This window comes from Tenacibaculum soleae (assembly GCF_030549005.1).
In the GTDB taxonomy this organism is placed as follows: domain Bacteria; phylum Bacteroidota; class Bacteroidia; order Flavobacteriales; family Flavobacteriaceae; genus Polaribacter; species Polaribacter soleae.
On the sequence record NZ_JAUOSW010000006.1, the window covers coordinates 1 to 57,671 of the forward strand.

60 protein-coding genes (1 of these 60 running past the window's edge) are annotated in these 57,671 nt (G+C 29.8%); 39 read left to right on the forward strand and 21 right to left on the reverse strand.

Annotation, left to right across the window (positions count from 1 at the left end; translation table 11 throughout):
* Positions 1 to 184 (forward strand): hypothetical protein (locus Q4586_RS09765; RefSeq protein ID WP_303528703.1); only part of this gene is annotated, 184 nt, incomplete at its 5' end.
* A 408-nt stretch (positions 185 to 592) separates the two neighbouring features.
* Here Q4586_RS09765 and Q4586_RS09770 read toward each other — a convergent pair.
* On the reverse strand, positions 593 to 1,495 hold the full coding sequence (locus tag Q4586_RS09770; protein WP_303528705.1) for a DNA cytosine methyltransferase: 903 nt from the start codon (positions 1,493 to 1,495) through the stop codon (positions 593 to 595).
* Between the two features lie 304 nt (positions 1,496 to 1,799).
* On the opposite strand from Q4586_RS09770, the gene Q4586_RS09775 reads away from it, so the two are divergent.
* The 5 genes from Q4586_RS09775 (at position 1,800) to Q4586_RS09795 (ending at position 6,772) form a co-directional block, all read left to right on the forward strand.
* Complete coding sequence (locus Q4586_RS09775; protein WP_303528706.1) at positions 1,800 to 2,375, forward strand: tyrosine-type recombinase/integrase; 576 nt, start codon at positions 1,800 to 1,802, stop codon at positions 2,373 to 2,375.
* Between the two features lie 91 nt (positions 2,376 to 2,466).
* Entirely contained in the window at positions 2,467 to 3,246 is a 780-nt protein-coding gene (locus tag Q4586_RS09780) for a hypothetical protein (protein ID WP_303528708.1), read from the forward strand.
* Positions 3,247 to 3,338: 92 nt separating this feature from the next.
* The gene (locus Q4586_RS09785; RefSeq protein WP_303528710.1) at positions 3,339 to 4,871 is read left to right on the forward strand and encodes an MTBMA_p00010-related P-loop-containing protein; all 1,533 of its coding nucleotides are present in this window, start codon (positions 3,339 to 3,341) and stop codon (positions 4,869 to 4,871) included.
* A gap of 73 nt (positions 4,872 to 4,944) precedes the next feature.
* Entirely contained in the window at positions 4,945 to 5,886 is a 942-nt protein-coding gene (locus Q4586_RS09790; RefSeq protein ID WP_303528711.1) for a tyrosine-type recombinase/integrase, read from the forward strand.
* Entirely contained in the window at positions 5,879 to 6,772 is an 894-nt protein-coding gene (locus Q4586_RS09795; RefSeq protein ID WP_303528712.1) for a tyrosine-type recombinase/integrase, read from the forward strand. Before Q4586_RS09790 ends, Q4586_RS09795 begins: the two co-directional genes overlap by 8 nt.
* Here Q4586_RS09795 and Q4586_RS09800 read toward each other — a convergent pair whose 3' ends face one another.
* Complete coding sequence (locus Q4586_RS09800; RefSeq protein WP_303528714.1) at positions 6,773 to 7,372, reverse strand: mobile mystery protein B; 600 nt, start codon at positions 7,370 to 7,372, stop codon at positions 6,773 to 6,775.
* The gene (locus Q4586_RS09805) at positions 7,363 to 7,827 is read right to left on the reverse strand and encodes a mobile mystery protein A (protein ID WP_303528716.1); all 465 of its coding nucleotides are present in this window, start codon (positions 7,825 to 7,827) and stop codon (positions 7,363 to 7,365) included. Before Q4586_RS09805 ends, Q4586_RS09800 begins: the two co-directional genes overlap by 10 nt.
* 382 nt (positions 7,828 to 8,209) lie before the next feature.
* Between Q4586_RS09805 and Q4586_RS09810 the strand changes: the two genes are divergently transcribed.
* Genes Q4586_RS09810 through Q4586_RS09820 form a run of 3 tightly spaced genes read left to right on the forward strand, consistent with a single transcriptional unit; the run spans position 8,210 to position 9,684 of the window.
* A complete protein-coding gene (locus Q4586_RS09810) occupies positions 8,210 to 9,049 on the forward strand; it encodes an RHS repeat domain-containing protein (RefSeq protein WP_303528902.1) in 840 nt (279 codons plus the stop codon).
* Entirely contained in the window at positions 9,021 to 9,515 is a 495-nt protein-coding gene (locus Q4586_RS09815; RefSeq protein ID WP_303528717.1) for a hypothetical protein, read from the forward strand. The genes Q4586_RS09810 and Q4586_RS09815 overlap by 29 nt, the downstream gene beginning before the upstream one ends.
* Before the next feature lie 58 nt (positions 9,516 to 9,573).
* Positions 9,574 to 9,684 carry a YegP family protein gene (locus Q4586_RS09820; protein ID WP_438273386.1) on the forward strand — a complete coding sequence of 37 codons (111 nt, stop codon included), beginning with the start codon at positions 9,574 to 9,576 and terminating at the stop codon, positions 9,682 to 9,684.
* 346 nt (positions 9,685 to 10,030) lie between these two features.
* Here the strand turns inward: Q4586_RS09820 and Q4586_RS09825 are convergent, their stop codons facing one another.
* Positions 10,031 to 11,098, reverse strand: coding sequence for a hypothetical protein (locus Q4586_RS09825; RefSeq protein ID WP_303528718.1), 1,068 nt, complete (start codon positions 11,096 to 11,098; stop codon positions 10,031 to 10,033).
* A gap of 817 nt (positions 11,099 to 11,915) precedes the next feature.
* Between Q4586_RS09825 and Q4586_RS09830 the strand changes: the two genes are divergently transcribed.
* The 14 genes from Q4586_RS09830 to Q4586_RS09895 all read left to right on the forward strand — a co-directional run bounded on the left by Q4586_RS09830 (position 11,916) and on the right by Q4586_RS09895 (position 26,382).
* Positions 11,916 to 12,662: a LytR/AlgR family response regulator transcription factor gene (locus Q4586_RS09830; protein ID WP_068705259.1), complete on the forward strand. Its 747-nt coding sequence runs from the start codon at positions 11,916 to 11,918 to the stop codon at positions 12,660 to 12,662.
* Positions 12,663 to 12,699: 37 nt separating this feature from the next.
* Positions 12,700 to 15,612, forward strand: coding sequence for a sensor histidine kinase (locus Q4586_RS09835; protein ID WP_141677696.1), 2,913 nt, complete (start codon positions 12,700 to 12,702; stop codon positions 15,610 to 15,612).
* A 240-nt stretch (positions 15,613 to 15,852) separates the two neighbouring features.
* Positions 15,853 to 17,874 (forward strand): BspA family leucine-rich repeat surface protein, encoded by a 2,022-nt coding sequence (locus Q4586_RS09840; protein WP_303528720.1) that lies wholly within the window; start codon positions 15,853 to 15,855, stop codon positions 17,872 to 17,874.
* Positions 17,875 to 17,946: 72 nt separating this feature from the next.
* A complete protein-coding gene (locus tag Q4586_RS09845; RefSeq protein WP_068705253.1) occupies positions 17,947 to 18,960 on the forward strand; it encodes a hypothetical protein in 1,014 nt (337 codons plus the stop codon).
* 13 nt (positions 18,961 to 18,973) lie between these two features.
* Entirely contained in the window at positions 18,974 to 19,426 is a 453-nt protein-coding gene (locus Q4586_RS09850) for a hypothetical protein (protein WP_141677695.1), read from the forward strand.
* 573 nt (positions 19,427 to 19,999) lie between these two features.
* Complete coding sequence (locus tag Q4586_RS09855) at positions 20,000 to 20,194, forward strand: hypothetical protein (protein ID WP_068705249.1); 195 nt, start codon at positions 20,000 to 20,002, stop codon at positions 20,192 to 20,194.
* Between the two features lie 208 nt (positions 20,195 to 20,402).
* Positions 20,403 to 20,594 (forward strand): hypothetical protein, encoded by a 192-nt coding sequence (locus Q4586_RS09860; protein WP_068705247.1) that lies wholly within the window; start codon positions 20,403 to 20,405, stop codon positions 20,592 to 20,594.
* A 100-nt stretch (positions 20,595 to 20,694) separates the two neighbouring features.
* Entirely contained in the window at positions 20,695 to 21,018 is a 324-nt protein-coding gene (locus Q4586_RS09865) for a hypothetical protein (RefSeq protein WP_303528723.1), read from the forward strand.
* Positions 21,019 to 21,136: 118 nt separating this feature from the next.
* The gene (locus Q4586_RS09870; protein WP_303528724.1) at positions 21,137 to 21,445 is read left to right on the forward strand and encodes a hypothetical protein; all 309 of its coding nucleotides are present in this window, start codon (positions 21,137 to 21,139) and stop codon (positions 21,443 to 21,445) included.
* Positions 21,446 to 21,451: 6 nt separating this feature from the next.
* The gene (locus Q4586_RS09875) at positions 21,452 to 22,318 is read left to right on the forward strand and encodes a PorP/SprF family type IX secretion system membrane protein (RefSeq protein WP_303528903.1); all 867 of its coding nucleotides are present in this window, start codon (positions 21,452 to 21,454) and stop codon (positions 22,316 to 22,318) included.
* Positions 22,319 to 22,626: 308 nt separating this feature from the next.
* Entirely contained in the window at positions 22,627 to 23,862 is a 1,236-nt protein-coding gene (locus Q4586_RS09880) for an alginate export family protein (RefSeq protein WP_303528726.1), read from the forward strand.
* A 4-nt stretch (positions 23,863 to 23,866) separates the two neighbouring features.
* Complete coding sequence (ric, locus tag Q4586_RS09885; RefSeq protein ID WP_068705239.1) at positions 23,867 to 24,586, forward strand: iron-sulfur cluster repair di-iron protein; 720 nt, start codon at positions 23,867 to 23,869, stop codon at positions 24,584 to 24,586.
* A 98-nt stretch (positions 24,587 to 24,684) separates the two neighbouring features.
* Positions 24,685 to 25,899 (forward strand): hypothetical protein, encoded by a 1,215-nt coding sequence (locus tag Q4586_RS09890; protein WP_303528728.1) that lies wholly within the window; start codon positions 24,685 to 24,687, stop codon positions 25,897 to 25,899.
* Positions 25,900 to 25,947: 48 nt separating this feature from the next.
* Positions 25,948 to 26,382, forward strand: coding sequence for an RrF2 family transcriptional regulator (locus tag Q4586_RS09895; protein ID WP_068705235.1), 435 nt, complete (start codon positions 25,948 to 25,950; stop codon positions 26,380 to 26,382).
* A gap of 228 nt (positions 26,383 to 26,610) precedes the next feature.
* On the opposite strand, the gene Q4586_RS09900 is transcribed toward Q4586_RS09895, so the two are convergent.
* From Q4586_RS09900 to Q4586_RS09955, 12 genes are all read right to left on the reverse strand, one after another.
* Positions 26,611 to 26,946: a cytochrome c oxidase subunit 3 gene (locus tag Q4586_RS09900; RefSeq protein WP_303528730.1), complete on the reverse strand. Its 336-nt coding sequence runs from the start codon at positions 26,944 to 26,946 to the stop codon at positions 26,611 to 26,613.
* 104 nt (positions 26,947 to 27,050) lie between these two features.
* Entirely contained in the window at positions 27,051 to 27,833 is a 783-nt protein-coding gene (locus tag Q4586_RS09905; protein ID WP_303528732.1) for an ABC transporter permease, read from the reverse strand.
* Positions 27,826 to 28,533 carry an ABC transporter ATP-binding protein gene (locus tag Q4586_RS09910; RefSeq protein WP_068705228.1) on the reverse strand — a complete coding sequence of 236 codons (708 nt, stop codon included), beginning with the start codon at positions 28,531 to 28,533 and terminating at the stop codon, positions 27,826 to 27,828. Before Q4586_RS09910 ends, Q4586_RS09905 begins: the two co-directional genes overlap by 8 nt.
* A complete protein-coding gene (locus tag Q4586_RS09915; RefSeq protein WP_068705226.1) occupies positions 28,530 to 29,774 on the reverse strand; it encodes a nitrous oxide reductase family maturation protein NosD in 1,245 nt (414 codons plus the stop codon). Before Q4586_RS09915 ends, Q4586_RS09910 begins: the two co-directional genes overlap by 4 nt.
* Entirely contained in the window at positions 29,775 to 30,209 is a 435-nt protein-coding gene (locus tag Q4586_RS09920; RefSeq protein WP_068705224.1) for a CopD family protein, read from the reverse strand.
* Complete coding sequence (locus Q4586_RS09925; RefSeq protein WP_084443162.1) at positions 30,210 to 31,622, reverse strand: nitrous oxide reductase accessory protein NosL; 1,413 nt, start codon at positions 31,620 to 31,622, stop codon at positions 30,210 to 30,212. It lies immediately after the preceding gene.
* Between the two features lie 44 nt (positions 31,623 to 31,666).
* Positions 31,667 to 32,092, reverse strand: a complete 426-nt coding sequence (locus tag Q4586_RS09930) for a nitrous oxide reductase accessory protein NosL (RefSeq protein WP_068705223.1) — start codon at positions 32,090 to 32,092, stop codon at positions 31,667 to 31,669.
* 3 nt (positions 32,093 to 32,095) lie between these two features.
* Positions 32,096 to 32,704, reverse strand: a complete 609-nt coding sequence (locus Q4586_RS09935) for a hypothetical protein (protein WP_068705221.1) — start codon at positions 32,702 to 32,704, stop codon at positions 32,096 to 32,098.
* Between the two features lie 118 nt (positions 32,705 to 32,822).
* Positions 32,823 to 34,784 (reverse strand): Sec-dependent nitrous-oxide reductase, encoded by a 1,962-nt coding sequence (nosZ, locus tag Q4586_RS09940; protein ID WP_068705218.1) that lies wholly within the window; start codon positions 34,782 to 34,784, stop codon positions 32,823 to 32,825.
* Between the two features lie 18 nt (positions 34,785 to 34,802).
* Positions 34,803 to 35,309, reverse strand: a complete 507-nt coding sequence (locus tag Q4586_RS09945; protein ID WP_303528737.1) for a c-type cytochrome — start codon at positions 35,307 to 35,309, stop codon at positions 34,803 to 34,805.
* Positions 35,310 to 35,342: 33 nt separating this feature from the next.
* Positions 35,343 to 35,915 carry a fasciclin domain-containing protein gene (locus Q4586_RS09950; protein WP_303528739.1) on the reverse strand — a complete coding sequence of 191 codons (573 nt, stop codon included), beginning with the start codon at positions 35,913 to 35,915 and terminating at the stop codon, positions 35,343 to 35,345.
* 93 nt (positions 35,916 to 36,008) lie between these two features.
* Positions 36,009 to 36,350 (reverse strand): winged helix-turn-helix domain-containing protein, encoded by a 342-nt coding sequence (locus tag Q4586_RS09955; RefSeq protein ID WP_303528741.1) that lies wholly within the window; start codon positions 36,348 to 36,350, stop codon positions 36,009 to 36,011.
* A 258-nt stretch (positions 36,351 to 36,608) separates the two neighbouring features.
* Between Q4586_RS09955 and Q4586_RS09960 the strand changes: the two genes are divergently transcribed.
* From Q4586_RS09960 to thrC, 11 genes are all read left to right on the forward strand, one after another.
* On the forward strand, positions 36,609 to 36,845 hold the full coding sequence (locus Q4586_RS09960; RefSeq protein WP_303528742.1) for a hypothetical protein: 237 nt from the start codon (positions 36,609 to 36,611) through the stop codon (positions 36,843 to 36,845).
* Between the two features lie 7 nt (positions 36,846 to 36,852).
* Entirely contained in the window at positions 36,853 to 39,177 is a 2,325-nt protein-coding gene (locus tag Q4586_RS09965; protein ID WP_303528743.1) for a molybdopterin-dependent oxidoreductase, read from the forward strand.
* A 3-nt stretch (positions 39,178 to 39,180) separates the two neighbouring features.
* A complete protein-coding gene (locus tag Q4586_RS09970) occupies positions 39,181 to 39,864 on the forward strand; it encodes a nitrate reductase cytochrome c-type subunit (protein WP_303528746.1) in 684 nt (227 codons plus the stop codon).
* On the forward strand, positions 39,861 to 40,490 hold the full coding sequence (locus Q4586_RS09975) for a cytochrome c3 family protein (protein ID WP_303528748.1): 630 nt from the start codon (positions 39,861 to 39,863) through the stop codon (positions 40,488 to 40,490). Before Q4586_RS09970 ends, Q4586_RS09975 begins: the two co-directional genes overlap by 4 nt.
* A gap of 59 nt (positions 40,491 to 40,549) precedes the next feature.
* A complete protein-coding gene (locus tag Q4586_RS09980) occupies positions 40,550 to 41,677 on the forward strand; it encodes a 4Fe-4S dicluster domain-containing protein (protein WP_068705203.1) in 1,128 nt (375 codons plus the stop codon).
* A 151-nt stretch (positions 41,678 to 41,828) separates the two neighbouring features.
* A complete protein-coding gene (gene dsrP / locus Q4586_RS09985; RefSeq protein ID WP_303528751.1) occupies positions 41,829 to 43,049 on the forward strand; it encodes a sulfate reduction electron transfer complex DsrMKJOP subunit DsrP in 1,221 nt (406 codons plus the stop codon).
* A 66-nt stretch (positions 43,050 to 43,115) separates the two neighbouring features.
* Positions 43,116 to 43,472 carry a hypothetical protein gene (locus Q4586_RS09990; protein ID WP_303528754.1) on the forward strand — a complete coding sequence of 119 codons (357 nt, stop codon included), beginning with the start codon at positions 43,116 to 43,118 and terminating at the stop codon, positions 43,470 to 43,472.
* Between the two features lie 11 nt (positions 43,473 to 43,483).
* A complete protein-coding gene (locus Q4586_RS09995) occupies positions 43,484 to 43,870 on the forward strand; it encodes a YchJ family protein (RefSeq protein WP_303528756.1) in 387 nt (128 codons plus the stop codon).
* Between the two features lie 315 nt (positions 43,871 to 44,185).
* Positions 44,186 to 46,627: a bifunctional aspartate kinase/homoserine dehydrogenase I gene (thrA, locus tag Q4586_RS10000; protein ID WP_303528758.1), complete on the forward strand. Its 2,442-nt coding sequence runs from the start codon at positions 44,186 to 44,188 to the stop codon at positions 46,625 to 46,627.
* Positions 46,628 to 46,644: 17 nt separating this feature from the next.
* Positions 46,645 to 47,577 (forward strand): homoserine kinase, encoded by a 933-nt coding sequence (locus Q4586_RS10005; RefSeq protein WP_303528760.1) that lies wholly within the window; start codon positions 46,645 to 46,647, stop codon positions 47,575 to 47,577.
* A 40-nt stretch (positions 47,578 to 47,617) separates the two neighbouring features.
* Positions 47,618 to 48,904: a threonine synthase gene (gene thrC / locus Q4586_RS10010; protein WP_303528762.1), complete on the forward strand. Its 1,287-nt coding sequence runs from the start codon at positions 47,618 to 47,620 to the stop codon at positions 48,902 to 48,904.
* Between the two features lie 56 nt (positions 48,905 to 48,960).
* Here the strand turns inward: thrC and aqpZ are convergent, their stop codons facing one another.
* Positions 48,961 to 49,644 (reverse strand): aquaporin Z, encoded by a 684-nt coding sequence (aqpZ, locus tag Q4586_RS10015; protein WP_303528764.1) that lies wholly within the window; start codon positions 49,642 to 49,644, stop codon positions 48,961 to 48,963.
* A gap of 129 nt (positions 49,645 to 49,773) precedes the next feature.
* Here aqpZ and Q4586_RS10020 point away from each other — a divergent pair, with 129 nt between their 5' ends.
* The 4 genes from Q4586_RS10020 to lipA all read left to right on the forward strand — a co-directional run bounded on the left by Q4586_RS10020 (position 49,774) and on the right by lipA (position 52,904).
* Entirely contained in the window at positions 49,774 to 49,980 is a 207-nt protein-coding gene (locus Q4586_RS10020; RefSeq protein WP_068705123.1) for a membrane or secreted protein, read from the forward strand.
* A 139-nt stretch (positions 49,981 to 50,119) separates the two neighbouring features.
* Positions 50,120 to 50,683 carry an RNA polymerase sigma factor gene (locus tag Q4586_RS10025; protein ID WP_068705121.1) on the forward strand — a complete coding sequence of 188 codons (564 nt, stop codon included), beginning with the start codon at positions 50,120 to 50,122 and terminating at the stop codon, positions 50,681 to 50,683.
* Positions 50,684 to 50,773: 90 nt separating this feature from the next.
* Complete coding sequence (locus tag Q4586_RS10030) at positions 50,774 to 51,994, forward strand: Nramp family divalent metal transporter (RefSeq protein WP_303528768.1); 1,221 nt, start codon at positions 50,774 to 50,776, stop codon at positions 51,992 to 51,994.
* A gap of 40 nt (positions 51,995 to 52,034) precedes the next feature.
* Positions 52,035 to 52,904 (forward strand): lipoyl synthase, encoded by an 870-nt coding sequence (gene lipA / locus Q4586_RS10035; protein ID WP_303528770.1) that lies wholly within the window; start codon positions 52,035 to 52,037, stop codon positions 52,902 to 52,904.
* Between the two features lie 255 nt (positions 52,905 to 53,159).
* Here the strand turns inward: lipA and Q4586_RS10040 are convergent, their stop codons facing one another.
* Positions 53,160 to 54,659 (reverse strand): hypothetical protein, encoded by a 1,500-nt coding sequence (locus tag Q4586_RS10040; protein WP_303528773.1) that lies wholly within the window; start codon positions 54,657 to 54,659, stop codon positions 53,160 to 53,162.
* A 195-nt stretch (positions 54,660 to 54,854) separates the two neighbouring features.
* Here Q4586_RS10040 and Q4586_RS10045 point away from each other — a divergent pair, with 195 nt between their 5' ends.
* Positions 54,855 to 55,328, forward strand: a complete 474-nt coding sequence (locus Q4586_RS10045) for a nucleoside deaminase (RefSeq protein ID WP_068705113.1) — start codon at positions 54,855 to 54,857, stop codon at positions 55,326 to 55,328.
* Positions 55,329 to 55,382: 54 nt separating this feature from the next.
* On the opposite strand, the gene lgt is transcribed toward Q4586_RS10045, so the two are convergent.
* The 3 genes from lgt to cysS all read right to left on the reverse strand — a co-directional run.
* Positions 55,383 to 56,210 (reverse strand): prolipoprotein diacylglyceryl transferase, encoded by an 828-nt coding sequence (gene lgt / locus Q4586_RS10050; RefSeq protein ID WP_303528776.1) that lies wholly within the window; start codon positions 56,208 to 56,210, stop codon positions 55,383 to 55,385.
* A gap of 136 nt (positions 56,211 to 56,346) precedes the next feature.
* Positions 56,347 to 56,580, reverse strand: a complete 234-nt coding sequence (gene yidD, locus Q4586_RS10055; protein ID WP_068705109.1) for a membrane protein insertion efficiency factor YidD — start codon at positions 56,578 to 56,580, stop codon at positions 56,347 to 56,349.
* On the reverse strand, positions 56,581 to 57,671 hold the 3' portion of the coding sequence (gene cysS / locus Q4586_RS10060; RefSeq protein WP_303528778.1) for a cysteine--tRNA ligase. 391 nt of this gene lie beyond the right edge of the window; 1,091 of the gene's 1,482 nt are visible here — the last part of the coding sequence; its start codon lies beyond the right edge, outside the window; its stop codon occupies positions 56,581 to 56,583.

Here is a 57,671-nt window from a genome sequence, read left to right on the forward strand (position 1 = left end):
TAATATAACATCTTCATTTATGGAGGTGGTTCCATTTAAATTCCACCACACTCCAAAACGAATATTAAAAAAAGAGGCGTGCGAAATCCTTAAGAATCTAATAACATCCAATAAGCGAAGCGTATTAAAAACATCAAGGAAAATAACTGAACCCGTACTTATTGGATTAGCACGTATTTACTGAGGAACTCTCAACCAAAAACAGCGTGTGACACTCTGAGAAGCTATTCCACATCAATGTGTAAACAAACTACCAACCAGTTTTAAAGATTCTCGAAAGAGCCTCCCTCCCCCTAATGTTCGCAAAGATTTTTAGATGCTGTGACCTCTCTTACTTATATCAATTAGCGAAGCGAAAAAACACAGTTCGCATTGCTTCGTAAAAATTTTTGTGAAAAATTTCAAGAATTTTTAAGAAGGTCTGCTATCCCGTAGCCCAATAATCTTTAACCGTATGCGTTCCAATGCCATCTGATTTTGAAGTATCAAGATTTCGTTTCTAAGCAGTTTCTTACTATTTTCAGACTGTGCTTGGTTCAACTCCAAGTTCTTTAACTGCATCCTATTGGTAAGGTCTTGTAGCTTGTTTTGTTTACTCATCCGTTGCCGTATTAAAATCTGCGTGTGATAGTATGTGCTTGATAACTTCCAAGGTGAAACTATTACCAATGACGTGATGACTCGGTGTTTTCTTCAGTATCTCACCAACATAATTATCGGGTAAGGTTTGCATACGTTCCAATTCTAACGTGGTAAACGGTCTAAAGAGTTGCTTCACTTCATCATCCGTCAAAGATTCAATTAATTCCAACTTTCGCTCTTTCGGTTCGTAGCAAAAAGATTTATCTAAGAACACTATTTGCCCGATGGAACGTGTTAAATAACGTATGAGCCCATTACGAGTGTATGGAACATTCTTAGTCAGTATCGCATTGGATTTACGTTTATCTACCCAGCTATTTTCAACGCTGCTCTTCAATATAATTTTGTTATCCGTTGGAATAGCTACATTCGGAATATTCGTCCAATACAAGCGATTACGTAAAGCTGGACCAACCAATGAACTGTTTATTTGAATCGGCTCAACTCCGAGTAAATCACTAATTATTTTTCGGTCATGTTTGGGCATGCTCCCAACATTTTCCATTAAGAAATATTTAGGTTTTACTTCTTGAAGGACACGTAATGCTTCATAGAATAAGCTAGATTTCTCACCAGCTAATCCCGTACGATTTTTACGCAAAGAGCATAAGTCTTGGCATGGACTACCAAATGTCATTACATCGATTGGAGGTAATTTTGAAGTATCAATATTTCGAACATCACCGAGTTGGATTGTCCCTGGAAAATGATGCTGAGTTACTTTGATAGGATTCTTGTCAATTTCCGAAGCGTAATAGGTATTTATTGGAATGTTTAGTTGTTTTAGAGCTAATTGTGTAATACTGATACCGTCAAATAATGACAATACATTGATTCCGTTTTTCGTATTCATAGATTGTTTTATCTATAAATAGTTGCGGAATCAGTAAAAGTCCTTGATTGGGTACTTTAGGAGTTTTAAAAATAGGAATCCCAATAAGGGCGGGAGGTTCCTCGAATAAAAAAATATAAAATGCTGGCACGGGAATGTTTTTCCTTGTATCCTTGTCGAGTATCCTTCACTTTTATAAAGAAGTGAAGGAAGAAAAGAAAAACCTAGTGAAATCAGTACTTTCAAGAGGTTTTAAATAAGTTGAAGTTAAATCAAGTTTCACAAGGTCTATAAATCACCAAAAGTGAAACATAAAATAAATATTATGGCATTAAAAGGACAAAAGACAACATCGGATTTTTTAGAATGGGATAAAATGAAAACATTAGTATTGAAATTAGAACGTGATGGAGATTTCAAGTTCGCATTATTAATTTCATGTGGATGTTACTTAGGATTACGTATTTCAGACTTATTACAATTAAAATGGTCAGACCTATTATATAAGGAGTATTGTGAATTAATTGAAAAGAAAACGAAAAAAGAACGTAAAGTAACTATCAACACTGAACTAGCAACGATTATTGAACGCATTTACACTGAATTAAATCCAAGTATGGAGCAATATATCTTTGTAAATCGTTTTGGTAAGAAACCAATCAGTGTTCAACATGTAAATACTAAGTTGAAAGAAATATTTAAGCAGTACAATATAAAAGGACAATACTCAAGTCACTTTATGCGTAAGTCATTAGGTCGTCAAGTATGGACCAAGAATAATTATTCAGAGCAAGCACTCATACTACTATCTCAATTATTTAATCACTCTAGTATTCAGACTACGAAAATCTATTTAGGGATTAGAGAGCAAGAAATCAGCAACTTATACTTGAGTTTGTAACATTAGTAATAATAAATAATGTTGTAATTGCATAAATAAACTGAAAAAAGCTTGTTTAATCGAAATAAAGTGTTATATTTGCAATGTATTTATGAAAAAACAACAAAACACCATGAGTGAAACTAAAGAACAATATAAAGCACATTGGAGTAGTGAATTACTGACACTATTAGGAATATGGCTCTTTGAAAAAGGAGAAATAGGACATGCTTTGTTATGTATTACGGGACCACAATGGGGCTATAAGACAGCTATTCAACTCAAAATAACTTGGGATGATGTGTATGATTTTGAAGACCATGATTTTAAGTATATTCTTTTTCCAGATGCTCAATGTGAAGCTAAAGAAGATGACGTGGAAACTAGATTTATTGATGGTTTGGCTCGTAAATATATTGAGTTAGCAGAAAACATCGTTGACTTGAATTATACAGATGATGTAATCTGTACAAATTACAAAACGGGTAAACCATTAAGTACTTCAACGTTAAATCGTGAACTGCAAAAATTTAGCAAACAATTTTTAAAGGAGATAGAAGAGAAAACGGGTAAAGAGTTCCATTTGAAACCATTAAAATCAAATGCTTTTCAAATTGCATTTGCATTGAAACTGTTAGCAAAGTATTCTTATTCAAAAAAAGCATTTATTTCAATATCAAAATTTATGGGGCATAGAACTTTAAAAGATACTATCAAGTTATTAGAAGTTGAGCCATTTGATACAATAGTCTATGATTTTCAAGGTTTCTCAGAAAGTTCAAATTTGAATATAGAATTATTAGAGAATACTGACAAACTTAAGAGTTTTATGAAAGAGACTATGTTTGACCATTGGGTAGCTTTAAAAGATAGCTTCTCACCAATATCATAAAAACTTAAAAAACAGTTAATTATAATTTAGAGTGAAATCTGAAGGTGGATACCTATGTCCAAAAATTAAGAATAATTAAAATCCAAAAAGCAATGTTAAACACAGAAAACAAAAACAATTACATTTTTAAAAGTGAAAATCTAGTAGTAAACATTCTTGGAGGATTGAACGATTTGAATTTAGGAAGTTTACGAGTAACCCTTAAGATAACTAAAGAAGGTTCAACCTTCTCAAGAAGAGATAGTGTTGATTTATATAATGGCTCTCAAGTTGAAAAACTAATGAGAAAAATAGCAGAAGAATTGGAAGTAGGTATCATAGCTGTTAGAAAAATGATATCTCAACTGATAGATACATTAGAGTTATATCGGTTGGATAATATCGAACAAGAAAATGAAGAAGATGCAATAGAATATGAATTAGATGAATCAGAATACAATGAGGCAAAGGAACTATTAGCTTCTAAAGATTTACTAATAACGACTAATAAATTAATTGGAGCCTCTGGAATTGTGGGTGAAGAGAATAACCGTTTATTAATGTATCTCATATTCACTAGCAGAAAGACTTCAAATCCATTGCACTGTATAAGCTTTAGGAATTCTGGTGTTGGTAAAACTCACCTACAATCAAAGGTTGCTGAGTTAATCCCAAATGAAGATAAAGTAGAATTCACGATGCTATCACCCAATGCATTCTTTTACTTCAATCAATATGAATTACGTAATAAATTATTGGTGATTGAGGACATGGATGGAGCGAAAGAAGGATTACTTCCTTTAAGAGAATTACAGACGAAAAAACGTATCACCAAGTCTATTGTAAATAAAACAATTGGAGGTGTTGGTAAGACAACAAATAGAGTTGTTGAAGGTCCCGTATGCGTAGCTGGATGCACCACTCAAGAAAGTATTTACGAAGATAATTCAAATCGTTCTTTCTTATTATACATAGATGAAAGTAAGGAACAAGACGAACGTATCATGACATATCAGCGCATGCAGTATGCGGGTAAAATTGATGTTGACCAGCAATTAAGATGTGCTAAGTCATTACGCAATGTGCAATGTATTTTAGAGCCAATTAAAGTAGTTAATCCCTATGCAGAATACTTAGAGCTACCTAAATCAGTATTCAAGCCTAGACGTACGAATATTCATTATTTGCAGCTTATAGAGGTGATTACATTCTATCATCAATATCAACGTGAAAAATTAACAGATGAACAAACGGGTGAAGATTATATTGAAACCACTTTAAGTGACATTAAACTAGCGAATGATTTAATAAAAGAGGTTTTATTAAGAAAATCAGATAACCTCAATACTGCAACTAGAAATCACCTTGAAGAGTTAGTAATGTATCTAAAAGCAAATAATAAAAAGACGTTTTCAAATCAAGAAATTAGAAGAACTTTTAGATTGAAGGAGCCAACACATAGACGTTATCGAAATTCATTATCAGAAGAAGGGTTTATCCAAAAGAGAACAGACATCAAAGGTGTTTCAACAAGTTATGAATTGGTTTATACAGATGAATTCAAAGATTTAGAAACCTCAATAGAAAAAGCATTGGAACTATGTATTGAAAAGCTCGTCACCTCGTCAGAGGTTCGTCACTCGTAAATGACGAGGCTAATCAGTTAGAAACAAAGAGGTTGTACTCAATTCGTCATTAAACACAAAACAAAAGGAAGCTATGAAATCATTAACACTTTATAATCAGTCATTTATTGTCTTAGTACATTCTTTCCAAGGATGGTTGACAACCTTAGGATACGCTGAAAGCACAAGCAGTACTTTACCAAATCATTTAAAAGAATTCTTTTGTTATTTAGAATCAAAAGGACATGAAGGTATCGGATTTATTACCACAAAATTAGTTTCTGAATACTACCATACTCACCTATCAATTCGAAAGAACACAAGACGTGGTGGAGCTTTAGGAAATAGAGCATTAAACAAACACCAACAAGCGTTAAAGCTATTCTTAAAATATTTAAAAGAACATGGAGCTAAATATAATTTTGGAGTTCACTTAAGGACTGAAAAAGCAGCAACGATTAATGTTCGTGATTTATTAAGTCAAGACCAAGTAAGACAATTATTTAATGCTTGTGACTGGTCACACATTTCAAAGAAATATCAATTACGAGATAAAGCAATATTGGTAGTTTTATATGCTTGTGGATTACGAAGAAATGAAGCAATTCACATAAATATTAATCATGTGAATTTTGATAAAAGAGAATTGTTTGTTGCCAAAGGGAAAAACTATAAATCTCGTTTTATTCCATTGAATGATTTTAGCTTGAAGATATTAGAAGAGTATATCTACGATGCAAGACCACAATTCAATAAAGATACAAAAACATCAGACTCTTTATTCTTAAATAAATTTGGAGGAAGGATGCTCGGTAAAACCTTTAGTGATAGACTACATAAAATCATTGAAGCAACAGAAGACGAAATCATAATGAGTAAGAAAATAACCTTGCATACCTTACGTCATTGTTTAGCAACTCATCTACTAGAAAAAGGAATGAAACTAGAAGATATTAGTAGGTTATTAGGTCATTCTAGCCTTGAGAGTACACAAATATATGTTCACTTATTAGATAAGCTTAAAGAAGATGAATAACTTTAAAGAATACTTAGAAATACATGCTTATTCAGAAAGCACAATACGTTGTTATGATGGCAATATCACTAAGTTTTTATCTTGGTGTAATAAGAGAGGTTATGAGGCTTGTACCTTAGATTACAAGCAATGTTTAGACTATGTAAAGTATATTCAAAATAGAAAAAACAAGATTACTCAGAAATCATTAAATCATAGAGTTGGCATCGTAAAATTATATTTTAAATATTTAGTTTTTGATGAACAGCGTCATTTCAATCCGCTTGAAAACACCAATATAAAAGGAATTGAACGTTCTTTTGAGCATGATTTATTATCTCCAATAGAATTAGAAGAATTATATTTCAGTTACCAAACGGAAAATATTAAATCACCAAAGTGCCCATCGGTAGCAATGCGTAATAAAGTATTGACTGGTTTAGCAGTTTTTCAAGGATTAGATGCAAGAAGTATTAGAATACTTAAAAAAGATAATATCAACCTCAGCATAGGAAAGATATATATCCCAGGGAGCAGAAGAAGTAATGCAAGAACATTGGATTTAAACTCAAGTCAAATAATGCCTTTGATTCAATATACTCAAACTCATAGAGCAACACTTCAAAAAAAGATAAATTCGTATACAAACGCTTTATTCCCTATGAATTCAGATAGAATTAGCAGCATTATTAATCCAGTGTTTAAAGAATTGAAGAAGATGAATTTTAGAGTAACCAATACCAAACAAATTAGAGCATCTGTGATTACCAATTGGTTAAAAAAGTATGATTTAAGAAGAACTCAATATATGGCTGGGCATAAGTGTATTTCTTCTACTGAATACTATCTAAGAAACGATTATACCGCAATGCATGAAGCTATTGAAAGTTTTCATCCGATGAGTTAATTAAGATTGGGCAAAATTCACCAAATCATCAAATTCACCAACATCAGCTTTTTTCAAAGCTTTTATATATGTGCTACGTGTTTCACTTTTACTAACTAAGCTATTTTGACCCCAAGTAAAAATAGCTTTCTTGAAAACATGCTTCATCATTATATCCCCCATTAAACGTGAATGTCTTCCGTTACCATTTGGAAAAATATGTATTGCTACTAATTTATGCTTGAAACGAACACTTATTTCTTCATCTGAAAAAGTATTGTTTGCTATCCAAAAACGACAATCATCTAAAAGTTGTCTTAGCTCTACACCAATCTTATAGCGTTGAATTCCTATTGTTTTTTCACTAGTTCTAATTTCACCAGCCCAAGACCAAACATCACTCAACATCTTCTTATGAACATTATAGATAAAATCTTCACTCAATATTTTATCTGCTTTAAATCGTCTACGTAATAAATAAAATTCTACTGCTTTTTGAATGTTTAATTGTTCGAATTCATCTAAATCACCTCTAGTAGTTATCGAAGAAATTTTTAAACCATCCATTTCCTCTTGCTCAAGAGGTGTTTGTCCATCATCATATACTAATTTTAATCCCATAAGTATCTTGGCATTTCGTAAAGTAATTCATTTGTTTTCTCATCAACAGCCTTCTTTAAGCGTTTATTTGAATTCTCTTGGTCTTCCAGTGCCATTGTATTTGAAGTTGTTTTAACAATCTCTAATGCTAATTCTCTAGCACGTTTTTCAATAGATTTTTCAATAGAACCATCCATTGGTACAAATCCGTAAACCAACTTCATGTTTAATGCTTTTCCAACTTCTTCCAAACTTTTTAATGTAATACTACCATCTTTTTCTCGCTTTTCTAAACCCTCAACAGATTGATGTTTGATATTTAACTTTTCAGATAATTGACGTAGTGACATTTTATATGTTTTTCTAATAACGTGCAACCACCCTTTATCTGGTACTACTGTTTTTAATATTGGCTTAAATACTTCTAGCTTATCATCAAGTTGCTCTACTAATAATTTTTGTTTAGGATTCATCATAATAAACCTATTTATCTTTAATGTTTAAATTAAAATATTCAACATATATACTGAATAAATTATTTTATTTTCAGCTTACAAGCTGATATTTAAATGCAAATTTAAATATAAAAACTGAATTATTCTATATTATATCAACATATAAGCTGAATAATTATTTTTATTTTCAGTTTTTAAGCTGAAAATAAAACACGTATTTCATTGTAGAAACAATAGGAAAGACTAGGCTATTTAATGTTAAAAAGCTAATTTAGTATTAGAATTAAAGTTCATTGAAATAGATAGCTAGTAAAAAATAAAAAGTACTATACAGCCTTTTTTGTTAGCGGTATAGTACTCATTTGGACTTAAACATAAAGGGTATAATACAGTTACGCAGCCTATTGGAAATGGTGTTGCTCAGAAATTTGGTTTTGGAGGTAAAGAATATCAAGACGAATTAAACCTTGATTGGTATGATGTATCTGCTAGGAATTATGACCCAGCATTAGGTAGATGGATGAATTTAGACCCGTTAGCAGAAAAGATGCGTAGACATTCTCCTTATAATTTTGGTTTTGATAATCCTGTTTATTTTCAAGATTATGATGGAATGATGCCTTCAGGAGGTCCTGGTGATTGGTTAAAAAATCAAGTTACTAGAGCTAAATCTGCCGTTAGAAGAGAAGTTGGTAGAAGAGTTAGTAATTTTGTTTCAAATGTTAGTTCATCTGTAGTAAATTCTGCTAAGGCTATTGTAGGTTCAGCTAAAAAAAATATAGGTGGTTTTTTCAGAGATGGTGATGGTGGAATAAACTTTATAGCTGAAAATGGAACAAATCAAGGTCAGAAAAAAGGAGGTACTAATGTAACAACAATTGATGCAGATGTTGTAATTGGAGCCAAATCTTTTGGGGGGAAATTTAAAGGAACCAAAAAATTGAGTAAATTAAGTGCTAAAAATGTGTTTAAGGCATTTAAAAATGGAACTAAGGATACAAAAAAAATAGCAAAGGGAGCTACATCAATGGAAAGTAACTTGTCAGAATCAGACACTACTGCTACTGTAAAATATCCAAATGGAATTAAAGACTTTAATCCAAGTACTCCTGGAGGTTTAATGCTGAGTGATGTTAAAGATTCCACTATAACAGCATCGAAACCTGTAGTAAGAAAATTTATAAAAAAGGCTAAAAAACTTGTAAATTCGCAACATGAAAAACTTAATAATGGAAACTACTAACATGAAAAACACTGTTATAAAAATAATCTTTTTTGCCTTGTTTTCTTTTATAGCGATATCTTGTAATACAAAAGAGAAAAGTAAAAGGATTAATTTTTTAGAAAATGAAAACGATTCTTTAAAGAATATCCTTAAAGAATTAGAGGGTAAATATATATTTGATAGTATTGCATTTAGAGATATTTATAGCAAAAAGAATACTAATAAATTAAATTCAGAATTAGAGATAGAGTTATTAGTTGTTGGATTTAATTCAAATCAAACTTTTTTTACTAAATTCGATAGTATCAATAAAGAAGGAGATATCATTAATCCTGTTTCTTTGAAACAAAAAAATGGAGGATTTAAATATAAAACAAAATTAAGAAGTAATCGTAATAGTATTAATATAGATATGAATATTAATAGTAAATATGGAAAATCAAAAACAGGTAGATTACATGATGTAATTATTATAAGTAAATAGTTTTACTAGAACAACACATCTATTTAAAACTACAACAATGCTATGTAAATGATTACGATTGAGTTTTATTGGAACCAGTGAAATGTATTCAAGTAATGATGCGATGGAAAATGGTATAGCTTCTGTTAAAAAGAATGCACCAAATGCTACTGTAGAAGATAATTCTTAGTAGAAAATTAAATAATTAGAATATGCAAGAAGATGGACTTAGGTTCATCTTTTTGTTTTATAACACTATAGGTAAAGCTTAATATTCACTTTTACTTTCGTAATAATTACTACAAGGCACTCTCTATTTTAAACCACGACAAAACGGTTCCAATATTGGAATTATTAGCAATAATATGGGTTTAGTAAAAATGTATTAATCATAGTTATGAAAAAGGATATTCAAAAATGGATATCCTTTTTTTTTAATACAAAACGTCATTGCGATTGAGGAACGAAAGAAGCAATCTGTTAATCAACTAGCAGATTACATCATTTAACTATGTTTCATTGGTAATGCCTATTTTTTACGTATTACAAGATATAGCGGAGCTACAATCGTTAAATTGTTGATTAGCTTCTACTCTATTTTTTCGTGCTAATAAAATTTGTTTTTTAAATCTATCTTTATCAGGAATTTTCCCTTCTATAATTTCCATAGTGGTATAACCATATAATTCTGTAGGGTATCTTTCATGATTATAATAGGCAACAAATCGTTCTAAATCTTGAAGGTGTGTTTCTGTATTTAAAGAATATTTTCCACGCATGAATTCTGTTTTATAAATGCTATGTGTGCTTTCTGACATCGAATTAGAAAAAGGAAAGTCTTTGGTTTGTGCGATAATCTTGGTTACTATTGGAGGTGCTTGTATATTCTGAATCCAAGTTAAGAGCTCTCCTTTATTTTCACTTCCTCCATCCGATAAAATATTAATAGGATTTGTTTTATTTAAGAGGTTATACCTATCGAACGTTTCTAGGAATAGATTTTTAATAAAATTGCTTCCAGCTTTTCCATTGGTAGAACTATAATGTAAAATGGCTTTCGAAAAGTTATCTTTTACGAAAGCTACTTTTTGAACACCACTCTCTATAGTAGATACATTGGTAATATCCACATGCAACCACTCAAAAATTCTGGTAGCTCTAAAACCTTTTTTAATCGGCTGTTTAAAACGTTTAGGTTTTTTATAGCCTAAAGCAGCAGCATATTTAAAAAAAGTAGATTTACCACAAGTCACTAAATTATTAACAAGCGCATGATAATACAAGGTGGTTTTAGACTTCCCGAAGTTATTGGTATCTGTTACCAAGTTTTCAATAGCTACGACTTCATTAACTGTTAGCTGGCTTGGATGTTGTTTGTAGCATTTCTGAAATGGACTTAAATTACAAATCAGTTTTCTTTTCTCTCTATAATACCAATCTTTAGAAACGCCATAATATCTACAAGCAGTAATTACAGATACTTTAGAAAGGGAAGCTAGGTGTTCGATAGAACTAACAATTTTAGAAGCGTGTAGCTTCAATAGTTTTTTGTTATGAGCTAACTCGCCCAACATATGCAAATAGCCTTTTCTGGTCTCTGTCAAAAATCGCAAGGATTTAAACAAGAACTTAGAGGCAAATACATCTTTAATCTCATCAAATTGTTCTATGTAATTGGTAGTCCAATCATTTCCGTAATAGTTTTCATGTGCAAAATGCTTTCAATTATACCGAGTAGTTTTGGGTATTTGAGCAATTTGCTTATCATCCAGCATTCCACTAGTATATAATATAATCACCAATGGATGATAACTTCGTTTATACATTTTCTCATAGCTTTTTCAGCCTGCGAAAATATTTAATTGAAATTAAATTATTGTTTACTAACTAATAAAATGCAGTGATTAAAATGATTAATTAGTATAGTTTATAAAGTGTTTATTTTTAGCAATAAAATACATGAAGATTATGACACTATAGTCAAAATATAATAATAAAGGGGTTTTGAAAATACGCCTTTCAATTTAATTCTTTAAATACAGGAAATAAAAATGAATAGAATGGAGTAAAGAAAAAATAATTAATATGATGTCGATAAATAAAAAATATAAATTTTAAAAGGAATTAACAGTGATACTTTAATATAAATAATGTGATAATAAAATTAATTGATTCTTAAAAATCAAGTAAAAGAAACTAAAATCTTCCTCCTTTACTCCACCTCTCCTATCTGTAAAATCAGTATTTACAAGGATTTTCACTTTCTGTATCGGAAAGTAATTATTATTTCTTTTCATTGGCACTTTGTTTTTTTATTAAAAATTAATATGAGATAATAATCTTATTTAATCTCGCAAAGTCAATTTTATCTTCATAAAGTCTATTGTAGTAAATAAAAACTCTATTAGTATCTTTGTTTATATGACACAAATTAAAGCAATACTAATTGATGATGAAGAAAGTGCAAGAAATGTACTGACCAATTTATTAGAAAGATCTTCTTCTAAAATCAACATTCTCAATACTTGTAATAATTTAGAACAAGGTGTTAAGCAAATTAAAATATTAAAACCCAATGTAATATTTTTGGATGTTCAAATGCCAAATTATGCAGGTTATGAAATAGCAAATTTTTTTGATGAAATAAACTTCGAAATTATTTTTGTAACTGCTTACGATCAATATGCCATAAAAGCATTTGAACTAAATGCTATTGATTACCTAGTTAAACCAATTGATAGAAATAAGTTAAATATAGCTCTTGAAAAACTAGAACAAAAATTAGAACATAAAAATCAATTAATAGACTATCAGTCATTATTAAAAACGATAAAAGATAAAAATTATAAAAAAATAGTAATTCCTGAATTAGGAAATAGGCATATTATTGATTTAAAAAATATTGTTTCTATAGAGGCAAGTGGTGCATATAGTGTTATACACTTAAAAGAAAACAAAAAAATTACTACAAGTAAAAACCTTAAATATTTTGAAGGAATTCTTTCAAAAGAACCTTCTTTTTTTCGTTCTCATAGAGGATGGATTATTAACTTAAATTTTGTAAAATTCTTAAATAAAACAGATTTAGTTGTAACTTTAACTCACACTACTCTTAAAGCAAAAATTTCAAGAAATAGAATAAATAATTTTGAAGAAACAATTAAATAACATTTCAAAAAATATATATAAGCCTAAAAAAAAGCTTGTGTTAAGTATACTTTTTTTTGTTTCATTTATAGTTTTTGCTCAAGAACCTATAACAATACACCTCACGGAAAAAGAAGGATTACCTGATAAAGAATTTTATGATATTTTTGAAGATGATAAAGGTTTTATTTGGCTGTGTGCAGACAAAGGTTTTTTTAAATACACTGGCAAAGAGTATAAAAAATATAATAACATAGAACAACGGGGACTCTCAGTATTTGGTGTTCAACAAGACCCAAGAAAACGTATTTGGTGTAATAATATATCTGGACAATTCTTTTATGTCGAAGGAGATAAATTAACTTTATTTATTGATTTAAATAAGCAGCTAAAAGGAGTTCTCGCAAAGTTTTTTGTTAAAAAAAACTATTTATGGGTATTTACAAGATCAGATATTTATCAAATTAATTTAATTACAAAAAAAATAAAAACTGTTATAAAAGCTAAAACTTATATAGGAGGTACTTTTAGTTATAATGATGCTATTTACTATCAAACTATTGATTCAATATCTAGGGTAACCGCAAATAATAAAGTTAAAAGTTTTTTAGCTAGAAAGCTATTGGTTAAAAATAAAAAAGTAAAACCAATTCCTCCAACCAAATCAATTAGTTTTAAGTGTGGTACAGATTTATTTTTAATGCAAGAAAATGGTTTTGATAATATTTTTTTTAAAATAAATACATTAAAAAAGAATATAAAAATTATCAATGGTTTTGAAGATATTAATAAATATGGAACGCATACTATTTTTGAAAACAATAAAGAAGTATGGTTTGGTACTAATAAAGGTGTTTGGGTATATGAATATGTTAAAAACTGCTTTCAATTAAAAAAACATTTTTTAAAAGATAAAAATGTAACTAAAATATTAAAAGACAAGGATAATAATTACTGGTTATCAACATTAAATAATGGAATATATCTTATTCCTAATATTAATATTGAAACTAGTAATATATTAAATAAAAATATTAGTAGCTTAGATAAACTAAATGATAGCACATTAGTTTTTGGACTTAGAAATGGAAATTTAGGTTTTTATAACACAAACAACTACAAATCAAAAATTATAAAACTACCAACTAATGATAGAGTATCTGCTATTAAATGCCTATCAAATAATATTATTTTAGTTAGTAAAGATATTACTTCTTATGTGCTTGATTATAAAAAGAATCAATATATTAAAACAGATACATATCAATCTGTTAAAAGTTTCTCTATAGTAAATGATAATATATTAGGTGCAAGCTCTAACACTGCTACTCTACTTAAAAAATCAAATATTATGCTTAAAAAGGATTTTTTTCGTGGTAAAGTAAAAACAATATCTAGGGGTAAAAGAACGTATACATCTTATTACAATGAAAAAAAGAAAGAGGTGTATATTTCATATGTAGACGGTTTAATGGTGTATGATAGTACTTGGAATGCCAAAAGTATTCAATATAACAACAAATTTATTTATACCAAATCAATAACAAAAACAACTAATGATGTTATTTGGGTTGGTACTTTTAAAGATGGTATTTTTGCTATAAAAAACAATTCCGTAGTTAATCATTACACTACTAAAAGTGGATTAACCTCAAACAATATTGAAAAAATTAAAGCTGATAAAAATACTTTATGGATTGCTACAGATAATAGCATTCAAAAGTTTAACACAACTAGTTTACAGTTTAAAAAGCTTACAAAAAAAGAAGGTATTCCCTCTTACGACATCTCTGGTATAGAGTTTATTAATAATAAAGTGTTTTTCTCTTCTAATGAAGGTTTATTTTCTATAAACAAGAAGAAAACTTTTAAAAAATACAATCCAAAAGTTTACTTTAATACATTTCAAATTAATGAAAAAGATACATTGATAAAACCAGAATATGTTTTAAACCATACTCAAAATACGATAAAAATAGGGTTCAATGTTACAGGGTTTTCATTTGATAAAAATGGAAAATATAAATATCGATTAAAAGGAATAAATAATAATTGGATTCTTACAGAAGCAGGAGTAAGTACAGTAAAATATAACAGTTTACCATCAGGAAATTACATATTTCAAGTACAACCTTATTTAAATAGTAGCCAAAAAGGGTATAAAATAAAAGAGTTAAAATTTACTATAAAAAAAGCTTTCTGGACAACATGGTGGTTTAGGACAATCATATCTTTTTTACTTCTAGGAAGTATAATACTATATTATAAAATAAAATTAAATAGAAAAGAAAAAGAACGCCTTATACAATTAGAAAAAATAAACTTAGAAAAAGAACTCATCGCGATTAATCTAACAGCTTTGCGTTCACAAATGAATCCACATTTTATATTTAATGCCTTAAACTCGATACAAGATCTAGTATTAAAACAAGATACAGATGCTACTTATGATTCTATTGTTTTATTTGCAGAGTTAATACGTAATGCCTTAAGTTATTCTAACCAAGATTTTATTTCAATAAATAAAGAATTACAATTTTTGAACGTGTATTTACAATTAGAAAAACTGCGGTTTGGAAAAGAATTTAACTATCGCATTAGTTATAATGAAAATAATGATTTAGAAGTACCCTCCTTATTAATACAGCCCTTTATAGAAAATGCGTTAGTACACGGTTTATTACATAAACCTGGTAAAAAAGAGCTTAATATTAAGTTTAGTTTTACCCAAAACAAATTACAATGTATTATTACAGATAATGGCATAGGAAGAGTTAAGGCTAAAGAAATAGGTGAACGCCAAGGAAATCATCATGAATCATTTGCTTTAGGAGCTATTGAAAAACGTTTAGAAATTTTTAAAAAACAATACAATCAAAATATTGGGTATAGTATTGAGGATTTATACCTTGATGGAGCTGCATCAGGAACAAAAGTAGTAGTAATAATGCCTTTTAAAAACAGATTTTAACTAATATCAAATTTCAATAACTTCACTCATTTTTTTTGGTAATGATTAAAAACTTTTGATTTCTAGTTTTTCACTCATCGTCATTTTTTTTTAACTTTTATAGTACAACTTACTATTAATTCCTTTATGAAAAACTTACCCTTTACAAACTCAATTTACCATTCACAAAGTTGTTTATTATAAAAACTAGTAAATGAAGTATTGTTGTCTTTAAATTAAAAAACCTATAAAAATAAAAGGATGAAAAAAGTATTTAAAGCATCAGTATTATTTATAATATGTACAGTATTAGCCTTCGTTAGTTGTGATAAGGAAGACAATATACTTATAAACACAGCCCCAGAAATAAAAGCACAAACTTTTAATTTCTCTGAAGATTTAGGACCTAATAATATTATAGGAAAAGTAATTGCTACTGATCTTGAAGATGATAAACTTAGTTATAATATTAAAACTAATAGTAATAATCTATTTAAAATTTTTGATAACGGAAATTTAAACCTTGCAGCAGGAATGTCTTTAGATTATGAAACAGCTAAAAAACATACAATTACTATTGAAGTATCAGATGGAAAATTAACAGCATCGGCAATAATAACTATAAATGTTATTGATGTAGATGAGAACGTTGCACCTGAAATTGTAGCACAAGGTTTTGATGTAGATGAAAACATAGATACCGCTACAGAAGTAGCAAATATTGTAGCCACGGATGCCAATAATAATACTTTAACATACACTATTACACAAAATGCATTTCAAAACGGCGATACATCACTACCAATATTTGAGTTTTTACAAAACAACTCTGGAGAGCTGCGTTTATCTACAAATCGTTTTCTTGATTATGAAAATGAAACATCTTACATCATTACGGTAGAAGTTTCTGATGGTGTATTAACAGCATCTGCGGATATTACTATAAATGTAACTAATGTAAATGAACCACCACAAATTAGAGACAGTAGTGTAATAAATGATCCTGCAGAAGATATTACTGATACTTTTGTTATTGGTACCATTGTAGCAACAGACCCTGAAGGAGATGTTATTACCTATTCTTTAAGTAATAACCCAAATAATTTATTTGAGATTAACGTTGATGGAGAAATAAGCTTAGCACCTGGAAAAAGCCTAGATTACGAAACAGCTACTAGCCATAATATTACCATACAGATTTCCGATGGTTCTCTTTCTTTAACAGAAGATATCACTATTAATGTTACCGATGTTGTAGAACCAACTACTAATGGATTTATTACAACTTGGAAAACCACTACTGCAAACGAAAGCATAACAATTCCTACCAATAACAGCTTAACTTATAATTATACTGTAAATTGGGGTGATGGTAGTACTAGTACCAATCAAACAGCTAATGCTACACATACTTACGTTACCGCAGGTATTTATGAAGTGAAAATTACAGGGAATTTTCCTGCTATTTACTTTAATAATACAGGTGATACTGATAAAATACAAACCATAAAACAATGGGGAGATATTAAGTGGAAATCTATGAACGGTGCTTTTTATGGTTGTACACAACTTACCTATACAGCTACTGATGCTCCAGATTTATCTTTAGTAACAGATATGTCAAATACATTTAAAAGAGCAAGGTCATTTAACGCAAATTTAAATAATTGGGATGTAAGTACTATCACTAATATGTTTAGTATGTTTAACGATGCTAAATCATTTATAGGTCATATTAGTAGTTGGGATGTAAGTAATGTAAGTAACATGGCATTCATGTTTACAAATGCAATTGTTTTTAATAGTGATATTAGTACTTGGGATGTAAGTGGGAGTGTAAATATGACTAGTATGTTTCTTGGCGCATCAGCCTTTGATCAAAACCTAAACAATTGGGATGTAAGTAATGTTAATAATATGTCGGGGATGTTTAGAAGTGCAACTTCTTTTAACGGCAATATTAGCAATTGGAATGTAAGTAGAGTAAGAACTATGAGGTATATGTTTCAGAATACTGCTTTTAATCAAGATATTAGTAATTGGGATGTAAGTAATGTAAAAGTGATGGAGGGGCTATTTGCTGGAGCAGCCGATTTTAATCAAAATATTAGTGGTTGGAATGTAAGTAATGCTACTACTATGCAAGCCATGTTTAATAATGCAGGTTCTTTTAGCCAAGATTTATCTAATTGGAATACAGCTAATGTAACAAGTTGCAATGGTTTTAGTGCAAATTCTGCATTAACAGCTGCACAATTACCAACCACAGGAAACTGTTTCTAGTTTAATCTTTAAAGAAAAAAAATAGCTACTTGTATTTTACAAGCAGCTATTAAACTTTTAATAAATATTACAATGAAAAAAATAATTTTAATACTTACTTTATTAGTAACAACAGCAGTAGTGTCTCAAAACAATTTATTTGATAATGTTTCTGAGAAAGATCAATATCAAGAATATACAAAAGCTTGGGATAAAGAAGGTGATGGTACTTATAAAATTAGTGAAAAACGATTTATAGTTAATTTTAAAATTGAACGTCTTTCAACTGGTGAAGGATATAGTATAGCAGCTGTTGTAGCTGAAGGTGAAAAAAAAGGAAAAAAAGGAGGAGGATATAATGTAATAGATGGGTATTACGAATGTAGTGGGTACCCTTATGAAAGTGTTATAAGACATAAATATAAAAAAGACGGTATTGTAGCTATAGGAGACTACGTGTTTGTATTAGATAAAATTTCTAAAGACGGAACCTCGTTTCAATTTATTGATGATATCTATGTTAAAATAAAAGGAGGAAATACTACTGGTAAAAAGAAAAAGAAGTCTTTTTTTCAGAGATTAAAAGAAGCGAAAAACAAGTCTAAAAAGAACCCTGATTATGGGGCAGAACACAAAGCCTTGCAAAGTAAAAATTTAAAGAAGTTAATTACTGATTATTTAGTTGCTATGAAAGCTAAACAAAACGCTAGAACAGCAAAAGAAAAACAAGGTGATAAAAATATTATAGCTGCAAAGAATAAAGGAGAACAAGATATTAAACGATATAATGACTCTATCAAGGCAACTCCAGAGTATAAAGATTTACAAAGAAGAAAAAGACTAAATGAAGCGAATTACCAAGGAGCCAAAGCAAAAAATACGGTAACTCTTCGTAACAATAGCAGTCGTACAATTTATGTAGGCACAAATGGTAGTCGTAATCCAGGAACAAAAATTAGTGCAGGAGGCACAGCTTCATGGAATTGTGATCGAGCCGCTTATTTACAAAAAATAACCAAGTCCGGTGGTAGTAATGCTTATAGTTCTACGAATAGACTTGTGTATAGAAAAAACTCAGGATGTGGTAAAACAATCAATATTAACTAAATAATATTCAATTATGAAAATATTTTTTAAATACCTACTAGTATTGCTAATGCCTTGCTTGTTGTATTCTCAAAGTAAAGAACCTACAAAAGCTATTAATGGAAAGTATTATTTGATGGCTGCAGAAAAAGGAATTGGTAGTAAAATGACCAAAGAAAAGCTATTTCAGTACGGTGTATGGGGTAAAGATAAAGTATTAATGGTTGCTGCTTGTAATAAATGCTCTCCAGCAATGTATAAATACAATAATGACGAAAGTCAAACTATGGGTGTTCCTGTTTTTTACAACATTATGGGGCTATATATGATTACCTATGATCACGAAAGTTTTATAATGATGGTACCTGCAAATAAGAAAAGTAAAGATTGGACAGATTTCACTTATAGTAATTTTTACAGTAAAAATAAGGCTAAAGCAGATATAATGACCAAGCAAAAAATAGTAAATTTTATAAAAACACTATAACGTATTATATCTGTATTGAATTTTACTTTTAAAATATATAAAAGCTCAGTTGTAATGATTGAGCTTTTTTTATGAATTTAAAGTAATGGATTTAGATTATTTTAATCATTCATAAAGTAGAATTACGATTCGCAAAGTGCTTTGTTACAAAATTATTAAAGCATAGTACTCTTGTGGTAAATTTTTATTAATATATATTATGAAACAAAAAATACTTTATTTATTATTATTTATATGTAGTATAATTAATACTCAAACCTTTGATTGGGAAACAGCAACGTTACGGAGCAACCCTACAAATCCAGCGCAATCTGCAAGGCAAATTATTAATAATACCTATTATGCTACTTTTTTACCCCAAGTCTTAGTCCTATTCAATTAGCCACTTTCACGCCATAATCCACAGGAAAATCCGTAGTTAATGTTCAATTAGAACCCACTGTTAGATTAGCATTAAATACAGCATCTAATACTACTTTAAATATTCAAAGTATCAAAGTAGCAGGAATAACAAACAATAAAAGTTGGACTTTTAAATCGCTAGATGGTGGAGCTAATGTACATAATCCAACAATGTGTTATATTAATAGTACAGCAAGTATAATTACTTTAAATTGGACAAATGTTCATGTAACCGAAATAAGTAGAACAGATGGATCTTCAGCACATTTTTATGTAGATGATATTGTATTTACACCTCCACCATGCATTGTAACCATACCTGACGTAAACTTTAAAAGTTATTTAGTTAATAACACAGCAAAATAAACACCAATAGAGATAAAAGAATACAATGTAGCGAAGTAACCGCTTTCTCAAAAAAAATCAGTGTAAATACTCCTGGTATTTCAGACTTAACAGGTATTGAAGCATTTACCAATTTAATAAAACTTTTTGCAGACAGAATCGTTTAACAACTTTAAATTTATCTAATAATACTCAATCAACAGAGTTAGCGGTTAGCCAAAGCCCAATAATGAGTTTAGATATTTCAAATAATCCATACTTGATTAATTTTGGTAGCAACTCAATGAATAATTTAACTACATTAAATTTAGCTCACGGAAATAATGCTACTTTAGTTAATTTTGATGCAATAGGTTCGTTTCTTTTAAGTTGTATACAAATTGATACAGGTTTTGCACCGCCATCAAGTTGGCAAAAATAGGTCTTAGCAAATTATAGTACAACTGCAGTCCTGTGTTAAAGTCTATGTAAACTACACAACAACAAGCAATAACAACAGTGCAAATTGGGAAAATGCTTTATTGGCTGTGAATAATGGAGGTGAAATATGGGTATCCGCAGGAACTTACAAACCACACACTTCAGATAGAAATACTTATTTTAATATCACAAAGTCTGGTATTCGTATTTGTAGTGTTTTTTTAGGTAAAGAAGCACAATTATCAGAAATAATTTTAGGTACTAATGAAACTATATTGTCAGGAGATTTACAAGGTAACGATGTAAATACTATAAATTTAGCTTCAAATTACGGAAACACTACTAGAAATACAGATAATAGTTATCGTATTATATGTTACACAAACAGGAGAAAATTTACTCTTAGATGGTTTAACTATAAGTGATACAAATATTTATCAAACAACACTTGATGGTGCTATTATTAAAAATGGTTTAGTTGCTAATTTAACAACAAGAAATTGTATAATAAAAAACAATGTTAGTAGAAATCATGCAGCAGGGATGAATCTACAATATAGTTTATCAAATACTACATCAAATAAGCGGTACAGAATATACAGTAGTAGTAGTAGTAGTAGTAGTAACACCTACAAGTATTTGTGGCACAACTGTTACATTACAGGTGTTAGTATATCAACAGGTGTAACACATGATATTACCGTTGTATTAGATGCTAATGGAAGTGTATTAATTACAACAGCTAATATTGATAATGGAAGTAGTGATGACCGCAGTGGAATAGCTTCAATGATTTTAAATCAAAATATTATTGATTGTCAAACATTAGGAAATGTAACATTAACACAGTAAAATTATATACTTGCTTTATTAGTAATAATGGTATTTGTAAAAGTTAAAGCACAACAAGACCCATCATTTACAATGTATAACCTAAATATGAATGTTATTAACCCAGCTTATGCTGGAAGTAATGATGGGATAGAATTCACTACTTTAATTAAAGGACAATGGGTAGGTATAAAAGATACTCCTAATACACAAACATTGTCTATTTCTTTACCTATTGGCAAAAATCTAGGTTTAGGTTTATCTATTGTTAACGATCAGGTATATATTGCTAAAGAAACCGATGTCTATATCGATTTTTCATACAAATTAAAGTTATCAGAAAACAATGATCTTTTTTTAGGTTTAAAAGCAGGTGCTTCTTTTTTTAATGCTGATTTAAATTCTTTAAATATTAACGACCTTCTTTTTAATAAAAATGTAAACCGTATAAATCCCAATTTTGGTGCGGGTGCTTACCTCAAAGGAAAAAACTATTACGTTAGTTTATCTATTCCTGTATTGTTACAAAGTAAGAGGTTTGAAAAGCAAGGAAATGTAGTTACTTCAGCTTCAGATAAACCACATGTTTATTTAGGTTCTGGATATACATTTGATCTAGAAGGTGAATATAATTTAAAAAAAACTCCTTCTTTCATGGCTCGTTATGTATCTGGTGTTCCTCTTTCTATAGATGTAACAACAACATTAGGACTTTTAGATAAAGTTGAATTTGGAGTTTCTCACAGATTAAAAGAGTCTTTTAGTGGATTGCTAATGTTTCAATTTATTAAAGAGTTTAAGGTAGGATATGCGTATGAACATGCCATTAATGATATTTCAAAATATAGTAGCGGTTCACATGAATTTATTTTAAAAATAGTTTCCTTTTTTTAAAACCCAGTTATAATAACTGGGTATTGTTTTTTAATATATTGCATCTTTCCCCCCTATTCTTCTTTCTTATTTTTTTATTTACAAATACTTTTACTTGTTATATCTTCAATTTATATTAAATGTTGTCACATTTTTTACTAAAATTATCATTCATTATTCTACTTTTTTATACAAAAAAATACTAAAACATCTTATAATAAGCATGTTATTAGATAAAAATTAAATATTGACAACACAAAACATGACCTTTATCATTTTTTATGGCCATCATTCTATTGAAATTTGTATTAAATTAAAAATAGATGATTATGAAAATAAACAAAATACTTAGTATTATACTCTGTTTGGTTGCTACTTTAACTTACTCTCAGTTAAAGATAGATGCTGAATTACGTCCTCGAGCGGAATACAGGCATGGTTTTAAAACTTTATTTCCAGACAATGCAAATGCAGCTTTATTTACCTCACAGAGAACCCGTTTAAATTTTGCCCATTCTATCGAAAAACTTAATTTTTATATAAGTATCCAAGATGTAAGGGTTTGGGGAGATGTACCGCAATTAAACAGTTCCGATAATAACGGATTAAGTTTACATCAAGCTTGGGCAGAAATACTTTTAGATGCTAATTATTCTTTAAAATTAGGACGTCAAGAAGTTATTTATGATGACAGTAGAATATTTGGTAATGTAGGTTGGGCTCAACAAGCACGTAGTCATGATTTAGCTTTATTTAGATATAAAAAAGGGTCTTTTAAAGCAGATTTAGGTTTGGCTTTTAATCAATCAAAAGAAAACCTAACAGAAACAAATTTAACAACTCCTAATACTTACAAAGCAATGCAATATATATGGTTGCATAAGGAATGGAGTAACTTTTCAGGTAGTTTTTTATTCTTAAATAACGGTTTACAATCTACTGACGGACTTAAATACAGCCAAACAATTGGTACGCATTTAAAAACAAAACAAAATAATTTACAATTAGCAGCTAATTTATATTATCAATTTGGTTACGATGTTAATAATAATGATTTAAGTGCTTATTTACTTGGTTTAGAAGCTAATTACAAGTTAAACGATAAAACTACAGTTGGTTTAGGTACTGAATTACAAAGTGGTAATGATTATAATACCGCTGTTAGCAAAAACAATGCTTTTAATCCATTATATGGTACAAATCATAAATTTAATGGGTTTATGGATTATTTTTATGTAGGTAACCACGCTAACAGTGTTGGTTTACTTGACATATATGCAAAAGCCAACTTTAAATTAAATCCAAAATCTAGTTTAACAGCCTTTTTACATAGTTTTTCTGCAGCAGCAGATATTAATGCAAACGTTTCTAAACAATTAGGCACAGAAATAGATTTAGTTTACGCATATAACTACACTAAAAATATCGGATTTAAAGCAGGATATTCACAAATGTTTGCTTCAGAAGGAATGGAAGCTTTAAAAGGAATATCTAACAATAACACTAATAACTGGGGATGGGCAATGGTTACTATTAACCCTACTCTATTCACTTCTAAAAAATAAAATTATGGTATTAGAAAACGAAAAGACAGTAGCAAATTATGTTGCTGAAAACATTAAGACTGCGCATGTTTTTAAAAAACATGGAATTGATTTTTGCTGTGGCGGTAATATTACTGTAACCCAAGCTTGTGCTAAAAAAAATGTAGATATAACAATTATTGAAAAAGAACTTGCTGCTGTAGATGCTATAAAAGATGTTATAGAAGATTACAATAAATGGGAGTTAGACTTTTTAATGATTTATATAGAAAATGTACATCATTCATACGTAAAAGAAAGCTTACCTTTAATTTCTGAATATGCAAATAAAGTAGCCAAAGTTCACGGGCATCATTACACTGAAGTTGTAAAAATAAATCAACTTTTTCATGAAGTTGCCAATGAATTATTAGCGCATATGCAAAAAGAAGAAGAGATTTTATTTCCTTTCATCAAACAATTAGTTGATGCTAAAAAATCAGGTACAAAAAATATTTCAGCCCCTTTCGGAACCGTAAATAATCCTATTCGAATGATGGAACAAGAACATGAAAGTGCTGGTGACATTTTTAAAGAAATTGCTACTTTAACAAATAACTATACTCCCCCTGCCGAAGCTTGCAATACTTTTAAAGCTTTATATGCTAAGTTAGATGAATTTGAACAAGATTTACATCAACATATACACTTAGAAAATAATATTTTACACCCTAAATCAATTGCTTTAGAAAAAGAACTAAAATAAAATGACTTTAAAACAAAAAAAGAGTATTCATAATGAATACTCTTTTTACATGATAAATATCATAATTTTTGCACTATTGAATACTTTATTTTGCAAATATGACCACCTCTTTTAATTTTTTAAAAAACCATAGTAAAATAGCTTTAAGTTATTTTTCAATAATTGCTTTCTTGGGTGTTTTACTTCGTTTTTTCACCATAGTTGATTTACCTATAAACTACCGTTTTATAGTACATACACATTCTCATATTGCTTTGTTAGGCTGGGTTTATACAGCGTTAACTACACTCATTTTTAAGATGTATTTAAGTAAAGTTGCTATTAATTTAAAATACAAACGTTTATTTTGGGCTACGCAATTTATCATAATAGGAATGTTAATTACTTTTCCTTTTACTGGCTATGCAGCATTCTCTATTCTTTTTTCAACACTTTTTTTACTTGCTTCTTATGTATTTGCTCATTTAGTTTTTAAATACACACCGTTAACTTTAAAGAAAACAAATTCCTATGCTTGTATTCGTGTTGCTTTATGGTATATGATTATTTCTAGCCTTGGCCCTTGGACATTAGGTATTATTATGAAAACAGCCGGATCAGGCTCTAGTTTATATAGAAATGCTATTTATTTTTACCTTCACTTTCAGTACAATGGTTGGTTTATTTTGACTCTTTTAGGCATAGGCATTTATATTTTAGAACAATATAAAATCACATTTACTAAAAAAACTTTTAATCCTATTTTTTGGCTAATGAATATAGGTATAATACTAACCTTTGGTATTTCATTACTATGGATGAAACCAAAACTTATTATTTATATAATATCATTTATAGGCGCCTTTATACAGTTAATTGCTTTTTATATTTTAGTAAAAAAAATAAATTCTTTTAAAGATGAATTCAATAATAAGTTTTCACATCCATTTCGTCAATCAATAAAATTAATTGCTATTCTTTTTGCGATAAAATTACTATTTCAACTTGTTGGCACAATTCCAAACATAGCAAATGCAATTTCGACTAATGTTAATTTAATTATAGGTTATTTACACTGGACATTTTTAGGTGTAGTTAGCGTTTCTATTCTCCTTTTTTCACATCAATTTAAGTTAATACAGCTTTCTAAAAAAAGCATGTTGTTTTACCTTATCGCATTTTTTTTAACCGAAATTATTATTTTTTACAAAGGGGTTACTATTTGGAGACAGCTTTTTATAATCAGTAATCATTCATTATACCTAGTTATCGTTAGTAGTATTTTTTTTATAGCAATACTTATTATTTTTTCAAATCAATTTAAAAGACAATAATTAAAGACATAAACATCTTTTTTATTATTTTTATCTAAAATTATTTAGATGTTATCTAACGCTTGTAAATACGCTATTCGATCTGTATTATACTTATCGGTTCATGTTGATGAAAATAAAAAAATTGGGGTTAAAAAAATTGCGGAAGAATTAGAAGTTCCTCAACCTTTTTTAGCAAAACTATTGCAACAACTTACCAAAAACAATCTGGTATCTTCTTCAAAAGGTCCAACTGGAGGTTTTTATTTAAACAAACACAATTTAAACAACACCCTTTGGAGTGTTATTAAATGCATAGACGGAACCACAAAATTTGACAATTGTTTTATGGGATTATCTTCTTGCAATGACAAAAACCCATGTCCTGTTCATTTTACCGTAGCTCCTTTTAAAAAGAAATTAATGATTGATTTTAAAGATAAATCTATTCAAGAATTTTCTGAAGACATTAAAATTAATGGTCAACATATTTTTCTTAAATAATTAATACTAAAATTGCGTATATTATAATAAAACACAACAAAAGTACTTTCCAAAAAGTATGTGCTTTTTTTAATTCCATAAACTGAAAGTCCAACTACTAAAAATTTAAAAACAGCCAGTCCTATAATCAAAAGTGCGCCTAAATTATTATCTAAATTAGAAAATGATGTCGATACTATGGTTAATAATACTAAACTTATCCAAGTGATTATTGATATCTTGTTCATATTAAAAAAATAAATAGATTATAGGAAATAATAGCAACCAAAATAAATCACACATGTGCCAAAAATCGGCGCTAGCTTCAACATCTTCTAATCGTGTAGTTTTCTTTTTAATTCCAAAATAAATAGATATTAAAATTACTAAACCTACCAAAACATGTATTACATGAAACAATGTAAGCATCCAATAAAAACTGAAGATGACTGATTCTGTCAATTCTTCATAATTGGTTTGATCATTACTCTCTGGAAAAGAGTAAATAGTTAACCCGATGAAAATCAAAAACGTTACTAAAGTACCTCCAAAAAAAAATGTTTTAGCTTGTTTTTTTGATAACATAATTAATTAGCTTTAAAATAAAAGATCTTTTAATCCTTTATAAAATAAAAATATCTCTATTAAGAGAAACTAATTATGATAATGTGATATATCAAAAAAACAAGCTAAAAATCTTTTCTTTTAGATTTAGAAATAATACGTAAAGTTGGTAAAAAAGTCCATAGAATTAAGACTAAAGAAGATAAAATCATTCCGAAGTTTGTACCAAAAAACTTTTGAAATACTGCGCCTGTATAGCCCAATAAAGCAGAGATATCTAACTTTAATAAAATTAAAATTCTTGATAAATCTATAGGATTAAACATCGTTGCAAATAACGAAAATTGATCTAACGGATATTCTTGAAAAACAACTAATGATATTAAAAATAATCCGTCGTAAATAACAGCTAGGAAGAGCCACAGTAAAATAGCATACCCAAATCCCTTAATTTTATTTTCGTTTGATAATGCTATATTAAAAGCCAAAGCGACAAAAATAAAGGTTAAAAAAGCACCTACAAATAAGAGTGATATAAAGTTAAAAATAGCAGTAGATTGCATAACACCGTATGCTAAAAACGGAATTCCTAATCCTAAAACTAAACTTAATGAAAGTGATAAAGAAACTCCTATGTATTGTCCTAAAAAAATAGTAGTTCTTTTTAAAGGTTGGGCTAATAAAAGTTCTGTAAACTCTCGGGAATTATAGTAATACATAACACCAAAAATTGTACCTATTAACGGAGTTAACACTACTATAATATTCATTAATGTAATTACTGCCTTTGAGGTATCATTATTTAAAAACAATAGCACAAAACCAATTATTAAATAGAAAAAAAAGTACACATAACTCCATCTACTTCTTAATAAATCGAAAAAACTGTATTTTAATATTTTAAGCATAATCAGTAGTTAAAAGAGTGGCTATTGCGTGTTCTAAATCGGTTTGATTGGTTTGTTGTTTCAATGTCTCTATTCTTCCTTTAAAATGGATTTTTCCATCTAACAGAAACACTATTTCATCAGAAATATCCTCCACAAAACTCATAATGTGTGAAGTAATTAAAATTGTTTTTCCTTTTGTTTTTTCTGTCTGAATAATTTTTTTTAATCGTATTAATGAAATAGGATCTAAACCCGTTGTTGGTTCGTCTAAAATAATTAACTCACTATCAAACATAAAAGTTAAAACAAGGTTTACTTTTTGTTTTGTTCCTCCTGATAAATTACTTAGTTTTTGCTTTAAAAACGGATGCAAATCAAAAAGAGCTACCAACTCTTTATCATTAGCTGTTTTGGTTCTAATATCTTTTATCATCTGAATTAATTCAGATACCGTAAGGTTACCTGGAAAGTTTGCTATTTGTGGTAAATAATTAACATTATTACGGTATTGATGCTTTTTTAAAATTGCTTTGTTATTAATATTTATGGTTCCTTTATCAGGAATAACCATTCCTAAAACACTTTTAATCAACGTTGTTTTACCTGAACCATTTGGACCAAGAATTGCAAAAATACCACCTGATTTTATCTCTAAATTCAGATCTTTTAACACGGTAACTTTTCCGAATTTTTTATGTAGGTTGTCAATTTTTATCATTTTACTTCTCTCATTAATGGTTTTTTATCCGCCAAATTATCAGGTGTAAATGCAGGTGATACTTTTTCAGAAAAATTAATTATATCAACAAATAAACTACGTAGTAAAACAATAGCTTCTGGTGTTTTATTTACCACATATGAAAACAATTTTACAGGTCTGTAAGGCACATCTCCTTCTCCATTTTTATCCAAATCATATCCCGTATATTCACTCCAATAATTGTTATTAAAATTATTATCGTTTAGTTTACTATTGTATGATAAATCGAAAGAATTATGTAAGAAGTTATTTTTCAAAAATTTATTAGCATAGCAAGCTCCAGCTATTTTTAAAGCCCACCCGTTTCTAATAAAATTATTTTTTACATAATTTATACGCGTAGATCCTTCAACATTAATTCCTATTGTGTTTTCTTGAAATGTATTGTTAATAATTTCTGCATCATAAATTTCTTTTAACAACAAACCGTATGAAGCCGTTCCCCAATTTTTAATAAAAGTATTTTTCTTCATTTTTATAAACTTCGAAAACATTACGGCAACCCCCGAACCATTATTTGAAAAGGTATTATTAAGATATTCATCATTATTAGAAAACATAAAATGCAATCCGTAACGTAAATTATTATAGCTTTTATTATTAATAACCTTGCTGTGTGTTACAAACTCAAAATAAATTCCGTCTCTTAAATCATGAACTTCATTGTTTTTTACCAATATATTAGAACTGTACCACATATGGATTCCGTTTCCTGAGCCAGCTTCTTCAATTGCATCGCTAGAAATATGATTATTTTTTACAATACCATGATGTGATTTTTCAATTAAAATACCAAATAAAACTTTTTTTAATCTAACATTTTCAATATTGAAATATTTGCTTCTAGAAACATAAATGGCAGCAAAATCTTTGGTATAACTTTTACCTACATTTTTTAATGTAAGTCCTTTTACGGTTACACTATCTGCTGCTATTTTTAAAATATATCCTTTCTTTTTACCATCAATAACAACCTCTTTATCACCTAAAATAGTTAATGGTTTATTTATTAAAATATCATATTCATTATATACCCCTTTTCCTATTATAATCGTATCGTGTTTTGAGGCCTTTGCAATGGCTGATTTTATTGTTTTTACATTACAATTTAAACATACATTTATTTTTTGAGCATATAATGATGTTCCTATAAGTAGAAATATGACTACGGTAATATAATTCGTGATTTTTTTCTTCATTTAAAATAACATTCCTGTTCTTAAACTAACACCTGTTAATACAAATAAAACTGCCACTAAAGTTACCAAAATAATGTGGACTGCTAATGGTTTTAATTTTTTATTGGGAATTAAAAAAAAGCGTGCCTGCACCGCCAACACTAAAGTTATAATTAATAAAATACATTTTATTAATAAATGTTTTGGCAAATGCTCATGAAAAGAAAACCAATCTGAAAAATTAGGGATTCTAATAAAAATCAACCAAAAACCCGTTACAATAAGAATCAACAAAGCTGGTAAACCTATTGGTTCGTATGATTTTTCAAAATTTTGTATGATTGAAAAATCATTCTTTTTTAATGCTTTTGGTAAAATTCTGATAGCCAAAATTAAATGTCCTCCTGCCCAAATTGACGCAGCTATGATATGTATAAAAACAAGTATTGCATACATTTATATTGAGTATTTTAATCCTATTTGAAAAGATCTATTTTCATTCATTTGTACACCATTATAATTTTCATAAATTGGAGCACCAACCTCAACACCTAACTTAATTTTTTTTAATTCCGAATTTTGATTGAACATAAAATTAAACCCTAAAAATGATTTAATTTTTTCTCCTCCATAATTGTTGGTATTTGCTGTTGGAACCATCATCGGATTTAACATTGAATCTTTTCCTGATATTTCTCCTTCTGAAACAGCTAAAAACCGTCCTGAAATACTAACCCAATCTGCTAATTTATAAGCTCCCCAAAAATTAATTTGTTGAGAATTACCGAATCTATAATCCTCTCTATTTTTTCCTGTTCTAAAAGTAAATAATGGTTGAATTCCCCATGAAACACTTTCGGTATTCCCTTTATAAGTAGCTCCTAAAGTAACATCAAAAGTTCCTGAACTTAATTGCATTGCATACGGTAATTTTGCATCACTCATCATTGGAGTATCGTCTTTTTTTGTAATACTTCCAACAGGTATATTTAATGTTCCGTTTAAATGAATAGAAGTATTTTCTTTATTATATACATTATATAAAGCGCCTATTTTTAGGTCTCCTAACCCTGATGAATTTGTTGAAAAATCGTGAAGCATTGTCATACCGTTCATCATCATTTTTGCTTTTAAATCCATATTGTTTTTTACAATATTTTGCATTAATAATAATGTTAATTTATCAGAAGGTGCATACATAATTCCTAACATATACATATCCATACTCATATTTTGAGGTGCTACCATATATGAATTATAAATAGCTGCATCATTAATAGTTGAAGTTCCTGTTCTATTACCGTTCATATCCATATTCATATAACGTAAAGAAACCATAAAACCTCCTTTTGCATGTAAATGATCACCCATTACACCTATCGGAGCATGAGCATCTGGTCTGTTATGATTATGATGACTATGATTAGTTGCGCCAACTTTTCTTGTTACAAATTCTAATTGTATTTCTTTCCAAGTAAATAGCTTACCTGTTTTGGTGTTCTGATTCTTTTTTGCAGCTTCTTTATCTTTAAAGGCGGATAAATATGCTCCCATCGGGCTTTTAATTTGGCTACTTATTAAATAAGTTGCTTTGGTAGCATTAATTAATTCTCCTGTTAAATAATCTGCAACTAATTGTTTGGTAAATGAAGCTTCTTTTTGAGTTTTAGAATAATTTAATAAACATTCAATCGCGTCAAAATTTAGTTTTTTTTGAGCTGGTGTTATAACTTGTGCTTTATGTAATTTATCTTTAATTACCATATTACAATGCACACATTGTTTATTACTTTTTATAGTTTGAGCAAATGTAGTTTTACCTAAAAAAAAGGCAATAATTATGCTATACAAAAAATATTTTGTTTTCATTTTTGGTTGATTTTAAACTTTAATCTAATATAAAATTAGATTCTTTAATTTTTAAATTGAGCCTTAATAGCATTCCAATCATACAATTCTGTTCCGTTTAATTGCCCTTTCTCCTTTGATATATAAGCTGAAAGATTTGCTCCCATCGGACTTTTGATGTTTTGATTAATTAAAAAAGTTGCTTTAGTTGCGTCAATTAATTTTTTAGGCTCGTTATAATCGGTTACTAATATATATGCTAGTTTTTTTTCGCTTTTTTCTTTGATATCAGACAACATACATTCTATGGCATCATACTTAAAAGCTCTTCCTTTATTTGTTACTATTTCTGACGCAAATTTTGTGTCAACAATCATCATTTTACAAAAACTACATGCGTCTTTTCCGTATTCTATTTCTTTAGGACTTATAGTACATCCTATTAATAAAAGAACTATAAGAAATAAATAATTTATTTTTTTGTAATCCATTTTTTAAATTTTAGCTTCCTTTTTACCTACAAAAAATGCAACAACAGTAAGTGCCATACCTACAAACATTAAATAACCTCCTGTGTGTGGCAAAGAAGTAACATCAAAATTCAACATTTTTTGATATCCTAATAATGGTGGCTTATAACTCATAGGGGTACCATCTGGGTTTACTACTTTTATAATGGCATGCGGATCTAAATCACTTCCGTATGATGTAAGCCATTCATTAAAATCATACATACCTAGCATTCCTAAAACAGCCATTATTATAAACCAACCAATAAACCATTTATAAGAAACTTTACTAAAAAAGCCGAGTAAACCTATTAATACTCCTAATGCTGCCATGGTGCTTATTACTTTTGGAAAAATTGAAAACTCCCACATATCTGTTGGTTTAGGTATTACTTTCATACCTATATAATGATTTAAACCATCAATATTTGTTAAATCAAATTCCGAAACCCCTTTAATACCATCTATATGAATATTCATTCCTAAAGGTTCAGGATATTGCGGAGCACCAAGCATAATATTCCATAAAGGAAACTTAAATAAACTCAATAATAGTAAAGAGCCGATAATCATAATTATACCTGCTTTTTTCATAGTTCTATTTTTTAAGATGTGTTAATATTTATTTGATTAAAGGCTGCCTGTGTAAGTATATCAATCTAAAACAACAAGCAGCCCATCAACCAAAAAAATCAACTATTAATTATAGCTTTTATTCATCATCTAAAGACCAAGATAATTTGATATCTGATTTTTTAGGTGAAACTCTTATATAACCTTGCATTTCTTGATGTAAAGCTGAACAAAAATCTGTACAATAAAACGGCCAAATACCTACTTTTTTAGGCTCCCAGGTAAGTGTTTTAGTTTGTCCTGGCATTATTAATAATTCAGAATTGTTAGCTCCAATCATTGCAAATCCATGAGGTACATCAAAATCTTGTTCGTGATTTGTAATATGGAAAAACACCTTATCTCCTACTTTAACACCTTCAATATTATCTGGTGTAAAGTGAGATCTAATCATAGACATATAAATATGTACATCTTTCCCTTCTCTTACTACTTTTGCATCTGCTGGAGATGTAATAGCATATGGATGCTTATTTTCATCTAATCTATAGATTTTCTTAGATTTTTCTTTTATAATACTTGCTGGTATTGCAGCAGCATAATGAGGCTCTCCGTGTGTTGGAAAATCTAATAATAATTCCATTTTCTCTCCTGAAATATCATATAACTGAGCAGAGTGTTCTAATTCTGGGCCTGTTGGTAAATAACGATCTTTTGTAATTTTATTCATAGCGAACATATACTTACCAAAAGGTTTTCTTGAATTTCCTCCAGGAATTGTTAAGTGACCTACTGAATAATAGGTTGGCTTTCTATCAATTACTTCCCAAGTTCCTAATTTCCATTTTACAACTTCTGATGAAATAAAGAATGTTGTATATGCATTTCCTTTATCATCAAACTCAGTATGTAAAGGTCCTAATCCTCCAGATTGAACTGAACCTGCTAAAATATCTTCATAATTTAAAATTGGAATACCATAAGCTTCACCATCAAATTTCTTGTTCTCGATAGCTTCTAACATTTTTGGAAAAGAGTGAATTGTTAAATCTGCTGATAGTTTACCATTACCAATAATATACTCTCCTGTTGGATCTACATCACAACCATGTGGCGATTTTGGAGTTGGCAAAAAATAAATTGCTCCAGGAATATCTGCTGGGTTTACTGTTAATACTTCTTTTACCATTGTAGAAGTTGCCGTATGCGTATGCTCATCATATACATTATGTGCATAGTTTGTTGGCATTTTAGTACCTCCACCATTATCTACATATTCTTCAATTTTTTTCCAGTTAATAGCTGCAATAAAATCTTTATCATTTTGTGATGCATTTACCTCTAATAAAGTACTTGCTTCCTCTGTATTATAAGTAGTAAAGAAAAACCATCCATGTGATTTATCTCTACCAGGGTGGGAAAGATCATAATTAAACCCTGGCATTAATATTTGGAATTTAATTCCCATTCTACCTGTTTCTTTATCTACTTTTATAAAAGATAAAGCTCCTTTAAAGTTTCCTTTATATTCTTTAATAGGCATATCAACCTGTGGTACTGGAACAGAAAAACGTGTTCCTGCAACTACATACTCTGTATTTTCAGTAATAAATGAAGAACTATGGTTTCCTGCACTATTAGGAACTTCTATAATTTCTTCTGTTTCAAAAGTTGTAAGGCTAATTCTAGCAATACGTGGTGTGTTATTACCGTTTATAAAAATCCAACGTCCATCTAACTCTCCATTTGTTTGAGAAATATCTGGGTGATGAGAATCATCCCAAGGTATTTGACCGAAAGAAGTATTTAACATTGGTTTTGTTTCTTCAGAATATCCGTAACCTGTAGTTGGAAATTGAGAAAAAACAGGAATTTCTTTAAACATTCTACCAGATGGTAAACCATAAACAGTTAAGTTTCCGCTATAACCTCCAGAAATAAATGCATAATGTGAGTCATGTTCTCCTGGAGCAACATATACTTTTTCTGCTTTACTGCTATTTAAAGCACTTTTATTACTACTGCTTCCATTATTACCACAACCTACTAATAAAAAGGCGATTGATAAAAATAATGCTAAAAATTTATAACTTGTTTTCATAAGTTTTTATTTTGATTATTATAATGTTCTAAAGAATTCTAAAACTTGTCTTGTTTCATCTTTAGTTAAATTCTGATTTGCCATTGGCGACCCATTAAATTTCATTAATAACTCTTTAGCTATAGGATCATTTTTCACCATTTCTTCAGGATTCATAATCATATTCATTACCCATTCAGGAGAACGTCTTTTTAAAATTCCTGTAGGATTTGGTCCAATAAATTTTCTATTGGTTCTATGACAAGCTGAACATTTACTTTTAAAAACTTTAGCTCCTTTATCTGCCATAGCTTTATCTATTGTTTCTGCTAACTCTACTGATTTAATAGGGCCAATTCCTTTGTTATTTAAATCTATTGTTCCTTCTTCTTTTACTTTTTTAGTTGTTGTTTTTTTAGTTTCAGTTTTTTTTACTGCTGCTTTTTTTGCAGGTTTTTTACTATTTGAGGTATCCTTTTTTTCTCCACCTCCACAACTAATAAATAATGCTATTAACATTACTAGGAATACATTTTGTAATTTCATTTTTAATAAATTTTTATTGATTGACTTTAATTTTTATTTATCACTTGGCACTAATACATCTCCAATAACATGTATCCAACCATTACTAACTTTTACTGATTTTAATATTTTGGTTCCTCCTACAAATAAATGATCTCCTTCTTTTGTTACTTCTAGATATTTACCAGATGCCATATATAATTTTCTTTTTTTACGTACATTTTTATCTAAAGTAGCAACAGTATAATTTGCTGGAGCAACATGATTTTTTAAAATAAATGCTAATTGATCTTTATTCTCAGGCTTTAATAATGCTGCTACTGTTCCTTTTGGCAACTTATCAAAAGCACCATTTACGGGAGCAAAAACAGTTAATGGTCCTGCGTTTACTAAAGCATTTTCTAATTCGGCTGCTTTGACCGCTACAACAAGTGTTTTAAAATCATCTAAAGAGGCCGCTACTTGTAATGCATTTGGTTCAGAATCTTTATCAATTACTGCAGATTGCCCTTTATCAATTTTTTCAGTAGTATTTGAAGTTTCTTTAACGGTTTCATTCTTCGTTTCTTTACATGAATAAAATGTAAGACTTAGTAATAAGGTTAAAATTAAAAGTTTTGTTTTCATCGGTTGACTTTTTAAATTATATACAAAATTAAAACTGTTAGTTATGTAAAAACATGATTAATATCATAAAAAGATATTTTTATCTTTTATTGTTTAATCAATTATTTTTAGTTTCATTAGTTGCTTATCTAAATGTTTCCAACAATTATTATTAATTGTATCATAAACTCCAATCATTTGAATACCGTAAGGAGTTAAAATTGTTCCACCTCCACTATTTCCTCCTACTGATTTTATTACAATTGGTTTTTTTGAACTTTTATTAACGGAATCAATTAAATTCCATGCTTTTTTATAAGACATTCCTAGTTCTTTAGCTGATTTTGATAAAGATTTAGTGATATTTAAAGACTTTAATAATTTTATTCTCCCTGCTCCTAAAAACACTTTATCATCAATTTCAATCCAAATTTTACTTTTAATTTTATATTCCATAATCTTATACTGTTCTTCAAAAATACTTCGTCTATCAAACAATAAACATGATATAAATCATGATCTTTTTTTATTTAGATTCAAAACAAATTAATTCACTATTCCATTTTTTAAAATCTAACAAACCCCTATCTAACAAGGAAATAAAAGCAAACCGTTATGTTTTAAAAAATATAATGAACTGAAATAGTGATAATTATCATGTAATTCTCTTCTTATAATTCTCTAATTTGTAAAACAATTAAACAACTATTTTCTATGCCTATAAAAAGTTATTTAGCACATCCACATGAAGGAAAAAAGGAAGAACTTAAAAAAGCGCTTGCTGTTATTAATGGATGTGAAATAATACCTGCCGAAAACAAAAACGTATTAGTTCTTGTTACCGAAACAAAAGATGATATAGAAGATAAAAGTTTAAAAGAAACTATAGAAACCCTAGATAGCTTAAAGTTATTAGCCTTGGTTTCTGGATTTAATACACCTATAAAATAAATAAGATATGAGCGCCTCTTTAACAAGTAGACGAAGTTTTATTAAAAAAATGGCTGCAACTGCAGCAATGACAGCAGCAGCAACCATGTTTCCTGGAATTATTTTTGCAAGTGAACAATTAGCAGGAATACCTGAAGGTAATTTAGATTGGAAAAAAGGACCTTGTCGTTTTTGCGGGGTAGGTTGTGGTATTTTAGTTGGTGTAGAAAACGGAAAAGCTATCGCTGTAAAAGGTGACCCTAATTCCACAGTAAATAAAGGACTTTTATGTGTTAAAGGTTACCACCAAACTATGTGTATTCAATCTAGCGACAGATTAACACATGCTTTAGTAAAAAAGAATGGTAAGTACGTAAAAACTCCTATTAGCGATGCTTTAGATATTGTAGCTGATAAAATGAAAACTACCATAGATAAACATGGTAAAGATTCAGTTGCAATGTATACCTCAGGGCAATCTACAATTCCCGAAGGTTATATCGCTTCAAAATTAATGAAAGGAGCCATTGGTACCAATAACTTAGATTGTAATGCACGTCTTTGTATGGCAAGTGCTGTAACAGGGTTTTTAACAACTTTTGGAGCAGATGAACCAATGGGTTGTTATGAAGATATTGAACATGCTGATTATTTTATTACTTGGGGTAATAATATGGCAGAAATGCATCCTGTTTTATTTTCAAGAATGTTATCTCAAAAAAATAGTAGAGGTGCCAAAATTATTGATTTTGCTACACGAACAACACGCTCTAGTATGGCATCTGATAAATCAATTTTATTTGAACCACAAACTGATTTAGCTGTTGCCAATGCAATTTGTTATGAAATTGTAAATAATGGTTGGGTAAATAAATCGTTTGTAGAAAAACATTGTAGTTTTAATAAAGGAACTACAAATATAGGCTATGGCTTAGAAGATAATTTTAAATTTAAAGACAAGCCTGAAAAAATAAATTTTGAAGAATACAAAACTTTTTTAGAAGATTATACGCCTGAAAAAGTGGCTAAATATTCTAAAGTATCAGTTAAAGATATTAAATATTTAGCTGCTATTTACGGAAATCCAAATAGTAAAGTAGTTTCTTATTGGTGTATGGGAATGAACCAACATACCAGAGGAACTTGGATGAATAACTTAGTGTATAACATTCACTTATTAACAGGTAAAATTTCACAACCTGGTAACGGACCTTTCTCTTTAACAGGGCAACCATCAGCTTGTGGTACCGCTCGTGAAGTAGGAACTTTTACGCACAAATTACCACATGGAGTTGTAATGAATAAAAAAGATAGAGAAATGGCGGCAAGAATTTGGAAAGTTCCTGTTGAAAAAATACCATCTAAACCAACCTATCACGCTACCGAAATGTTTAGAGCTGTTGATAGAGGTGAAATTAAATTTATTTGGACACAAGCAACCAACCCATTAGTATCCCTACCAAAAACAAGTCGTTATCGACCTGCGATGGAAAAAGAATCTTGTTTTGTAGTGGTTTCTGACGTATTTCCTACACCTACTTCTGATGTAGCTGATGTTATTTTACCTGCAAGTTGGCATATCGAAAAATCTGGATTGTATGGTAATTCTGAAAGAAGAACCCAACATTGGAATAAAATGGTAGAAGCTCCTGGTGATGCAACTCCAGATGCATGGATGTTTATTGAAGTTGCCAAACGAATGGGATTTGGTGATTTGTTTCCATACAGTAAAGAAAATCACGTAGAAGAAATATACAACGAATATCGTCAGTTCCATGAAGGAGCTAAACATGGTATGGCACCTTTAGAAGTATTAAAGAAAGAATCTGGTGCAATTTGGCCTTATGTTGAAGGAAAATCTACCCAATGGAGATTCAATTCAAAATACGATCCTGCTTGTACAAACGGAGAAGATTTTCACTTTTATGGTAAACCAGATGGTAAAGCTGTTATTTGGCAACGACCTTACGAACCAGCTCCTGAAATGCCCGATGAAACTTATCCGTTTTGGTTAAATACAGGTAGAGTTATTGAGCATTGGCACACTGGTTCTATGACCAGAAGAATACCTGTTTTACATAAAGCTGTACCACATGCTTATGTTGAATTACATCCTGAAGATGCTAAAAAAATGCACATCAGAAATGGTGAAAATGTAAAAGTAACTTCCAAGAGAGGATCTTGTGTTTTACCTGCTTCTATCAATGAAAGAGGTTTACCTACAAAAGGACAAGTTTTTGTACCGTTTTTTGATGAAAACATGATGATTAATGATGTTACTTTAGATGCTTTTTGCCCTATTTCTAAAGAACCTGATTACAAAAAATGTGCTGTTAAAATAGAAAAAGCATAGATTATGAGAAAACGACTAGGAATCATATCGTTATTTGTAGTGTTGTTTATCGCTTTTATTACTATTTGGAATTATAGCTATTATCAAGGACAAGAAGATGCTTACATTCCGCTAGAAAGCGACAAAAACACACCTATAATACCAACAGAGGCAGGAGTTTTTAAAAGATCTGAACATGCTTTAGATTATACCAATATGCCAACAGATTTTGAACATCAAAGAAGTTTAGATGATTATTATGATAATAGAGCCTATCATGGTGCTCCTCCAAGTATTCCACATGCTATAGAAGAGCGTCAAAATATTGGTGATAATACTTGTTTAAAGTGTCATGAAAATGGTGGTTTTGTAGCTAAGTTTAATGCTTATACTCCTGTAACTCCGCACCCTGAATTGGTTAATTGCAAACAATGTCATGTTCCTCAAAAATCAAAAACCTTATTTAAAGCAGGTAATTTTGCAAAAGTACATGCACCTAAAGTAGGTAACAATAACGCTTTAGTTACAAGTCCACCTGTAATACCACATCAAACACAATTACGTGAAAACTGTTTGGCGTGTCATGCAGGACCAAGTGCTCCTAAAGAAATTCGTGTTTCTCATCCAGAGCGAGTTAATTGTAGGCAATGTCATGTACCAAATACGAAAGAACTTACAGCCATTAAAGATTTTATAAGAAAACAATGATAAATACAAACTACATAAAACATTTTTGGATTTTAAGTATCACTTTTTTGTTGATAAACACTTCTTGTAAACATAAAGAAGAAGAATATCATAGTGTAACTGATAAAATTAAAGCAAAAAGCAAGCATTATAACGGCACTTCTATTTCATCAGAAAAATATATTGGAAATCTAAAATTAGTAGAAGTAACCGAAAATGGTATTACTTTTTCTATTCCTGAACGAAAAGGCGAAATAAAATCATACGCTTGTACCGAATGTCATAGCAAACCTTTACAGCAAATGCAACGTAAAGGATTAAAAAAAGCACACTGGAATATCAAATTAAATCATGCTGATGCCAATACAATGAGTTGTACTACTTGCCATGATGGAAGCAGTATGAATAATCTTAAAAGTATAACAGGGCATAAAATCGACTTTAATAATAGTTATAAATTATGTAGTCAATGTCATCAAAAACAATATAAAGATTGGACAGGTGGTTCACACGGAAAAAAAATAGCAAGTTGGGCGCCTCCAAGAGCATCGATGACTTGTGTAAACTGTCACAATCCGCATTCGCCAGGTTTTGATACCAAATGGCCTTCACGATTTAATACGAAAAAAGAAAAACAACGACAATAAACCTAACATTTGTTTAACATCATTTTTTGATGCTAACAATTTTATAGAAAATATAATATATGAGTGGAATTGGAAAATATTTTAGGTTGAATTTAAATAGTACAACCAAACAAGAGTCTTCTGGAAGTTGTGGCTGTGGAAGTACTTCTGGAGGTTGTAATTCTCATGCTCCAAAAGAAGAATTAAGTAACGAAGAGTTTTTTGAAGCCGCAGTTGATGCTGCTATTGGTGATGAAAGGCATAAAGATGGTTTTGATCAGGTTTTTGATGTAAAAATGGATCGTAGATCTGCCTTTAAAAAATTAACTGCAAGTTTATTAATTGGAGCCGGTGCAGCTTCGTCATGTACCAGTATAACCGCTAGCGAAGAATCAAAAGAGAAAGCACAAATAGATTGGGAAGAGCAATTTAAAGGGAACTATAAATTGATGGATGACAAAGAGAAAAACGCAACTGTTGATCGACTTGTGCGCTCTTATCAATTACGTACCGGTAAAAATATTAGCATGTCTAATAAAAATGCCGAAGAAGATGTGTTGTTTGGGTACGCTTTTAATATCTCAAAGTGCCAAGGATACATGGATTGTGTAAGTGCTTGTGTGGAGGAAAATAATCAAGATAGAAATTCGCAAATGGAATACATCCGTATTCATGAAATGAAAGACGGAAAAGGGTTTAATTTTAATGAAGCTGATGATAATTATTATCATGAAGTTCCTGCGGAAGGACATTTTTATATGGGAACTCAGTGTTTTCATTGTGATAACCCACCTTGTGTAGAAGTTTGTCCTGTACAAGCTACTTGGCGAGAAGAAGACGGAATTGTAGTGGTTGATTACGATTGGTGTGTAGGTTGTAGATATTGTATGGCAGCTTGCCCTTACGATGGTCGTCGTTTTAACTGGAGTAAACCAGAGGTTCCGGAAGCTGAGGTAAATAAAAATCAGCATTATTTAGGAAATAGAATGCGTAAAAAAGGGGTGATGGAAAAATGTACTTTTTGTGTACAACGTTCTAGAGCAGGTAAAAATCCAGCTTGTGTAGAGGCTTGTCCTACTGGTGCACGTATTTTCGGGAACTTGTTAGATCCTAACAGTACCATTCGTTGGGTATTAGAAAATAAAAAAGTATTCAGATTAAAAGAAGATTTAGGTACTGAACCTAAGTTCTGGTATTTTATGGATTAATTGGTTTTGCGTTAGGGATTGCAGTGATATCCTTTTATTTGTCACTTTGAGCGAAGCGGAAAAGTTGTCAAATAAAAGATTTAACGAAAAGCCCGACCGTTAGGGAACGCCCAAAATAAAATATAAACGAAGCGTTATAATAAAAAATAAAATGAGAAGACTTAAAGTTTTTGGAAGTTTAATAAAAGACAGTTTAGATGTTATTACCCGAGGATCTAAAAGATATCATATCTGGATGGGGTTTTTAACTTTAATAATGCTAATTGGTATGTATTGTTACTCCATTCAATTAGAACACGGATTGAGTGTTACCGGAATGACAGATCGGGTAAGTTGGGGATTGTATATTTCTAATTTTACTTTTTTAGTTGGGGTGGCTGCAGCGGCAGTTATGCTAGTAATGCCAACCTATGTTTTAAAAGATGTAGACTTTAAACAAGCAGTATTAATTGGAGAAGGTTTAGCGGTTGCCGCATTAATTATGTGTTTAGCTTTTGTGGTTTCCGATATGGGAGGTCCTTCTGTTTTATGGCATATGATGCCTGTTATAGGTGTTTTTAACTTTCCAAATTCAATGTTAACTTGGGATGTTATTGCCTTAAACGGCTACTTATTTATTAATATTAGTATTCCATTTTATATACTATTTAGGCATTATCAAGGAAAAGAATCTAAGAAAAATGTGTATTTACCAGGTGCCATACTTTCTGTTTTTTGGGCAGTAGGAATTCACTTAGTAACCGCCTTTTTATATCAAGGATTACAAGCAAAACCTTTTTGGAATACCGCTTTACTAGGGCCTCGTTTTTTAGCATCTGCTTTTGCGGCTGGACCTGCTTTAATTATTTTAGTTTTAGCAATTATTAGAACGTACACCGAGTTTAAAATAGAAAATAAAACCATAAAAAAACTAGCTTTAGTAGTTACTGTTGCTGCTCAAATTAACTTAATTATGTTAGTTTCTGAGTTGTTTAAAGAGTTTTATGCGCCTACACATCATAGTGAAAGTGCTTATTATTTATTTTTTGGATTGCACGGTAAAACAGCTTTATTACCTTGGATTTGGACTGCTATTACCTTAAATATTATAGCAACTGTATTACTTACGTTTCATAAACTTCGTAATAACTTTAAAGTATTGTTTTTTGCTTGTACAATTTTATTTATCGCAATTTGGATAGAAAAAGGGTTCGGCTTAATCGTTCCTGGATTTATTCCTGGACCTTACGGAAAAATAGCTGAATATACGCCTACAGGAATTGAAATTGGAGTTACTTTAGGTATTTGGGCAATGGGTGCACTTATTTTTACGATATTGGCAAGAACAGCAATTCAAATTGAAATTGGTAAGTTGAGGTACAAGAAAAAATAAGGTAACACTTCCCTACTCTTTTGTTATTGCTATAATTTATGGTAGTTTTACGTTTTTATTTACAAAATGATAATTGAAGATTTAGTAGGAAAATATAACATTATTGGTAATAATCAAGATGCAGAAAAGCACACTTATAAAGGTGTGCTTTCTTTAGTTTTAGACGCTAATAAGCGAATTATTGCTAAATGGGTTATTAATAATGAACAAGAACAAAAAGGGACTGGTTTTTTTAAAAATAATATTTTAGTTATTAATTTTAATTACAAAGGAGCTGATAAAAATATTTATAAAGGAGTGGTTGTTTACAAATGTATTTCGAAAGATATATTAGAAGGTTTCTGGTCTGAAAAACATGGAAATCCGTTATATTTAGGAGAGGAACGCTGTTTTAGAACTAAAGAAAATCAACTTTTAAACTAACACTTTTACCTATGCAATGCCCTTGTAATCCATCAAAAAAATATAGTGATTGTTGTGAAAAAGCACATCAAAACATACAAACTGTTTTAACCGCAGAAACTTTAATGCGATCAAGATACAGTGCTTTTGTTTTAGCTAAAATTAATTATTTACAAGAAAGTCATCACTCTAGCACACGTCCTTCAAATAAAGAAAAAAAAGAAATTTTATCATGGACAAAGTCTGTGAAATGGCTCAAATTAGAGGTTTTAAACACAAGTAAAGGCTCAATTACCGATTTAGAAGGTACTGTTGAGTTTAATGCTTTTTTTATGGAAAACGGTAAAGTTGACGTAATTCATGAAAATTCCTCTTTTTGTAAAGAAAATAAGCATTGGGTATATCTTAATGCTAACTAACACTGTATAAAATTACACAATAATTACTCTTTTTGTTATTTTAATGATAAAAATTTAATAAAAATTAAAATTATTTAAAAAAAAGTGTACATTTGATCCAATGTTAAACAACAAAAGAAATATCAATTCTTCAGAGATCGTAAAATTTACGACTTCTTTTGTTGGCACTACCATTATTTCTACTACAATTATTATTACCCTTTAGGGGTTTATTTTACTACATATCATCCTGTATATATTTATTTTTTCAAAAAATTGAAAACAGATAAATAGCCTTAAAAAATCAATAATTAATTATTTCATATTCCTTTTAAAATGAAGGTTTTAAAATTCGGTGGTTCATCGGTAGCCAACAGTACAAATATTAGTAAAGTAGTTCAAATAATAACTAACAATTGTAACAATAAAAAGATAATTGTTGTAGTTTCAGCCTTTGGTAAAACAACAAACAAATTAATTGCTTCAGCAAACAAAGCCGCAGCTAATGATAAAAATTATTTTTTATCATTTAATGAAGTTAAACAATTACATTTTCGAGTTATTGATGATTTAGTTGCTAAAAATCAACAATCAAAAGTACATCAAAAAGTAAATGATTTGTTTAATGAATTACAAACCTTATTAGAAGGTTGTTTTTTGTTAAAAGAAGTTACGCCTAAAACAATGGCAACGGTAAGTAGTTTTGGTGAGCTACTTTCTTCATATATTATTTCTGAAATAGCAAAAAATACATTAAACGCAACTTATAAAGATAGTAGGGAGTTAATTACAACTTCAGCTATTTTTAATAAAGCTCAAGTTAATTTTGAAGTTACAAATAAAAATTGTCAAGACTTTTTTAAGCAAAACACCTATCAAGTAGTTGTTTTACCTGGGTTTATAGCTAAATCAGAAAACAAATTAACTACTACCTTAGGCAGAGGTGGTTCTGATTACACAGCTGCAATTTATGCGGCTGCTTTAGAAGCTGATGAATTACAAATTTGGACAGACGTAAGTGGTATGTATACTGCCAATCCAAGTATTGTAAAACAAGCATTTCCGATTCCAAAAATTTCATATCAAGAAGCTATGGAGTTATCACATTTTGGCGCAAAGGTAATCTACCCTCCTACTATACAACCTGTGTTAGAAAAGGAAATTCCCATTGTTATCAAAAACACTTTTGAACCTGAAAATATTGGCACATTAATTACCAAAGAAGCTAAAAGTAAAAATTTGGTGAAAGGGATTAGCTATATCGAAGATATTACACTTTTAACTATAGAAGGCAGCGGAATGATTGGTGCTTCTGGAGTTTCAAAACGCTTGTTTGAAACACTTTCTAATCAAGATATTAATGTGGTTTTAATCACGCAAGCCTCTTCTGAACACTCAATTTGTGTGGGAGTTTATGATGAAGATGCCGAAAAAGCTGCAAAAGCTATTAATACTGTTTTTGAAATTGAAATTGAACGTCGTAAAATAAAACCTGTTATTATTGAACAAGGACTTTCAATTTTAGCTTTAGTTGGTGATAATATGAAAAACCATCAAGGTTTAAGCGGACAAATGTTTAGTGCCTTAGGTAAAAATAATGTAAACATTAGAGCCATTGCCCAAGGTGCTTCACAAAAAAATATATCCGCAGTTATTGATAGTAAAGATGCTAAAAAGGGATTAAACACTTTACATGAGCAATTTTTTGAAGAAAAAATAAAACAACTTAACTTATTTATTACCGGTGTAGGTAATGTTGGTGAACGATTTTTAGCGCAAATACAGCAGCAAAAAGAATACTTAAAAGAACATTTAAAATTAAACATTCGAGTAATTGGAATGTCTAATTCTAAAAAAATGACTTTTGATGAAAATGGTATTAATTTGAATAGTTGGAAGGAAAAACTAGCAAAAGGAGAACCTGCCATTTTAGAAGATTTTTTTAATAAAACGAAAACATACAACCTTCGTAATGCTGTTTTTATAGACAATACAGCCAACTTAAAAGTATCTGAAACATACGAAAGTTATTTACGCAACAACATTGCAGTAGTTACCTGTAATAAAATAGCTTGTGCTTCTAATTTAGATAATTATAAAACATTAAAAAAAGTATCTAAAAAATACAATGCGCCATTTTTATTTGAAACCAATGTTGGCGCAGGTTTACCTATTATTGATACATTAAAAAACTTGATTGCTTCTGGTGATAGAGTGCAAAAAATACAAGCTGTATTATCTGGTAGTTTAAATTTTGTTTTTAATAACTTTAATGCATCAAATACTTTTCACGATGTTGTTGCTCAAGCTCAAAATGAAGGATACACAGAACCTGACCCAAAAATTGATTTAAGTGGTGTTGATGTAGCTCGAAAAATATTAATTCTTGCCCGTGAAAGCGGTTATGATTTAGAGTTATCTGATATTGAAAATAATGCTTTTTTACCTGAAAAAAGCATAGAAACTACTAATAATGAAGATTTTTATACAAGTTTAACTGAATTTGAACCTAATTTCCAACAACTTTTCAAAGAAGCAAATAATAAAAATTGTCGTTTAAAGTACGTTGCTGATTTTTCTGATGGTAAAGCAAAAGTCGGATTACAACATATTCCTGAAAACCACCCTTTCTATAATTTAGAAGGAAGCGATAATATTGTGTTATTTTTTACTGATAGATACCCTGTAAACCCTTTATTAATAAAAGGTGCAGGTGCGGGAGCAGATGTTACCGCTTCAGGGATTTTTGCAGACGTTATTAGAGTAAGTAATAATTAATTTTTAATTGTAACAAAATGAATTATATAAAAATATTTGCTCCTGCAACTGTTGCTAACGTTTCTTGCGGATTCGATTCTATGGGCTTTGCTGTAGAAAATATGGGAGATGAAATGACTTTTACAAAAACTGAAAAAAAAGGAGTAAAAATAACACAAATTACTGGGGTTAAAGGATTAAGTTTAGACCCAACTATAAATGCGGCAGGAGTTGTTGCTTTGGCTATGTTACAGCAACATCCTGTTAATTTTGGAATTGAAATAACCATGCATAAAGGATTTTCTCCAGGAAGTGGTTTGGGTAGTAGTGCTGCAAGTTCGGCTGGTGCTGCCTTTGGTGTAAACAAGCTTTTAGGTAGTCCTTTTTCTTTATTAGAGCTAACTAAATTTTCTATGTTGGGAGAAGAAGCTGCTTGCGGTACTCCAATTGCCGATAATGTAGCTGCCGCTATTTTTGGAGGATTTGTGTTAATTAGAAATTATGATCCTTTGGATATTATAAAATTGCCTGTACCAAATAATTTAAAATTAGTTGCCATTCACCCACAAATTGAAGTAAAAACAAAAGATGCTCGCGATGTTTTACCCAACAAAGTTCCTTTAAAAAGTGCTATTACTCAATGGGCTAATGTTGGTGGATTGGTAAGCGGTTTATACACCAATGATTACCAATTAATCAGTAATTCGTTAACAGATGTTATTGTTGAACCTGCTCGTAAACATTTAATTCCGCATTTTGATTTAGTAAAAAATAAAGCCATCAAGGCAGGTGCTTTAGGTGCCGGAATTTCTGGTGCTGGCCCAACTATTTTTGCTTTATGTAATGGAGATAAAAGTGTCGTAAAAGTAAAAGATGCGATACAAAATGCTTATGCTGATAAAAATATAGATTTCACATTATTTTCATCAAACATAAATCAAGAGGGAATAAAAATAATAGCTACAAATTAAAAATTGCATCCTTTTACCAAAAGAAATAAAAAAATCTAAAATGAATTATTATAGTCTTAATAAAAAATCGCCAAACGTAAGTTTTCAAGAAGCCGTAGTTAACGGGTTAGCACCCGATAGAGGATTGTATTTTCCTGAAAACATCAATCCTTTATCAAAAGAATTTATTGCTAATATTGATCAATACTCAAACAACGAAATAGCTTACGAAGTTATCAAACAATTTGTAGGTGATGAAATTCCAAAAAACACATTAAAACAAATTATTGAAGAAACTTTATCCTTCGATTTTCCTTTAGTATCAATAGAAGAAAATATTACTACTTTAGAGCTTTTTCATGGTCCTACAATGGCTTTTAAAGATGTTGGTGCCCGATTTATGGCACGATGTTTAGGTTATTTTAATAAAAATAATGACAAAAAAGTAACCGTATTAGTAGCTACATCTGGAGATACTGGAGGCGCAGTTGCTGATGGTTTTTTAGGTATTAAAGGTATTGATGTTGTTATTTTATATCCAAGCGGAAAAGTAAGTAATATTCAAGAAAAACAACTAACTACTTTAGGCAAAAACATTACTGCTTTAGAAGTAAATGGTGTTTTTGATGATTGTCAAGAAATGGTAAAAACCGCTTTTTTAGATGATGGAATTAATCGCATATTAACCTCTGCAAACTCTATCAACATCGCCCGCTGGTTGCCACAAATGTTTTACTTTTTCTTTGCCTACAAACAGGTTTACAAACAACATAAAGACCTTGTTTTTTCTGTTCCAAGTGGAAATTTCGGGAATATATGCGCAGGTATTATGGCGCAAAAATTAGGTTTGCCTATTAAACATTTTGTAGCTGCAACGAATGTAAACGATACGGTTTCTAATTATTTAAAAAGCGGTAAATATAATCCAAAACCATCAAAAGAAACCATTTCTAATGCCATGGATGTTGGTAACCCAAGTAATTTTATTCGTATTCAAGAATTATTTAATAACAATATAGATAACCTAAAAAATGCTTTTTCATCATATTCTTTTACTGATGATGAAACCAGAAAAGCAATGAAAACTATTTATAATAATAGCAATTATATTGCCGATCCTCACGGAGCTGTTGGATATTTAGGAATTAAAAAATATCAAAAAACAACAGTAGATTTTTTAGGTGTCTTTTTAGAAACTGCGCATCCTGTTAAGTTTTTAGACATTGTTGAAAATACTTTAAATGTTCAATTAGCTATTCCAAAACAAATTAAAACTGTAATAACCAAAGAAAAAACAGCTATTAAAATTAATTCTTACCTTGAATTAAAGCAGTTTTTAAACTCCTAAAAAAAGCCTCTAATAAAACGTTTTATTAGAGGCTTTTTTTGTTATACTATAATCTATTATTTTTCAAATAAAGTTTTGTGAATAAAACCTCCTACAATAGCTCCTGAAATTGGTGCAATCCAAAACAACCAAGATTGAGTTAAATAATCTCCTCCTGCAAATAATGCTTGACTCATAGATCTTGCTGGATTTACTGAAGTATTGGTAATCGGAATACTAATTAAATGTATTAATGTTAACCCTAAACCAATTGCAATCGGTGCAAAACCTTTAGGTGCTTTTTCATTGGTACTTCCTAAAATAATTAACAAAAAGAACATGGTTAATAAAAATTCAGTAATAAAAGCTGCTGAAATACTATAACCATCTGGCGATAATTTTCCGTAACCGTTAGCGGCAAAGCTTCCAATTGATTCAAAATCAGATTTACCTGAAATTATTAAATATAAAGCTCCTGCACCAAAAATTGCTCCTATTAATTGAGATATGATGTAAGGTATTAATTCTTTAGCTGAAAACTTACCACCTGCCCATAATCCTAAGGAAACTGCAGGATTAAAATGACCTCCTGAAATATGTCCTACGGCATAAGCCATTGTTAAAACAGTTAAACCAAAAGCTAAGGCAACTCCTACAAATCCAATGCCTAAATTAGGAAATCCTGCAGCAAAAATAGCGCTACCACATCCTCCAAAAACAAGCCAAAATGTTCCAAATAATTCTGCTAAATACTTTTTCATCTGTAATTTTTTTAATATTCTAGTACTTATTTATGACCCTAAAAAAGTAAAAAGGTCACGCTATAAATTCGTAAATATTATATTTATAAATAAGGTAATTTGTATCTTTGCACTACAAAATTTAAAAACATGAAATTAGTTTTTCTTACCATTGGATTATTAGCATTTGCATTTGCTGGAATTGCTATAAAAATTTGGGCAAAAAAAGACGGAGAGTTTGCCGGTACTTGTGCTAGTCAAAACCCAATGTTAAATGAAAGTGGTGAAGCTTGCGGTTTTTGTGGTAAAACACCAGATCAGTTTGATACCTGTGAAGATTCACAACACAACAATTAATCTTTTTAACAGCCATAATTTTTGCAAACTTGTTAAATTTATGGCTGTTAAATATTTTTTTATAATCATCATTTACTTATATACATACAAAGTATTCTAAAATCAGTATATTTATCAATACAACTTCTAAATACATATCTTGGATATAAATAACGAAAAAGTACACAAACACATTCAACTAGCTAAAAAAGGGAATCAAGTTTCTTTTAATTTTTTGTTAGATACTTTTTGGGCAAGTGTATATCATTATCAACTATCAAAAATTAAAAATGATAATGAAGCTGAAGATATTACAATTAGAACTTTTTCAAAAGCTTTTGATAAAATTGATACCTTTAATGAAGTGTATCAGTTTAAAACATGGTTAATTACCATTTCTAAAAATGTATATATTGATTTTCTTCGGAAGAAAAAAAATTCTATCTTAATTGATACTACCAAAGAGCAAGAAGAAGCCGCTTTTAAAGTTATCGACAACTCCCCTTCTCCTGAAGACAAACTTATCACTGAGCAAAATTTAGCCAAGTTATTAAAAGATATAAAAAAGCTAAAGCCAAAATACCAAGAAGTTATTAATTTGCGTTTTTTTCAAGAATTAAGTTATAAAGAAATCTCTGAAAAACTAAATGAACCTATTAATAATGTTAAAGTTAAATTACTGAGGGCTAAAAAATTATTAGCTGAAATAATAAAGAAATCTTAACTTACCAAGGTTTTAAATTTTAGATATTCGAAAAACAATACAATTTTTGAATATTTTTAAATTATAGTTTAACTTTTTTTATCCTCTTTTATGAAAAAACCCCTTTCAAAAATACTGGGTCCTGGATTGTTATTTGCTGGTGCGGCAATAGGTGTTTCTCATTTAGTACAATCTACAAGAGCTGGTGCCGATTTTGGTTTTGGTTTATTATGGGCTTTATTAATTGTTAACATTTTTAAATATCCTTTTTTTCAATACGGTCCTCGTTATGCTGCAGCGACCGGTGAAACTTTATTAGATGGTTATAAAAAACTTGGCAAAGGTGTATTAACTAGCTATTACATTATAAATTTTATTACAATGTTTACCTTTCAGGCTACCTTAACAATTGTAACCGCTAGTATAGCTGCTACTATATTTGGTGTCACAAATGATTTGGTAACTTGGTCATTAACAATCCTTATTATAAGTATCATTATTTTAAGTATTGGTAAATATAAATTGCTTGATAATTTAATGAAATATATCATTATTATATTAACTATAAGCACAATAATAGCAGTAAGCATTGCTTTATTTAGCACGAAAAGAGGATTTAGTTTTCAACAAATAGTACCAAGCGGAACTGCTCAAATTACATTTTTAATTGCTTTTTTAGGATGGATGCCCGCACCTTTAGATATTTCTATTTGGCACTCGATATGGTCTGTTGAAAAAAGTAAAACCACCTTTGAACAAATTAAACCAAAATATGCAATTTTTGATTTTAATGTTGGTTATATAGGTACTTTATTTTTAGGCGTTTGTTTTGTTATACTTGGCGCATTGGTAATGTTTCAATCGGGAGAATCTTTTTCATCAAAAGGAACCGTATTTACTTCGCAATTACTTAATTTATATACAAAAAATTTAGGTGATTTTTCTTATTTATTTATAGGTATTGCAGCCTTTACAACGATGTTTAGTACTACTTTAACCACCTTAGATGCCTCACCAAGAGCCATGTCGATAACTACTAATTTAGTTTTCAATAAAAAAATAAAGTTAAACTATTGGTTTTGGATACTCTTATTAGCCATTGGTACCTTTATTATTTTAAAATATTTTTTAGCAGATATGGGCTTTTTAGTAAAAATAGCTACTGTTTTATCTTTTTTAACAGCTCCTTTTTATGCCATTGTAAACTACATTTTAATTACAAGTAAGCATACACCTAAAAAAAATCAACCCAAATTACCCTTGCGTATTTTAAGTATTGTAGGTATTCTTTTTTTAATCGGATTTAGTCTATGGTTTTTAGTTAATTTATAACAGTTTTCTTCGTAAATTTGCTTTTCAATTTTTTATTAAAATGGCAAACGAATCAGTAGTACTACCAAAAAGAGTAAAAAAACCAAAATGGTTACGTGTAAAATTACCCGTTGGTAAAAAATATACAGAATTAAGAGGGTTAGTAGACAAATATAAATTAAATACGATTTGTACCAGTGGTAGCTGTCCTAATATGGGCGAATGTTGGGGAGAAGGCACTGCTACTTTTATGATTTTAGGTAATGTTTGTACACGTTCATGTGGTTTTTGTGGAGTAAAAACTGGAAGACCAGAAACTGTAGAATGGGATGAACCTGAAAAAGTAGCTCGTTCTATTAAATTAATGAGCATTAAGCATGCTGTATTAACCTCGGTAGATAGAGACGATTTAAAAGATGGTGGTTCTATTATTTGGGCAGAAACTGTAAACGCAGTTCGTAGGGCTAATCCAAACACAACTTTAGAAACTTTAATTCCTGATTTTCAAGGAAACGAAAAATTAATTGATCGAATTATTAAAGTTGCTCCTGAAGTAGTTTCTCATAATATGGAAACGGTTCGTCGTTTAACTCGTGAAGTTCGTATACAAGCCAAATATGATAGAAGTTTAGGCGTGTTAAAATATTTAAAAGAAAACGGAATGCGTACTAAATCGGGAATTATGCTAGGTTTGGGTGAAAAGGAAGAAGAAGTAATTCAAACAATGAAAGATTTACGTAACGTTGGCCTAGATGTTATTACAATTGGGCAATATTTACAACCTAGTAAAAAACATTTGCCTGTAAAAGAGTTTATAACTCCTGAGCAATTTAAAAAATATGAAACTTTAGGACTTGAAATGGGCTTTATGTACGTTGAAAGTGGTGCCTTAGTACGTTCATCATACAAAGCACACAAACATGCACGTTAGTTTTAATGATTCCTTAACATTTTAACTATTTAACGTTAAAAAAATGTCAAATATCTAAAAATCAAACAATTTACAAAGTTTTATTTCTAAATTTGCACCGTACTTTGTTAGTAAAGTATAATGAAAAGAGCCTTGTAAACTGTTTTCATTGTGTAAATTATTTGAATTAGTTGATAAACAAAATCCCACTCATATGAGTGGGATTTTGAATTTTTACACTTTTCTTTAACAGTGTAAAATCAATCTAAAAAAAAATTATTTTAAGCTATTTTTCATAAATTCTTTTACTTCTTGTTTTGCTTTTAACATTTCTACCTCATCAAATGTTTTTCCTTCCGCTCTTTTAATATAAGAATTAAAAGCATGACTTAAATAAATTGGTGATTTATTACCCGTATAACTAACCGCGTTATGACAACTAAAACAGTTTGCTAAGTTATCTACTTTTATGTCTTCAATAGAACTCTTAAATGTTTGTGTATAAGTTTCCATAGTTACATTAGCGTTATTTAAAGAACCTCTTGCTGATGAATCTACAGTAGCGTCTCCTACTGAACTACCCAAGTCAACTAATAACTTTGCTTGTTGCTCTGTATTTAATTTATCAGTATCTATCCAAATAGAACCATTATAAAAATAATTATTCCATACATCTTTTAAATGTTTTTTTACGCAAGCATTTATATTTTTTATATTTTCAAAATTAATAGGTTCTTGTTGGCAGGTTTTCATAAAGTTACCTACACTATCTCTTGGCACACCGTATTGAAACAAATCATATGCTTTATATTTCTCTTTTGCTGATAAAGATGCTGTATCCCAAGTAATTCCATTAATTCCTGTAGTTTTATCTTTTGCAAATAATAACTTATCTGTAGACGAAATTGCTACATTTTTTTTCCTATCATAATTTGGAGCTAAATCATCTTGTTCAAAAGTTGCCCAAATAAACTCAGGATGATTTTCTACCACTCCTACAACATGCATACCTAATAAAGCTACTTCTGTATTAATAAAGTTACCTTTTCCATCATTTACGGCTCCTACGGTTGTAAAATAATTGGCACGTTTGTTTGCTGGAATAGCATCAATTGAAGTCCATGAGACTTTTAATTCTAAAGATCCAACAGGAAAGGAAGATAGATTGTTTTTAGCTAATGAACCATTTAAAATAGCGTCTTTAAATTTTTTAGCTGCGTTTTTTAATATCGGAGAAACATGAATTGAGTAAAATACTGTCTCTTCTTTATTATTAACAGAATTATATGCTGGGTTAGTTTTTAAAATACCTGAAGAACCAGCTTGTGCTGTATCTTCTAAAACGACAGATGCTCCAGGTACAGATGTTATACTTTCTAGATGAGCATTTACTTGATACATTTTTTTGGGGTTTAAAAATAAAGGTAAAGTTTGTCCAACATACAATGGAATATCCTTTCCCTCTAATTTTACAAACAATTTTTCTATTTGATATTCAGGTTTTGTTACCCATAAAAACTTTTGCCATGACCATTGATGAAAAATAGCATTGGTAGTACTAATTGTATCAAACGGACTTCCTTTTCCTTCATCAGGTGCAGGTGTTTGAGAATGCGGAAACCAATTACTTTGACACAAGCTTTCAATTTCTAATTTATTATAAGCTACTTCGGTTTGTACTTTTACTGGCTTTTTTTTATTCTCTTTACAAGAATTTAAAAATATTGTACTCAATGCAAGTAGCAATCCTAAAGCTAGTTTAAATGATAATTTCATAATTGATTAGTTTTATAACAAATTTGTAAAATATAGTTACATTAATTAAAAAAAATGTCATGAGGCTAGTAATTAAAGGTATAAGCTACTATATATCAACATTAACGTATATCAAAAAAATAATTTTAAAAAATTAATCTATTAAACAAAACAAATCACTTAGTTTTGCAGTCCTTTTTTTATAAAAAACAAAAAATGAATACACACGAAGAATATATGAGCGAAGCTGTAAAAGCAGCTTTAAAAGGAATGAGTAACAATGAAGGTGGTCCTTTTGGATGTATCGTTGTAAAAAATGGTAAAATTGTTGGTCACGGTAATAATAAAGTAACTTCTACAAACGACCCTACAGCGCATGCTGAAGTTACCGCTATTAGAGATGCGTGTAAAAACTTAGGTTCTTTTCAATTAGACGGATGCATTATATATACTTCATGTGAACCTTGCCCTATGTGCTTAGGTGCAATTTATTGGGCGAGACCAGATAAAGTATACTACGGAAGTAACCAACAAGATGCTGCTAATATTGGTTTTGATGACGAATTTATTTACAAAGAAATTCCGTTACCTTATGAAAAACGTAGCATTCCATTTGAACAAATAGGTCGAAAAATCGCCTTAGAACCATTTGAAAAATGGAGCGAAAAGCAAGATAAAATAGAGTACTAGTAATAAAAAAACTCCAAGTTTAAACTTGGAGTTTTTTTGTTTCTAATATCATGCTTATTTTGTTTTTCTAAACATCAACCAAAAACCGATTAAAACCAATGGTATACTTAATACTTGCCCGGTGTTTAGTGAGTTAAACACCCAATCTTCTCGTCCGTCTACTTGTGCCTTCTTTAAAAACTCTATAAAGAAACGTAACGACCATAAAACCACCATAAACAATCCGAATAAAAACCCTAATTGATTCTTCTTATCTGTTTTCCAATAAAAATGCCACAATGCAAAAAATAATGCTAAATAACTAAATGCTTCATATAATTGTGTTGGATGACTCGGAAGTGTTTCTCCTGCTCTTTTAAAGATAACACCAAAACTGTTTCCTGTTGGTTTTCCGTAAATTTCAGAGTTAAAAAAGTTACCTAAACGGATAAAAAAACCTCCTAAGGCAACCATAATCCCTAATCTATCTAAAATAAACAACCAAGGTTTCTGTAAATGTTTTTTTGCATAAAAATATAAAGCTATTGGAATACCAATGGCTGCTCCATGACTTGCAAAACCTGTAAACCCTGTAAATTTCCACGAACCATCTGCTAATTTTTTCATCGGTAAAATAATTTCTAATAAATGGTTTTGGTAATAATCCCAACTATAAAAAAATACATCTCCTAAACGCATTCCTACTAACATAGAAACAAATACATACATAAATAATGGATCTAATTTTTCTACAGGAATTTTATCGTTTATATAGATTTTATTCATTAAACGAAGCCCTAATACAAAGGCTGCTACAAACATTAAACTGTACCAACGAATACCTAAACTACCAATTTTTAAGATTTCAGGATCTAAATCCCATACTATAGATAAAAAATTCATTTATTCTTATTATATGTCAGGTCGAGCGTAGTCGATACCTATTTATTAATTCTTTCTTACTAAAACCTCTTGCAAACTACGTTTCTTTTTTCAACAAAAAATAATTTTATTAAAATAATACTCGAGGTAACAATTATTATTTCTTTTTTTCAGGCACCGGATCGTAACCACTTCCTCCCCATGGATGACAACTAAAGATTCTTTTTGTTGCCAACCAACCGCCATAAAACAATCCATGTTTTTGCAATGCTTCAATTGTGTAACTAGAGCATGTTGGCGAATACCTGCATGTTGCTGGTGTAAATGGCGATATTGCTGTTTGATAAAATCGCACCAATAATATAAACGGATATGTTAGTATTTTTTTCAATTAATTTACAGAAAAACTTGTACCTTCTTTACCATCTTTTAGCTGAATTCCTAATGCTAATAATCTATCGCGAATTTCATCAGATAATGCCCAATTTTTATCTTCTCTTGCTTCTTTTCGCATTTGAATTAGCATTTCGACAACTCCGCTTAATTTATCAGAATTATTTCCATCAGCTATTTCATTCATCAATCCTAAAACATCAAAAACAAAGGCTTTTATTGTTACAATTAACTCTTCTAAATCATTTGAAGTTAAGCTAGCATTTCCTTCTTTTATTTGATTAATATTTTTTACAGCTTCAAATAAATGAGAAATTAACACAGGTGTATTGAAGTCATCATTCATGGCTGCATAACAATCTGCTTTCCATTTTTGAACATCAAAAGTTGACGTATTTCCTGCTTCAATTTTATCTAAGTAATTTACAGCATCCATTAGTTTTGAATGCCCTTTTTCTGACGCTTCTAAAGCTTCACCAGAAAAATCTAAAATACTTCTATAATTAGCCTGCATATTAAAAAAACGAACTACACTTGCTGAAAATGCTTTTGGTAAAACACTGTTTTCACCAGTTAAAATTTCGTTTGGTAAAATAAAATTACCTGTTGATTTAGCCATTTTTTGGCTATTTAACAACAGCATATTAGTGTGCATCCAATAATTAACTGGTTTTACACCACTGCATGTTTGAGATTGTGCTATTTCACATTCGTGATGAGGAAACTTTAAATCCATTCCTCCTCCATGAATATCAAATTGTTCTCCTAAGTATTTTGTGCTCATTACCGAACATTCTAAATGCCAACCAGGAAAACCATCGCTCCAAGGAGAAGGCCAACGCATAATGTGGCGTTCATCTGCTTTTTTCCAAAGGGCAAAATCTTGTGGGTTTTTCTTATCTGACTGTCCGTCTAAAGTTCGTGTATTATGAATTGCATCTTCTATTTTTCTACCAGAAAGGATTCCGTAATTACCAGTTTCGTTGTATTTTAAAACATCAAAATATACAGACCCGTTAACTTCATAAGCAAAACCTTTTTCCATGATTTCTTTAATCATTTCAATCTGTTCAACAATATGACCTGTTG

Coding starts and splice junctions, on each gene's coding strand:
- Q4586_RS09770 (WP_303528705.1), bottom strand. CDS start 1,495: ATGAATACGAAAAACGGAATCAATGTATTGTCATTATTTGACGGTATC.
- Q4586_RS09775 (WP_303528706.1), top strand. CDS start 1,800: ATGGCATTAAAAGGACAAAAGACAACATCGGATTTTTTAGAATGGGAT.
- Q4586_RS09780 (WP_303528708.1), top strand. CDS start 2,467: ATGAAAAAACAACAAAACACCATGAGTGAAACTAAAGAACAATATAAA.
- Q4586_RS09785 (WP_303528710.1), top strand. CDS start 3,339: ATGTTAAACACAGAAAACAAAAACAATTACATTTTTAAAAGTGAAAAT.
- Q4586_RS09790 (WP_303528711.1), top strand. CDS start 4,945: ATGAAATCATTAACACTTTATAATCAGTCATTTATTGTCTTAGTACAT.
- Q4586_RS09795 (WP_303528712.1), top strand. CDS start 5,879: ATGAATAACTTTAAAGAATACTTAGAAATACATGCTTATTCAGAAAGC.
- Q4586_RS09800 (WP_303528714.1), bottom strand. CDS start 7,372: ATGGGATTAAAATTAGTATATGATGATGGACAAACACCTCTTGAGCAA.
- Q4586_RS09805 (WP_303528716.1), bottom strand. CDS start 7,827: ATGATGAATCCTAAACAAAAATTATTAGTAGAGCAACTTGATGATAAG.
- Q4586_RS09815 (WP_303528717.1), top strand. CDS start 9,021: ATGAAAAACTTAATAATGGAAACTACTAACATGAAAAACACTGTTATA.
- Q4586_RS09830 (WP_068705259.1), top strand. CDS start 11,916: ATGACACAAATTAAAGCAATACTAATTGATGATGAAGAAAGTGCAAGA.
- Q4586_RS09840 (WP_303528720.1), top strand. CDS start 15,853: ATGAAAAAAGTATTTAAAGCATCAGTATTATTTATAATATGTACAGTA.
- Q4586_RS09845 (WP_068705253.1), top strand. CDS start 17,947: ATGAAAAAAATAATTTTAATACTTACTTTATTAGTAACAACAGCAGTA.
- Q4586_RS09850 (WP_141677695.1), top strand. CDS start 18,974: ATGAAAATATTTTTTAAATACCTACTAGTATTGCTAATGCCTTGCTTG.
- Q4586_RS09855 (WP_068705249.1), top strand. CDS start 20,000: ATGTGTTATATTAATAGTACAGCAAGTATAATTACTTTAAATTGGACA.
- Q4586_RS09860 (WP_068705247.1), top strand. CDS start 20,403: ATGAGTTTAGATATTTCAAATAATCCATACTTGATTAATTTTGGTAGC.
- Q4586_RS09870 (WP_303528724.1), top strand. CDS start 21,137: ATGAATCTACAATATAGTTTATCAAATACTACATCAAATAAGCGGTAC.
- Q4586_RS09880 (WP_303528726.1), top strand. CDS start 22,627: ATGAAAATAAACAAAATACTTAGTATTATACTCTGTTTGGTTGCTACT.
- ric (WP_068705239.1), top strand. CDS start 23,867: ATGGTATTAGAAAACGAAAAGACAGTAGCAAATTATGTTGCTGAAAAC.
- Q4586_RS09890 (WP_303528728.1), top strand. CDS start 24,685: ATGACCACCTCTTTTAATTTTTTAAAAAACCATAGTAAAATAGCTTTA.
- Q4586_RS09895 (WP_068705235.1), top strand. CDS start 25,948: ATGTTATCTAACGCTTGTAAATACGCTATTCGATCTGTATTATACTTA.
- Q4586_RS09900 (WP_303528730.1), bottom strand. CDS start 26,946: ATGTTATCAAAAAAACAAGCTAAAACATTTTTTTTTGGAGGTACTTTA.
- Q4586_RS09905 (WP_303528732.1), bottom strand. CDS start 27,833: ATGCTTAAAATATTAAAATACAGTTTTTTCGATTTATTAAGAAGTAGA.
- Q4586_RS09910 (WP_068705228.1), bottom strand. CDS start 28,533: ATGATAAAAATTGACAACCTACATAAAAAATTCGGAAAAGTTACCGTG.
- Q4586_RS09915 (WP_068705226.1), bottom strand. CDS start 29,774: ATGAAGAAAAAAATCACGAATTATATTACCGTAGTCATATTTCTACTT.
- Q4586_RS09920 (WP_068705224.1), bottom strand. CDS start 30,209: ATGTATGCAATACTTGTTTTTATACATATCATAGCTGCGTCAATTTGG.
- Q4586_RS09925 (WP_084443162.1), bottom strand. CDS start 31,622: ATGAAAACAAAATATTTTTTGTATAGCATAATTATTGCCTTTTTTTTA.
- Q4586_RS09930 (WP_068705223.1), bottom strand. CDS start 32,092: ATGGATTACAAAAAAATAAATTATTTATTTCTTATAGTTCTTTTATTA.
- Q4586_RS09935 (WP_068705221.1), bottom strand. CDS start 32,704: ATGAAAAAAGCAGGTATAATTATGATTATCGGCTCTTTACTATTATTG.
- nosZ (WP_068705218.1), bottom strand. CDS start 34,784: ATGAAAACAAGTTATAAATTTTTAGCATTATTTTTATCAATCGCCTTT.
- Q4586_RS09945 (WP_303528737.1), bottom strand. CDS start 35,309: ATGAAATTACAAAATGTATTCCTAGTAATGTTAATAGCATTATTTATT.
- Q4586_RS09950 (WP_303528739.1), bottom strand. CDS start 35,915: ATGAAAACAAAACTTTTAATTTTAACCTTATTACTAAGTCTTACATTT.
- Q4586_RS09955 (WP_303528741.1), bottom strand. CDS start 36,350: ATGGAATATAAAATTAAAAGTAAAATTTGGATTGAAATTGATGATAAA.
- Q4586_RS09960 (WP_303528742.1), top strand. CDS start 36,609: ATGCCTATAAAAAGTTATTTAGCACATCCACATGAAGGAAAAAAGGAA.
- Q4586_RS09965 (WP_303528743.1), top strand. CDS start 36,853: ATGAGCGCCTCTTTAACAAGTAGACGAAGTTTTATTAAAAAAATGGCT.
- Q4586_RS09970 (WP_303528746.1), top strand. CDS start 39,181: ATGAGAAAACGACTAGGAATCATATCGTTATTTGTAGTGTTGTTTATC.
- Q4586_RS09975 (WP_303528748.1), top strand. CDS start 39,861: ATGATAAATACAAACTACATAAAACATTTTTGGATTTTAAGTATCACT.
- Q4586_RS09980 (WP_068705203.1), top strand. CDS start 40,550: ATGAGTGGAATTGGAAAATATTTTAGGTTGAATTTAAATAGTACAACC.
- dsrP (WP_303528751.1), top strand. CDS start 41,829: ATGAGAAGACTTAAAGTTTTTGGAAGTTTAATAAAAGACAGTTTAGAT.
- Q4586_RS09990 (WP_303528754.1), top strand. CDS start 43,116: ATGATAATTGAAGATTTAGTAGGAAAATATAACATTATTGGTAATAAT.
- Q4586_RS09995 (WP_303528756.1), top strand. CDS start 43,484: ATGCAATGCCCTTGTAATCCATCAAAAAAATATAGTGATTGTTGTGAA.
- thrA (WP_303528758.1), top strand. CDS start 44,186: ATGAAGGTTTTAAAATTCGGTGGTTCATCGGTAGCCAACAGTACAAAT.
- Q4586_RS10005 (WP_303528760.1), top strand. CDS start 46,645: ATGAATTATATAAAAATATTTGCTCCTGCAACTGTTGCTAACGTTTCT.
- thrC (WP_303528762.1), top strand. CDS start 47,618: ATGAATTATTATAGTCTTAATAAAAAATCGCCAAACGTAAGTTTTCAA.
- aqpZ (WP_303528764.1), bottom strand. CDS start 49,644: ATGAAAAAGTATTTAGCAGAATTATTTGGAACATTTTGGCTTGTTTTT.
- Q4586_RS10020 (WP_068705123.1), top strand. CDS start 49,774: ATGAAATTAGTTTTTCTTACCATTGGATTATTAGCATTTGCATTTGCT.
- Q4586_RS10030 (WP_303528768.1), top strand. CDS start 50,774: ATGAAAAAACCCCTTTCAAAAATACTGGGTCCTGGATTGTTATTTGCT.
- lipA (WP_303528770.1), top strand. CDS start 52,035: ATGGCAAACGAATCAGTAGTACTACCAAAAAGAGTAAAAAAACCAAAA.
- Q4586_RS10040 (WP_303528773.1), bottom strand. CDS start 54,659: ATGAAATTATCATTTAAACTAGCTTTAGGATTGCTACTTGCATTGAGT.
- Q4586_RS10045 (WP_068705113.1), top strand. CDS start 54,855: ATGAATACACACGAAGAATATATGAGCGAAGCTGTAAAAGCAGCTTTA.
- lgt (WP_303528776.1), bottom strand. CDS start 56,210: ATGAATTTTTTATCTATAGTATGGGATTTAGATCCTGAAATCTTAAAA.